The sequence below is a fragment of the Psychrobacillus sp. Z16_25 genome (genome assembly GCF_056856695.1).
Genome location: NZ_JBXEOV010000007.1, coordinates 1 through 56,575 on the forward strand (window position 1 = coordinate 1; position 56,575 = coordinate 56,575).

A 56,575-nucleotide genomic window follows, 5' to 3' on the forward strand; every position below is an offset into this window, starting at 1 on the left:
TTGTCAGTGCGTTGATATCGCTCGAACACAGTAGTGGAGAACTTACCATCACGAGTGCGTGGCACCTTCAATTTGATTTTACCAATCGCCAACATATAGTCGCGCTCATAGTAGCCGTTTCGCTGAGAAGTACGGGATTCCGTACGTTCATAGGCTTCTGCTTGTAGATATGCATCCCGTTCATTCTCCATGCATTCATTCAAGGTTAAGATAACAAGAGACTTGATGGTACTACTCATATTAGATTCAAGTACAGCCGCTTCAATTTCTTCCATGTTTAGGTTAAGATTAAGTTGAGTCATATAAATTCCTCCTAATGTTTTTGGTCGCACACTAACATTTACCCAGGAATTTATATGACTTTTCACTTTTACACAATTATATGTACATAATCTGGTGGAAGGGCATGGCCGATGTCTGCTAGGGATAGTGGAGATGCCTTTATTCTCGTTCGGCTGGGATTTACTCTCACTCGGCGGAAGGTTACTCTCGGCTGGGGTCAGTTTATTCTCAGATAGGAGCAGTTTACTCTCATTCAGCGGATTTACTCTCATTCAGGTGGTATTTACTCTCAGATAGCCGGGTTTTACTCTCGCTTAGAATGGTGGAAGGGCATGGCCGATGTCTGCTAGAGATAGTGGAGATGCCTTTATTCTCGTTCGGCTGGGATTTACTCTCGCTCGGCGGAAGGTTACTCTCGGTTGAGGTCGGTTTATTCTCCGATAGGAGCAGTTTACTCTCATTCTGGAGCCATTTATTCTCGGATAGGCAAATGTTACTCTCAGTTAGAATCCTCTAAGTATAAAAAAGCTGTCTTACGATTCAAGGGAATGAATCAGAAGACAGCTACATTATTTTATGCTTTTGTATAGCGTAATACCGGTTTACGTGCAGCTTTCGTTTCATCCAGGCGGTTAATCACCGTTGTATGTGGTGCGTTTTGTACCATCTCCGGATTTTCTTCTACTTCCTTCGCAATTTGAATCATCGCGTCACAGAAAGCATCCAATGTTTCTTTAGATTCCGTTTCTGTAGGCTCAATCATCATGCCCTCTTCTACGTTCAGCGGGAAATAGATTGTAGGTGGATGATAACCGAAGTCTAACAGACGTTTTGCCATATCAAGCGTACGCACACCTAGTTTCTTTTGACGACGGCCGCTAAGCACGAATTCATGTTTACAATGACGGTTATATGGAAGATCAAAATAAGGCTCTAATCTTCTCATCATATAGTTCGCATTTAAGACAGCATACTCTGTTACCGCTTTTAATCCATCAGGACCCATTGAACGAATATAGGTGTAAGCACGCACGTTAATTCCAAAATTGCCATAGAAAGGTTTTACACGACCGATTGTCTGTGGACGGTTGTAATCAAACGTATATTTCTCATCTTTCTTCACTAGGACTGGACTTGGTAAAAACGGGATAAGGTCTGCCTTCACTCCAACTGGGCCTGATCCTGGACCTCCACCACCATGTGGACCTGTGAACGTTTTATGAAGATTTAAGTGCACACAGTCAAAGCCCATGTCTCCTGGACGAGCTTTCGACATAACGGCATTTAAGTTTGCCCCATCATAGTATAGCTTGCCACCGACACCATGAATGATTTCTGCAAGCTCTAAAATATGCTCCTCAAATAACCCTAGTGTGTTAGGGTTCGTAAGCATTAATGCAGCTGTATCAGGACCCGCTACTCTACGAAGATCCTCTAAATCAACAAGGCCATCTTCGTTGGATTTTACCGTGATTGTTTCAAAGCCAGCCACTGATGCGGATGCAGGATTTGTACCATGAGCAGAATCCGGTACAATAACTTTCGTACGGTCCATATCTCCATTCGCTTCATGAAAGGCACGGATCATCATAAGGGCCGTCCATTCCCCGTGAGCACCTGCAGCAGGTTGTAATGTTACTTCATCCATTCCAGTAATTTCAACTAAGGATTGCTGCAAGTCATACATTAGCTCCATAGCTCCTTGCACGGTCTCTTCCTCTTGTAATGGATGAATATTAGCAAAGCCTGGGAATCTCGCTACAGACTCATTGATTTTCGGATTATATTTCATCGTACAAGAACCAAGCGGATAAAACCCTGTGTCTACCCCATGATTGCGATTGGATAAAGCAGTATAGTGACGCATAATATCTAACTCGGATACCTCAGGCAGCTCTGCTTCTTCTTTTCGGATTAGTCCTTCCGGAAGGATTGTAGAAAGGTCTACTTCAGGGACATCTAGCTCAGGCAAGCTATATCCAACTCGTCCTTCTCTTGTAATTTCAAAAATTAATGGTTGATTATCCTTATGCATAAAGAGCCCCCATTTCTTGCACGAGTGCATCTATCTCTTCTTTGGTACGCTGTTCTGTTACAGCAATTAACACATGATTTTTTAAATCAGCATTTACTTTTCCTAAATCAAAGCCACCAATGATTCCTTTTTCTAAAAGCTTATGATTGCCTTCAGAGATAGATCCACCTGCTTTCACGACTATTTCATTAAAATGAGCACCTTGGAATGGCACCTCAAAGCCCGCTTGCTCGAATGCTTGCTTAGCATAATGTGCTTTTGTAATATTTTGAACAGCCATTTCTTTTATTCCTTTTTTCCCAAGAGCTGTCATAGCCACAGAAGCAGCCAATGCGTTTAGCGCTTGGTTAGAGCATATATTAGATGTCGCTTTGTCACGACGGATATGCTGCTCACGAGCCTGAAGTGTCAACACGTACCCACGACGACCTTCTTCGTCTGTTGTTTCTCCAACTAGACGTCCTGGAACTTTACGCATTAACTTGGAAGTAACTGCGAAAAATCCACAATGTGGTCCACCGAATGCTTCAGATATCCCGAAAGGCTGCGCATCACCTACTGTTATATCTGCACCAAGCTTGCCAGGTGGAGTTAGTACCCCAAGAGAAAGAGGGTTTGCTGATACAATAAATAATGCATTCACTGCATGAGTGATCTGCTCTACCTCCGAAAGATCTTCTATTTGACCAAAAAAGTTTGGATACTGAACCATTACACCGGCAGTATTTTCATCTACAGCCTTTTCTAATTCTTCTAGATCCGTTACGCCATTCTTCATAGGAACAGTAACTACTTCAATGTTTTGCCCTCTTGCATAGACCTTTACCACATCAATATATTCTGGATGAATTGCCTCAGAGACTACTAGCTTCTTACGACGAGTATGTCCCGCAGCAAGATTTCCTGCTTCTGCTAACGCTGTACCGCCATCATACATAGAGGAGTTAGCCAAATCCATCCCAGTCAATTCACAGATCATTGTCTGGAATTCGAAAATTGCTTGTAGTTCTCCTTGAGAAATCTCTGGCTGATACGGTGTATAAGCAGTATAAAATTCTGAACGTGAAATAACATGGTCCACAATGATAGGCTTAAAGTGATCGTACACACCTGCACCCAAAAAGGACGCATATTGTTTGCTGTTTGCATTTTTTGCAGCAAGCTGTGACAATTCTTTTAGTAATGCAGCTTCTGCTTTTGCAGGCTTAATATTATATTCTCCTTTGAAACGAACCTTCTCAGGAATATCAGCAAATAATTCATCAACGGAAGAAATCCCAATAACCTCTAACATTTCTTGCTGATCTTTTTCAGTCATTGGTAAATAACGATGCTTCATGAAAGGATAACCTCTTTCTTCTGATTATTTTTCTCTTTTATAAAAAGGAGTCGCAACAGTTACTGCCTTTAAGCGCTTGTTTCTTATCTCTACTTCTACCTCTTGACCAAGCTCTGTATATGCTGTTTCAATTAGCGCAAGACCGATGTTCTTTTTAAAGGTTGGGGACTGTGTTCCCGTAGTGACAAATCCGATTTGCTTATCCCCAACATAGACTGGATAGCCTGTACGAGGAATCCCTTTATCAATCATTTCGAGTCCAACGCTCTTTCTAGGTATGCCATTTTGTTTTTGCTCTACTAACACTTCTTTGCCAAGAAAGTCAGCATCTTTCTGAAGCTTTACCACAAAGCCGATGCCTGCCTCAAGTGGAGAGATATCCTTCGAAAGCTCTTGACCGTATAATGGAAGACAAGCCTCAAAGCGCAATGTGTCTCTAGCACCTAGGCCGCAAGGTAGAACACCTTCCTCTTCTCCTGCTTCTAGAAGCTCTTTCCACAAGTCTGCTACATCTTCGCTAGATGCATAGATTTCGAATCCATCCTCCCCGGTATAACCAGTTCTGGACACAAGCACTTTTTTACCAGCCACTTCAACCTCATCTTGAAAACGGAAGAATTTAATAGAAGAAAGGTCTGTAGAGGTAAGCTTTTGAAGTATCTTTTCTGCCTTTGGTCCTTGCAATGCCAATAGTCCATAGCTATCAGAAAGGTTAACAAGCTCTACGTCATCTGTTGCATGCTGCTTTATCCAGTTAAAGTCCTTTTCAATATTACCTGCATTTACGACTAATAAATAATGATTTTCTTCAAGCTTATAAACTAACAAATCATCTACTATTCCACCATCGGTATAACACATAGCAGTATATTGCGCTTGACCAACTGCCAATTTGGAAACATCATTAGTTATAAGTTTTTGTAAGAAGGCTTCGCTTCCTGTCCCTTTTACAATTATCTCTCCCATATGAGAAACATCGAATAATCCAGCTCTTGTACGAACAGCCTCATGCTCTTCTTTAATGCTTGAGAATTGGACTGGAAGTTCCCAGCCACCAAAATCAATCGTTTTTCCACCATAAGCTGCATACACATCAAATAAAGGTGTCCTCTTTAATTGCTCAGTCAAGTAATTTCCTCCTTCTCTTACGTTCAAGCTTGCGTTCCTCCAAGACCATAAAAAAGGACAGAGGAACCCCTTTGTTACTAAGTAGGTTTCTCTGTCCTGGCACCTGAAAGTTTACCAAAATGGCTTTCCTCTTTGGTGGCTTCTCAAAACTATAGACAAGCACTCTCCAGAGTTGCGTCCTATATGAGTTCTTTTGCCTGAGAGATTCATAATCTTCGCATTATTTGCTCCTTCGGCGACGCAATGGCGTTCTCTCCCCATATAATCATCCGCTATGAAAATGATTATTCTTCATCTTTGTCTATATCCTAACATTATGGGGTAAATAAGGCAATCAATTTTAGTATTATATAGAAGATACGAACATTAAACAAATTTCTGATAAAATCATTCGCCTTTCAAACGTTTTACTTGAAAAGCAGCATACTCTGTTATTTGCCTTAAGTGTCTATTTTGAGTTCGGATTGTAATATGGGCTGCTTTTCGATAGAATTTCTTCCTACTATTATATAGCTGCTCCAATTCCTCTCTTGTACTTTGCTGAACGATAGGACGATTTTTATCATGACGGATCCTTATCCAAATATCATCGAAAGTAGCGTCTAAGAATAGCACTAGTCCAGTTTGTCTCATAATCTGGATATTTTTCTCACTCATAGCTACACCACCACCAGTGGAAATGATACATGATTCCTTTCGAAAATTTTTTAGAAACTCTGTTTCAAGTTTTCGAAAGTATGCCTCCCCATCCGTTTCAAAAATTTCCGGAATAGACCGCTTCTGCTGTTTAACAATTTCCTTGTCCATATCGTAATAAGGCATCTTTAATAGATAACTTAGCCTTCTACCTATTGCACTCTTGCCACTACCCATAAATCCAACTAAATAGACTTTATACATTTTTTCACCACTCACTACATACCAGTATTATTTTGTCGTTTTTTAATATTTTCTATTTTAATGATAGTAGCATTAATATTGGTTAATTCCAATGAATCATACGTTCTATATTTTGTTTGGTAGGCGGATGTCATAGAAATAATAGAAGCTGTTACTAGCAATAGTAATAATATTGTTGCAGGTAATAGCATGCCTTTTTCATTGTTCAGCTTCTGTAACATAAATAGTATGCTCCTTTTCTGAACCATTTTTGAATCTTACCTGAAAAGTCAGTGACCGTTCACTCATAGAAACAACTAGATTTTCCACATTCATCAATAAAGGCTCATGGCCAAGTTTATTTTTTTGTTTTCTTACCATATTAGGGTAATATTCTATATCATACTCTTCCTGGTTTACTGTATAGCGAATACCAGCAGGCTCCTCTTGAAGAATGATACTATCTACCTTTGCTAAATAACTATCTACTTGTTGGATAAAAATAGCCCATTCCATATCCGTCACATTCGTCAGCCGCTCTTCAGTCTGATAAATATAGTGAACAGTTAAAAGAAATAGTTGAGAGAACAAAAGAAAAATGGACATTTGCAAGACAGCATTGACGAAAGTATAGCCCGATTCAGAGGACTTCTTTAAGGAAGGTGAATACATTTTCTTTCTTCCTCCCCTATCCCTTCAAATAGAACACAAATACCTTCTGATGTTAGTTCATAAAAATAATCAATCTTCTCTATATTCATCACACCACTTTCTTCTTCGTTAGAATGAAATCTCTTAGCTGCTTCATACATAACAAGAGATGCATGGTAGTTTCTCTTCTTTGCCTCCAATGAATTAGCTATTTGTTGTACCATGGGAAGTAGTATAGAGCTTATCAGCATGAGGACTGCAAGACTTGTAATAGCTTCTGGCCAAGAAAATCCCCTTTCATTCCTCATATAATAATTTCCCCTGACCAATATTTACAGTAATCTTCTTTTGCTCCCCTTTAACTTCAAAAAGAAACCAACCAAACTGACTAACTGTTCCATGAGGGTGAAAACCTAACACCCGAAGATAGCTAGCCTCAGTCAAATTAATCCCATTAGGGAGCTCCCTCTCTACATACAAAGTATTATGATGTTTTATAGCATATTTTTTGCCATTTTGACTAAAATCCATATATACATATTTTGCTTCTGCTAACGCCATTGCTTGCATTTGGAGAATATCTGTATTGAATTGTCGAAAAAAATTTTTCTCTATCTTTTCATCGATTTGTGAGGTCGTAATCATCACAGCAGAAGAGCTTATAAGCATAAATATCATTAATACTATCAAAGCCTCAAGTAGAGTAAAACCATCATTTTTGCTCATCATTTTTCTCTTGAACCGATACTATCCCATTTGTAATGATAATCTCGTTACCATTGGAGCAAGTCTTATTTGAATTTGTCAGATAATCGTTCTCAATTAGTTGATCCATGGTGGGTACTTCTTTATGGTCTATCTTGTAAGAACCGACTTGGCCTTCTACCATTTTGACTAGGGCTTCGCATCCTTTGCTATCAATACTAGCTGACTGCTTCGTAACATTTGGTATAGTAACAAGAATCAATACAGAAATTATTAACAGTACAATCATCATTTCGACTAAAGTAAATCCTTTATTGTTTCTTATTTTTTTCATATTTTTTGCTCCTTTTATATAAAATCTATTGTTTTGTAAAGAGGTAATAAGATAGATAAGTAAGCACCCATGATAAACAGGGCTAGAATTAGGAATAAAACAGGCTGAAGAATATTGAGATATTGCGTAAGCTTAACCTCTATTTGGTCAGCTAAAACATCACTATAGAGAGTCAGTTCTCTCCCCAAATAGCCACTATTCTCTCCATGTGAAATAAATTGAGGAAAATCAGCTGTGAAAAATTCTATATTTATGACAGATTCACAAAATGAGTTTCCCTTAATTGCTTCTAGCTCCATTTTTTCTCCTACAAGCTTTAGTAGTGGGTCCTCATGTTGAGAAATTAAAGCTGAAAGGGAGTTTTGTAGAGACAATCCACTTTCCAGTAGTGTCCCCATCTCCCTAGCAAATACATGAGTGACAATCAGCTTTTGCCAATCTCCTATAATCGGAATACGATGGAGCACTTTTCTTCTGAGCTCCATGTCCTTTCTATCGAGCCAAAGTTTAAACAAATAGAGAAAGAAAATAGTGAGAAAGGATAAAAGAAAAAACAAGTTAGGAAGGTTTAATAAAAAATTGGAAAGGAAAAGTGAATGATTGGTTGCATTTCTTGATGAGAAGAGGGATTCCATATTCGGAAGAAAATACATTCGAAAAACAGCAAATAAGAAAAAGATGACGATGAATAGACATAGTGGATATATAAGTAGACTTCTCATACGTTTGACTGTCTTTTCATACATCGCACTGTGTTTCGCCAACACTCTAGTAGTATCCTCTAACAAGCCATGAACCGAGGATAGGTGAATCGGAAGAATAATTCTGCTCGGGAACCCTAATATCTTAAATACCTCTATGAGGTCGGAGCCCTTTTTCTGTTCCTCTACTATTCGCTCATACGCTTTGGAAGAGTCTTTCAAATAGAAAGGCAAAAGAAGCTTGATTGAATCATGAAAGGTATAGCCTTCTTCTAGGAGGTCGCTAAGCCTTGTTAAAAACGAAGAATGCTTTTTTCTTGAAATATGACAGGTTCCTTTTTCTCTTAAAAGTTTAGCTATGCTGAATGACACCTTCTTTTACCCCCTTATTTAATTGGAAAGAGAGTGTTAGATGCTCCGGCATACAAAACTTCCCACCATACTGCAGAGACTTTAAAGCTTCCTCTAGGATCTCCTCGGAGATAATCTCATAGAGTGCTGATAATCCAGTTGCATTTTCTCGCTCTACCTTGACCAATTGTTGAGTAACGATACCTGTGATCGTTTGCTTTAATTCATCAGGGGTAATTCCTAAATCCATTAATCGATAAAGGGCTCCTAAGCCATTTCTAGCATGGATCGTAGAAACGACCATATGACCGGTTAGAGCGGCTTGTATTGCCGCCTTTGCTGTCGCTTCATCCCTAATCTCTCCAATCATAATCACATCAGGTGAGTGTCTTAAAATAGCTTTTAAACCCGCAGTATAAGTTACTCCTGATTTCTCATTGACTTGGATTTGTAATAGATGAGACTGACTGTTCTCTACTGGATCCTCCAGGGAAATAACATGCCGATTCAACGTTTCGGCCCAATATTTTGTAAGAGAATACATAGTAGTAGATTTTCCAGATCCAGTCGGACCAACAAAGAGGATCATCCCCCAGCGATTATTTGCCATTTCGATAATTTTATCGGAGGAATCTCGATATAAGGAAAGGGAATGAATAATTTTTGCGTTATCATGCTGTTGAAGTCTTATTACGACACTTTCTTTTCCAAAAACTGATGGGAGAGTCGAAACGCGAAAAGAATATTTCTGTGTATGAAAGGTATGCTGAAAGGAACCGCTTTGAGGTTTTCTTTTTTCGCTGATATCTAAAGAGGATAAAAATTTATAAAAAGAGATAATTCTATCACCTAAGTTCAAGGGGAGCTTTCCTGCCTCGAACATCTGGTTATTTTTTTTGAAATAATAGACATAATATTCGTTGCTCGGAATAACATGAAGATCGGATGCTCCAAATTTTTGTGCTTTTTCTAACAATCGAAAGCATTTCTGCTCTACAGTATTCTCTAGTTTCACGGTAACCCCTTTCTCCAGTATAAGGCTTGGCCGCAGTAAGCCTTGTAAAAAACAGTATACTGTGAAACGATAAATAAATAAAGAGATAATTAGCAAGATTTAGTGAATTAATAATTTGTTTTGTGGAAGCTCTTCCTTCCTTTATAATATATTTAACAGGAAATGGAGTGATTGTATGAACGATACCTTAAAACTTTCTTCAACCCTGGCAGATGAAACGAGATACTCTATCTATCAATTTATTGCAAAAGAAACGAGTGCGGTAAATGTGCAACAGATTGCCAAAGAGTTTAACATCCACCCTAACGTAGCAAGACTTCATCTAACAAAGCTGACTGAATCCAAACTAATCGTATCCAACCTTGAAAAGAAAAGTCAGGGAGGGCGGCCAGCAAGAGTATACGAAATAGCAAATGACCCAATACACTTAAGCTTTCCTAAGCAAGAGAACAGATTATTATTAGGTTGGCTTATAGAACTTGTGTCTACCTCTGGTGAGGATACATGGCGTAAAGCAAAAGATATTAGCTATCAATCCGGAAAAAAAGCTATTCCTAATATCCCAACCTCATTTGAAGAAAAAGTAAAAGTAATAAACGAAGTTGCCGATTTCATAGGATATATCCCATCTATTATGGAACAGGAAGGAAAAAGAATCATTACGTTTCAAATCTATAATTGTCCCTATAAAGGGCTCATCAACGACCATTCTGAAATCATATGTAGCCTCCATGAATCATACCTGAAAGGGATTTATGATTCTCTATTTCCAGAGAATGAATTTATTCAATTAGAAAGTATGATAAAGAATTGTGCGAATTGCGTATATAAAATAAAAGTTTTATAATGAAGAAGATGAATCATATTTGTGACAATAAAATATTTTCAGCTTACTATAATCATTATTCGGTTTACATGTATGAACTAATTCATTTATAATGGAAAAGAGTTTATTTTTTGTATTCGTTTGTTAAAGGAGGGACTATAATGGGCAATATGTATAAAGTGATGGCATTTTGGACAGGGATTTTCGCAGTTATGTTTTATTTAGGTGATATGATGCCAGCATCTTTAATATTTTTAGCAAATACGGGATTATTCCTTCTTTTAGGGTTCTTGAACCTTTCTGAACGTATGTATATGTATATCTTTGGGGCTTACTTAATGTTCTTCTTCGCCGGGTTTACATACTACACAACGTTTATTCATGTACCTGGTGCAGGACATTAGTAAACAAAAAGCAGCTCTCTAAAAGAGCTGCTTTTTTATGTCAAAATCCGTTTAGAAAAGGGTTATGCGTCATTTCCTCTGAAATCGTTGTAGCTGTGCCGTGACCTGGATAAATAATTGTATCCTCTGGCATTGATAATAGCTTTGTATGAATGGAGTCCATTAACTGTTGCTGATTGCCTCCAGGGAGATCTGTCCGTCCAATACTGTTTTGGAAGAGTGTGTCACCTACAATAGCAAAGCCCTCCTCTTTAAAATAGAACGTTACACTACCTGGAGAATGACCCGGTGTCACTAGTAGTTGAAAACAAAAATCTCCAATATTCATTTCCTGCTCTTTTTCTATTAGATGGTCTGCGTCTTTACAGCTAATTGATGGAATTTCTGCATACTTTCCAGAGCCATTTTTAAGTGGATCCTTTAGCCACTTCTCTTCTGCCTTATGTAAATATACTGGAATAGAATACGCATCCCTTACTTGATCAACGGCGCCAATATGATCAAAATGGGCGTGTGTCAGTAATATTGCTAAAGGTTTAAGCTGCAGTTTTTTAAGCTCACGAATAAATTCTGCTGCATGTCCACCTGGGTCAATTATTAAGCACTCCTTCTGTTGATTGGAAATGACATAGCAATTAGTTTGAATATAGCCAAGCTGATATGTTCGTATGTTTAACATTTTTTCACCTCTCTAATATCTTAATCTAATATGGTTCTAATGTTCAATTAATTGCCACTTTTTTTACTCGACAAAATTATAGAATACATTTACAATAGAAGATGAATATTGTAATGGCGACATTCATTTTCAATGTCGGAAGGAGTGTCTTTATGAACTTATTAATCGTTATTTTTGGGTTAGTTGCAATTTTAGCAGCAATAGGTACTTTCCAAGCAATTAAAGAAAAGAATGTGCTTGGCGTTCTGTTTAACTTAGGAACATTTGCAGTATTTGGTTTCTTCGTAGTAATGACTGTTCTTCACCAAGGATATCCACCAACATTACACTAAAGAAATTAGCTCTTGTTTGCTATTCCTAAAATCGGATAGCAAAGAGCAAATTCAAGCCAAAGATAAAATACCTCGGGAAGCTAGCTTCTCGAGGTATTTTTGTGTGTAAATAAAAATGAGCATATATTTTTGAAATCTGAGCCTAGAGTTTACTAGTGCATTTTCAGTACTTATCACTCTAGACTATATTTAATCCATAGATTGGTTACCTTTACTTTATCTCTTCAAAGAAACTTAGCGGGACTGCTTTTTGTAAACATCCAAAGTTTTGTCCCAATAAAGTATAAGCAAGGTCGTTTTATTCCTTAATTTCTAACCAATCTACCCCTTTAAATGGCTCTATCTGAATCCATTTTTCCTTTTCATAACCACTTAGACAAACCTGTCCGTTAGGCGAACAATCAATAGGCAAACTGTTAACTATCCCAAACTCCTCCGTTTCCTCTATGGAGTAGCCAGTTAAAAGATTTTTCTGCTGAATTGTATCAATGTTCCCCCCTTGAGTTGGCTTGCTCATGATGATTTTATCAGGATAGAGAACAGAAATGTTCGGTATTACCCATTCTGAGTAATTACTAACTGCAGGCGTTGTCCACTCTTGCTTTACTGCAGTATCTTTATTAACCAACTGATAACGGAAATTATCAGATTCCTCCTCTATTTGAATATACAAATATGCATCGCCGAGAAAGATCACATCCAATATATTTTCCCATTTTGTTTCCTTCATCACCTGCTGTCTGAAAGAATAAAGTAAGAGCTTGCTTCCATCTAGGTTCGACTCTTCCCATTCAAACACCATTAGGTGCTCATCATCGTACCACTTAATAAACGGATTATCCACTTCTATTGCCATTAAGTCTTGTTCTTTTCCATTGTAAACGAAAGAACTGTATGACCAATCCTCATAAAAAGCAGAGAATGCAATTAGCTGAGGGTTCGTAGGGTGCCAGCTCATATACATTTCAGCAGATTCAAAATGAAGAGATTGTTCAAGCACGCCCTTTGTATCTATTAGCTGAATTTCTGCTGAAGATGAGTTCTCCGATACATGCAACATAATCATCTCTTTAGAGGGATGAATCTCTCCCTGGATGATCGGGAAACTCGTCTCATAGATGGTTCTCCAAGATTTATACTCAATTGAGTAAGCTTGGACAGTCCATTTCCCATTATCGAGAAGTATGAATAAAATCTCCTCATCATTTAACCAACCAATAACACTATGAAAAGTTGAACGCTCGAGCTGTAGAGTGGGTATTTCATTCTGCGGGGGCGATGGTTCATTGTCTAAAGACTGCTGCTCATTCTTAGAAGGTTCTTGTATTGGTGTATCTTTCTCTATTAGCTCCTCTGCATGATCTTCTTTACAGCTCACCAAGAAAATACAACAAAGGAGAAGGATTATGTATAATTTTCTCATCGACTCCCCCCTTCACTCTCTATTAGACGTAGCTAATAATATTTTGTTACGTCTTTCTAATAAAAATATTGAAAAAGTCATTTTATTTCTTTATTTTAAAATAGAAAACCAAGCATCTACTCTCCCTCTTTAGAGTATTGCATCTTTCTAATCTTTATAAAAAAGCACAGACGATTGTCTGTGCTTTTTACAGTAGTTATTCCACTAAGAGATTCCCCGTTTTCAAATCATAGAAACGTAGTAAATCTCCGTTAATTATTTTGTCGGAATAACCAAGCTCTTGGGTAGCCCGTTCAATATAAGGACGGCAACTTTCTATATCCACTTCTTCACCAGTGCCATTCTCATAGCATGTGTTACTAGTGTATACAAAATCTTTTGTTATGAAGCCGCCGTTTCGGAAAATCACAAATTCTTCATGATCCTCTGAAAAAATATCAGCACCTAATTGCATATCTCTCGTTGTTTCAATACCTAATAGATGTAGCACAGTAGGTCTTAAATCAATTTGTCCAGCAACCTCTGTTACTTCCTTTCCAACACCGCTGTTAGGGATGTGTACAAAGAGAGGAACACTTTGAAGTTTAGCAACCTCATATGGCGTAATTTCTTTTTCTAGATATTTAGACATTGCCGCATTATGGTTTTCTGAAATTCCATAATGGTCTCCATACATAACAATGATTGAATTGTCATAAAGACCTTGCGCTTTTAAATCTTCAAAGAAAAGCTTAAGAGCCTCATCCATATAACGTACTGCTTGGAAGTACTTATTCAACGTACGTGAGTTAGAATCGTATGGAGGGATCAGTTCATCCTCTTCATCTAAATCAAAAGGAAAATGGTTTGTTAAGGTAATCATTCTTGAATAAAAAGGCTGTGGCATTTCCTTCATATGCTGTACAGACTGCTCAAAGAATGGGATATCCTTCATGCCCCAGTTTACAGAGTTTTCATCTGTAACATCATAGCTAGTTACATCATAGAATTTTTGGACATTAAGTGATTGATACATCATATCACGGTTCCAGAAGCTTTTCTTATTAGCATGCATGACATTTGTGAAGTAACCTGCATCATTTAAACGTTCAGCCATTGAATAATAGGTGTTCTCACCATGCGTGAAGAATACAGCACCACCACCTAGCGGATACAAAGAGTTCTCAACTAGAAATTCTGAGTCGGAAGTTTTTCCTAAACCAGTTTGGTGGTAAAAATTCGAAAAGTAAAAAGTATCTTTGTCTTTTGTTAAAGTATTGAGGAATGGGGTTACTTCGTGTCCATTCATGTCATTATTCAGGACAAATGATTGAAGTGATTCCATGGACACCACGATTAGGTTTCGTCCTTCCGCAAGTCCAAATAATTCCTCGTTCGGTTCAGCTTGATTTGAGCGCACATAGTTATTTACTTCTACTAGTTCACTTCCGTCTGCAAGTGCTCTTTGTGCATGAGATTTGGATTGAATATAAATATCATATAAATGATAGTTATAGGAACCAATATTTTTCACAAGCATTTCTCGGTCAAAACTACGAGTTAAGAGCTGTGGACGTTCAATCTCAGACAATCCTAAATTTAAAAACAGAATCGCTGCAGTTAAAACAAAATAAGCTCTTCTTGTAGCTGGTTTTACCACTGATATTTTCTCTTTTACGGAAATCAATTTAACAGCAGCCAGAATAATTAAGAAATCTGTGAAATAGAAGACATCTGTTAGATAGATACTTTCTAATGCAGAAGAACCTAAATCACCAAAGTTACTTGTCTGGAACAGTACTGGGATGGTAATAAAATCTGTAAAGAAACGGTAGAAGACCGCATTACCATAAAGAATTGCCGCAAGCACAAAACTAGTAATAACGATATATCTATTTCTAGCTTTCGTACTTTTGAAAAATAAGGACAACCCATAAATAAAGAACAAGAAGCTCAATGGGTTTATAAATAAAATTACGTGTTGCATTATATTCTCGATTTTCATATCAAAGCTCGTGTGGTAAACAATATAGGTTTTAATCCAAGTAGCCACTAGAGCAATTACAAGAATAGAATGTGTCGGCCATTTTTTCGTTTTCATGCCTACATCCTCCCCTTTTCACTCTTAAATTATGAGAAAAAGTAACAGAGTATATCTTAATCCTTTTGGTCAGAGAAAGCAACCTTAAAGAAAGAGATATTTAGATATTTTTTACAATTCCTCTTTTGGTTTACCCTTTATTGGACGAGTTTAAACCTGAAAAAGTTCCTAGTAAATATGTCTATATTTATAACGGGACTATTTTCTCACAAAAAAATACCTTTCCTCCAAGAGCAAAAGCTGTCTATTGGGTTAATTTACTAATTTCTTGTCTTAAAATCAAAATAGCCATTTGATATTCCTTTATTTCAATAAGCTGCATTTGATAAAGCTCTCTTATTTCCGCTTCCATCATTTCTAGGTCAGCAATTCGATCTTTTGTATAGACAAAGATCCCGAAACGCTTTAACAGCTGTGTAACATCATAGACTGTTTTCATTATGTGCACCCGCTTTTCGATACTCTTCACAGTTGATAAGTTGATCCTCCGTAATAATCCGATTTACCGGCAAATCATACAGGTCTGTTGGAACACTCTCCGTAATTTGACAATTAAAAGCCAGAGAAACAGTATCCCCTTTATAATTTACTAGATAGCGATCAAAATAGCCACCACCATAGCCTATTCTATAACCACTTATACTGTATACAATTCCAGGCACCACAAGTAAGTCGATATCGTCTTTTGCAACGAAAGTAGAATTCTCTACTTTGGGCTCCCATAGGTTCATATATACGTTTTCCAGGTCGTTAAAGTGTTCCAACAAATAAAACTGCATGGTTCGTTCTTTCGGATTACATCTTGGAACCACAACCTGTTTCCCTAAGTTCCAAAGAGCTTGTATAACCTCTTTTGTATCCGCTTCCGGAAAATTAGAGATAGTCAATCCAACCGTGTTACTCTTTTTATTTATTTCTTCTTTCAAAAACCTCTCTTTAATACAACCAGACAGTTCTAAGTACTCATCATGCTCTATGTTTGCAAGTCTTCGTTTCATATCATTTCTTATCTCACTTTTTTTCATGAGGGACCTCCCTTGATAGAAAAAAACCAAAACCACGGGGTTTTGGTTTAGGATATTATTTTGTTTCTCTATGAAGAGTCATTTTCTTTTCACGTGAGCAATATTTTTTAAGTTCAAGACGTTCTGGGTTGTTACGCTTGTTTTTCTTAGAAATATAGTTGCGCTCTCCGCAATCTGTACAAGCTAATGTAATATTAACGCGCATGTTTGTCCCTCCCACTCTTTGCCAGGATTTGATATAAAACTTGAGCATGATTTATACGACTAACCAATTATAGCACAAAATAAAAGAAAATCTACTATATACTATAAGAATTTCTTTAAAGATTTTTTATATATGGTAGTATGAGTAAAGATATATTATCAAAGAGGTGAATAAATTGGATATTTTCTCTGTTACATTAATTATTATCGGAATTATTTTAATTATCGTATCCTTTTTTATAAAAGATACCAACAAGAAAATCGAAAAGGATATGGAAGAGCTCTCATTTTCTTTTTATCAAGAGACCAGCACTTTAAAGCGTAGAATGAAGATAATAGAAGAAGAGCTTCTGATTGAGAATAGGAGTAAGCCTCTCCCTTCTAAGAAAAGTACCCCTGTTATTCATGAGATACTGAAAAATCAGGTCCTAGAATTACATAAGCAGGGCTTTTCCTTGGGCGAAATTAGCGCTAGATCCTCTTTAACAATAGATCAAATTAAATCGGTCATCGGTGGTGCAAATAAATGAACAAGATGGCTATAAGGTATTTAGGAATAGGTATATTCCTCTCCGGCACAGTCTTAACCATTTATAACGTCATTTCCCATGATACGCCTGCACCAGAGAAAGACTTAGAGACTGCTTATAAAGCTTCACAAGAAGAGCTTCAAGCAGTTAAACAGCAGCTAGCCGACTTACAATTAAATATAGACAAAGCAAATAATGAAAGCTCCCAGCAAACTGTCGCTACACAGCCGGTGCGAACAACGATTCTAACGATTGAGACTGGTATGACATCGTCAGAGGTAAGCGCACTTCTCGAGAACACACAAATTATTGATCATAAAAATGACTTAGAGGATCACTTAATAGAAAACAACTTGACTTCTAGAATTCAAGTAGGCAAATATGAACTGAGTTCAGAAATGTCTATCCAGCAAATTGTAGACATTATCACGAAGAGCCAATAAATACTATTCATAATTAGAGGCCAGGACAAATCAAATGAGAAGCAGTCATGATTCTATATTTTACAATTAGAATCATAACTGCTTTTTTTGAACTCTGGTTCTTCACTGCGTCGGAGGCCACAATGGAAATCAACGATATAAAAAAGCAAGTGGTGACCTGATCTCATTCACATACTCACGGTTAATATTTTATGGACTTTTTCAGTACCTTCCCCTGCAACCGCAGGAGTCGCCGACACTGCTCCGAACCTATAAAGTTACTTACACAAAAATACAGTTTCACTTGATTGAGCAAAAAAGAAGACAGAAGACAAGTGTGACAGAAATAAAAAAACGAAGAAAAGAACACTCGTCTTTTCTTCGTCGAAACTATTCATTAGCCTCAGCATCAAGTTCGTCAATCTGTTCATTCGTATATGCAGGTAAAATTGGCTGATTTGCTATATCTTCTTCTTTTTTCAGCTGACTATTTTTCTTTTGAATCGCAAAATAGGTGTCCACTACTTGGCGAGCAAGTGCGCTTGTATAGTTCGTTTGATAGTTTGACTCCACTGAAGCCCAAGGTACTACAATAGCATAGGCGATTTCTGGATTTTCAAATGGGGCGAAGCCTATATGAGTCAGGTTTACGGTTCCGACGTTCTTTCGTTGCTCAGCATCCCAATATAACGACTGAGCAGTACCAGTCTTTCCTCCAGCTGTATATTCAGCTCCTAAAAAGGCTTTGTAAGCAGTTCCTTGGTTACCAGAATAAACACGCTTCATCCCTTCTCTAACTCTGTCTATTTCTTCTTTAGAATTTTCCACCACGTTTAGTATCTTAGGTGTTACTTCTTTGACCAATTTACCAAGATGTTCGCCATCTTCGGAAGGCTCTCTGATTTCTTTCACAACGTGAGGTTCTAAACGAGTACCACCGTTCGCAATAGTAGAGACAAACTGAGCAAGCTGTAATGGTGTATACGTATCATATTGCCCTATCGCCAAGTCCAGTAGGTTCCCCTGCGTAAAGCCCCCTGTAACACCAGTAACTTCTCCAGGTAAATCAATCCCTGTATGAACGCCAAGCCCTAGTTGAGCATATCCATTTCGAAGTTTATGGAACGCATCTACCCCGAAATTAATAGATTGATTTGGTTGATAAACTCTTCCAGCAAGTAAGTAACCTATTTTAAACATATAAACGTTTGAAGAACGCTCAAGTGCGGTTAAATCATCCATCCAAATTTTGGAATTTCGGTTAAATACCGAACTTTTTGGATTAGATCCTTTAATCAGGATTGGTTCATCTAATAATCGCGTTCCCATGTTTATTACGCCTTCTCTATACCCCGTCAGGACAGTACCTGGTTTCACAGTAGAACCTACCTCATAAGCTGTGGTAAAGGTTCCGAAAGCGTAATCATTTACTTCTAACTTTCCTGTTTCCGTATCTTTCGTAACTTTTTTTCCTACTAAAGAAAGCACTTCCCCGGTATTTGGTTCCATGATAACAAGAAATGCACGGTCCAGATACTTTGTCCCAGCATTTTTTTTCATGTCAAGTAGCTGCTTCTCAAATAGCTCTTCCATCTTATATTGAAGCTCACTATCGATAGATAAAACCAACTCATTACCGGCTTGCCCTTCATAAACGGTTTGTACATCAATTACACGGCCTCTACCATCTGTGATATTTTTCACTACACTCTTTTGACCTTGTAGCACTTCCTCATAATACTTTTCTAAATAACTTTTACCAACACGGTCGTTACGAGTATAGTCTCGAGACAGGAAGTAATCGAGGGTGTCATTAGGAATCCCCTCCTTTGGAGAGGTTGTACGACCAAGAATAGCAAGGGAGGAATTATATACCCTCCTCCAATCAGTTGTTGTGTTAACCCCTGGTAATTCACTTAATCTTTCTGAAACGCGGGCAAACTCCTCTACTGTCACTTCTATAATGTCACCAGTTTCTTTGCTTACCTCATCGCCTTTTATAATTTGTGGAGAAAGAGCATATCCTGTAGCCATTTCTCGATAGATTGCAATAATCTCCAGTTGCTCTTTACTAAAGGAGTTAAGCTCTTCTTCACTGATTTTACTTCTTGTTAAACGGTCGATTGCTCTATTTTTTTCCGTTTTGTCCATATCTTCATCGTTTGAGATTTCTGCTCTTTCTTCCTTTGTCAACAAGTCGACAGGCTCTTTTAGCTGTGAATTAAGAAATAACCAATAGTCCTGTAAATCACTTTTGGTTATAGAGCTCGTATCTTTTTCAATCAGCTTACCAAGTTTTTCCGCTACCCCATACATTTCCTCTGCTTTTGTTGTTTGCATCCTTGTATACGTGATTGCTCGCTGGGGCTTGTTGTCTACAAGAATTCGCCCTTCACTATCGTATATCCTACCTCTGGGCACACTTGTATTAACAGGAACTTCCTCTGTCTGTTCTATTTCCCTTGTATATTCTTCACCCTTCACGATTTGTAGATATCCAAGGCGAAATATCAATAACGTAAATAATACAAAAATAGAAAAGAAAAGGATATTCATACGAAAAGTAATATTTGCTCGTTGTTTAGCCTTTGCGTTTTGTGTTCTCTTGGTTGGAATTTTTCGCATGATGTTCACCTACTTACCTTATAAATTCATCCTACCTATTGTAACATAAAAAGCACACACTTTTTGACGAAAAAGTGTGTGCTAGGTTTCATTTTAAAAGGAATTATTTTGCTGCTGCGTAGCGTTTAGAAACTTCATCCCAGTTTACTACATTCCAGAAAGAGGAGATATAGTCAGGACGACGGTTTTGATAGTTTAGGTAGTAAGCATGCTCCCAAACGTCTAAACCTAATAATGGAGTTTTTCCTTCCATGATTGGGGAATCTTGGTTAGCAGTTGAAGAAACTTCTAACTCTCCATTTGCTAAAGATAACCAAGCCCAGCCGGAACCAAAGCGAGTAGTAGCTGCTTTTGCAAATTCTTCTTTAAATGCATCAAAGCTACCGAATTTTGCGTCAATCGCTTCTGCTAACTCACCAGTAGGTGCTCCTCCACCATTTGGAGAAAGAAGCTGCCAGAATAGAGAGTGGTTTGCATGTCCGCCACCATTATTGCGTACTGCAGTTTTGATATCTTCTGGAAGCGCGTCCAGATTCGCAATTAGTTCTTCTACTGATTTGTTTTCGAATTCTGCTTTCCCTGCAACCGCATTGTTTAAGTTCGTTACATACGTGTTGTGATGTTTTGTGTGATGAATATTCATCGTTTCTTTATCGATATGTGGTTCAAGTGCGTCGTACGCGTAAGGTAATTCTGGAAGTTCATAAGCCATTATAGTTTCCTCCTAAAGATTAATATAGTAAAAATCTTCCCACTTATTAGCCTAACAAAATAAATAGAAACCTTCAATTAAAAACAACTAATTTTTTCTCCTACTTTAGGCTGAACTATACAAATAGAAAAAACACAATAATCATTAATATTAAAATAATAATCTTTGCCAGGGAGGAAGTAAGAAATCCTACAAGAGAGCCAACTCCAGATTGAACGGCTTGCTTAAATCCTTTTCTTGTCACAAGTAATTCCGCTAGCACTGCTCCAAGAAAGGGACCCACTAATATACCCGCTACGGGAATGACAAACGGTCCAATTAATAGACCGATTGTACTCCCCCAAATTCCTGCTTTCGTTCCACCAAATTTTTTAACACCAAGGGCGTTAGCTGCCATATCTGATCCAAATAATAGGACCACAAATAATAGCTGAATGACCCAAAAAAGCCAGCTCAGTTCTTCAAAGGAGAAAAACAAGCCATAAAGGACATAACCCAATAACATAAAAACAAAAGAAGGAATAATTGGATAAAACGTCCCCATAAAAGCAATTATAAAGCTAGCTATGATTAATACCCAACCTAACCAATCCATTTACCCACGTCTCCCTAGTACCGCCTCTGCTATATTGGTCGAATGATCGCCAATACGCTCTAAATTACTTAGAATATCTACAAACATTATACCTGCTTGTCCAGAGCATCTTCCTTCATTGACACGAATTATATGATTTTTTCTAAATTGACGCTCCATCTTATCAAGAACGTCCTCTTGACTAGCAACTTCAAGCGCAAGTTGTTCATTATTCGTATTTAGTGCTTCTATTGCTTTTTTGACTGTACTAATGGTAAGTTCGAACATCTCCGACACATCAGCCATTGCATCTTCCGTAATTGTAATTCGATGTGTTTCTTGATATTCAACCAGCTCTAAAATATTTTCAAAATGATCTCCTACACGCTCAATATCCCTTACAGAATCCATTAATAGATTATGCCTGCTTGATTCTTGTGGAGATAAAGACTGAGAGGATAGTTTCACCAAGTAATCAGTGATCTTCTGGTCTAGATTATTCAGTGCATCTTCAATTTGATAAGCAAGGTCAGCATCTCGTTTATTTTTTGTTTTCAAGAATGAAAATGTTTTTTCTAAGCCTTGGATACTTAATTCACCCATGCGAATAATTTCTTCTTTCGCCTGTCCGATAGCCACAACAGGAGCTGTTTCTATAAAGTTTACATCCAAATGTTTCGGCTTGTATTCAATTACTGTATCTTCACCCGGGATAAACTTCGTTACCAAATACGCCCAAGCTCCAATAAGAGGGAATTGAATAATCGTATTTGCAATATTAAAAGAACCGTGTGCGAATGCAATTTGCATTTTAGGCTCTAAATTTAATACTCCTGCCAACCACTCAATATAGATAGAAAAAGGCGTTAAGAAAATAATAAAAATAACAGAACCTACTACGTTAAACAAAACATGTGTTGCAGCTGCTCTCTTAGCAGCAATAGACGCCCCTAGAGAGGCTAGAACTGCTGTAATAGTCGTCCCGATATTGTCACCGAATAATACAGGAAGAGAACCTTTAAGAGTAAGAAGGTCTTCTGCATATAGCCCTTGCAAAATAGCAACTGTTGCGCTTGAACTTTGAACAATTAATGTGAAAATTGTTCCTGCAATAAGACCTAAGAAAGAATGATCACTCATTGTCAAGGTAAAGTCTGTAAAGGCCTCCAATTCCCGAAGAGGCTTCATTCCTCCACTCATTAGCTCTAAGCCTAAAAACAATCCACCAAAACCAAAAATGACCTCACCAAAATTTTGGATAGCTTGTTTTTTGAAGAAGAAAATAAGAAAGGCACCAATAGCAAGAATAGGTAAAGCATATGCTCCCACATCAAATCCAATGATAAAGGCAGTCACAGTAGTTCCAATGTTAGCCCCCATGATGACTCCGATTGCTTGGCGAAGAGTCATAAAACCAGCACTAACTAGACCTACAGTAATTACGGTTGTCCCCGAACTGGATTGGATCAATACAGTTACTATTATCCCTACGAGTACACCCATAAACGGGTTTGTTGTGTATCTATCTAAGATATCTCTTAAACGATCTCCCGCAGCTTTTTTTAATCCATCGCCCATGAATTTGATAGAAAAGAGAAAGATCCCTAATCCACCGAAAAATTGAAATAACATCTCTTGCCAATTTAGTTCCACCGGCTTGAACAACTCCTTAGACAACAAAATTTTTACTACTTATTATGGTAATTTGTTTGAGGAATTGTAAAGATTATAGAGGTAATCTTTACAATAACTTAACAATGGATGAAAATTTGCTTTGTTTTCCCTGAGAAATGGATGATAAAATAAAAGGAGAAAGGGTGACAAAATGAGTTTATATCAATTATTTAAAGAAAGTTTACTTAGTCCTAAAAAAATTGCTGCCTTTCGTTTAGTTCCAATAGGAAAGGTTATGCAATACATATTTATTTACATATTTCTTCTAACTATACTTTCTTTTATCTCTTTTATAAATGGTATATCATTACAACAAGAAAGTATGGAAGGTTTCCTTATTTATTTTTCAGAAATAGAATGGCTTCTCTATCCTTTCGCTTTTGTTTTCTTATTTGTTTTAAATACCCTCTTTATCTTTGTCCGAATCAGTGTCTTTGGATACATTGGCCAAATCATTTTAAGCTTAAGAAAACGAAGAGGCGAATATAGACATCTTTGGAGATCTGCCTTGTTTGCTAGTACACTCCCTATGTTATTAACATTACTATTTACTATTTTCCAATGGTCAAATACTTTCACACAGCTTGTCGTTTATGGGCTAACACTTCTATATTTATATCTTGCTACAACGTATTATCCTAAACAAAGATAATCATAAACTTCTCTTCTTCAACATAATGTTGGACAAGGGGGGAAATTATGAGAATATTTATCGCAACTATTATTATTTGTTTAACGTTCTATATTATTAAAGTGGACCTGTTCGAAGGTACCATTCCATTGGCTTATTCTCAAAATACTCAAGAAAGCTGTTTAGAAGCACCTCAGTACATATCCGTAGAAATATTACCTGGGGATACCATTTACTCTGTGTTTGCTCTATATCCTAGTGAACATTTTGAATCGTTTACAGAAAGATTAGATGATTTTTATAACTTAAACCCACATCTAATGAATCAGACATTTAAAGCAGGAGAAAAAGTTCTTCTCCCTTTAACTTCAGAAAAATCTCTCTGCAAATAAGGAGTAAAATGTTTCTTTCTTGTCATATCTACAAAGAGACTGATAAAATGGTGAATAGTGACGGCATTTAGCCTGAAGAAGGAGAGAATTTTCATGAGTGAAATCATTCATCGTTCCAAAACTCGACCTGTTCGAGTTGGAAACTTGACTATAGGTGGTAGTAATGAGCTTTTTATTCAAAGTATGACAACTACAAAAACACATGATGTAGAAGCTACTGTTGCAGAAATACTACGATTAGAGGAAGCCGGCTGTCAAGTTGTTCGTGTAGCTTGTCCTGATGAGCGTGCTGCTTATGCAATTGGTGAAATTAAAAAACGTATTAATATACCACTAGTTGTGGATATTCATTTTGATTATAAACTTGCATTGATTGCTATTGAGCAAGGTGCGGATAAAATTCGTATCAACCCGGGCAATATCGGTCGTAAGGAAAAAGTAGAAGCAGTAGTTAATGCTGCAAAGGCAAAAGGTATTCCAATTCGTATTGGAGTAAATGCAGGTTCTCTAGAAAAGAAAATTCTTGAGAAATATGGTTATCCAACTGCTGACGGAATGGTTGAAAGTGCTCTCCATCATATTAAAATATTAGAAGACCTAGATTTCCACGATATTATTGTTTCTATGAAAGCTTCTGACGTAAACTTAGCGATCGAGGCGTATCGAAAAGCTGCTGAAGCATTCGATTACCCACTGCATTTAGGAATCACTGAATCAGGAACCCTTTTTGCAGGTTCTATTAAAAGTGCAGCAGGATTAGGGACGCTTTTAGCAATGGGAATCGGTAATACATTACGTGTATCATTGAGTGCAGACCCAGTGGAAGAGGTTAAAGTAGCAAGAGAACTTTTAAAAGTATTTGGATTGTCTTCTAATGCAGCAACTCTTATCTCTTGTCCTACTTGTGGTCGAATTGAAATAGACTTGATTTCTATTGCAAATGAAGTAGAAGAATATATCTCTACTATTAAAGCACCTATTAAGGTTGCAGTACTTGGCTGTGCAGTAAATGGACCAGGTGAAGCGAGAGAAGCGGATATCGGAATCGCTGGAGCTCGAGGAGAGGGTCTTTTATTCCGTAAAGGAAAAATTGTCCGTAAGGTACCTGAAGCAACAATGGTAGATGAACTAAAAATTGAAATTGATAAAATTGCAGAAGAATATTTTGCCAAACAAGCTGCTGAAAAAGCTGAAGAAGAGAAACAACAGGTTTAAGGAGGGATACAATGACGAATGTAAGGTTCGGCATAGATATAGATGGTACAGTCACGTGCCCTACATCCCTGCTTCCCCATATCAATGAAGCATTTCAATGTGATTTAAAACTGGAGGATATTAAGGAATATGATTTAACGAAGGCCTTTCCAGTTGATCGAACAGAATTTTATCATTGGTTTAAAAAGACGGAGCCAATCATCTATGCATCCTCCCCTATTCAGAAGGATGCTCACGCAGTTTTATCTGCTTGGAAGGAAAAATACGAGCTTTATTTTATTTCTGCTCGCGGTGAAAATGTTCGAGATGTCACCTTAGAATGGTTTAAACGACAGGAGCTGCTTTACGATCATATTGAGCTCATAGGAACCCATAATAAGATTGAGACAGCACGAAAGCACCAAGTTCATGTATTCTTTGAAGATAAGCATGATAACGCCGTGGAGATTCATGAAGAATTAAATATTCCTGTGTTGTTATTTAATACCCCTTATAACCAGATGTCTATACCCAAAGGAGTTATAAGGGTAAATAACTGGCTTGAGGCAAACGAATGGATTGAAAAAGAGTTTGTGACTTCGATTAAATAGTTAGAGGAGGATAACCATTCTTTGGTTATCCTTTTTACATAAATGGAGGGAAAAGAAATGAATATTATCATCTTCGGAGCAACAGGTGGAGTTGGAAAGATTGTAACTCGATTAGCGTTAGAGCAAGGATTTAATGTAACCGCTTTTGTCCGTAATCCAGAAAAACTAAACATAACGCATGAGAATCTTCGCATTCTTCAGGGAGATGCTTTTAATAAGACCGCAGTGGAAAATGCCATCGCAAATCATGATGCTGTCTTGTCTTGCTTAGGGTCATCGAATGGCCTAAAAAAATCTACTGATCTAGAAAAAATGACTCAAAATATTGTGGATGGAATGGTCGCTCATGGGATAAGCAGAATCATCTATATTGCTTCTGCTGGGATAGACGGGGAAATTCCAGGACTATCAGGAAAACTAATAATGAAAATGCTTGGAAATGTTTTAGCTGACCATAAAAAAGCAGTTCAATCTATCCTACAAAAGGACTTGGAATATACAATTGTTCGCCCACTAGGATTAACAGATAAAGAGTTTACTGGTAATTATAGAGAGGCAGAAATAGGTATTCCGGAGAAAGCTAAAAGTATCTCAAGAGCTGATGTAGCAGACTTTATTATAAAAGCATTAAAAAATGACCATTACATTCGCACATCCATCTCCATAGCAAAATGATTGAACAAAAGGCAATCCAGGAGTTTCATTACCCCTGGATTGCCTTTTCTTAATGGCAGTTTGGACAGTTGCCGTATATCTCAAATTTATGATTCTCTATTTGATAACCTGGTATGGCATTCTGGAGAACTTCCATTGGACAAAAACTAATTTCTTTAATGTTTCCGCAGCTCATGCAGATAAAATGATGGTGATGATGATCAACCTCACATTGCATACGGAAGTGTTTTTCCCCGTTTAACTCTGTTTCTTCTAATATACCAAGCTCAACGAAGGTGCTGAGATTTCGATAGATTGTATCATAGCTCATTCCTGGATATTCAGCTTTCATTACATCTAAGATGTCCCTTGCTGTAATATATTTGGAGGTATTCGAAAAAAGAACCAAGATGCGTTCTCTCTTATCCGTTTTTTTAAAGCCTTCATTTTTTAAGATCTCCCATGCCCTTTCTAAATTCATGCCGTTAACGCCCCTTTCGCCTTCTTCTGAAAAAGAATGGCAAGTAGCAGGATTACTATGGAGGTAACAACAATCGTCCCGCCAGGTGCCAAGTCTAAATAGAAAGCACTTACTAAACCAATGATGACGGAAAGCTCTCCAAAAAGAACCGAGAGCAAAAGTGCTTGCTTAAAGCTTTTAGATAGTCTCATGGCAGCAGCCACTGGTAAAGTCATAAGAGAGGAAACCAATAAGATTCCGACAATTCTCATCGATCCGGCTATTACTAGAGCAGTAATAATCATAAATAGCACATGGATCCACTTAGCAGGCAAACCAGATGCCTTTGAATACTCTTCATCAAAAGATAACACAAATAGCTCTTTGTACAGCAGGCCTAAAAATAAGAAGACGAGAACTGCTATCAGAACAATTATCCACAAATCCTGTCTACTTACCGCAGACACCGAACCAAATAGATAGCTCATTAAATCTGAGCTGAAACCTTCCGCTAGCGAGATAAAGATTGCCCCTAAACCAAGACCTGCTGACATAATAATCGGTATTGCCAATTCCTCATAATGCTTATACCAACTTCGTAGTCGCTCAATAAAAAGGGAGCCTGTGACGGAAGCTGCAATCCCTAAATATAATGGATTTAATAAGCTTAGTGACGCTACAGATTGACTTAAGTAAAGGCTGCCAGCTATTCCAGCTAAAGTAACGTGACTTAACGCATCTGCAATTAAAGAAAGTCTCCGAACTACGATAAACACGCCTAAAAGTGGTGCGATGATTCCAATGATTAATCCTGATGCAAAAGCATTTTGTAAAAACTCATATTGAAAAATAGAATCAATCATTTCCGCACCTCCTTCTGATGCTCTACCCGGCGAACGGAATGACCGTACCATGCTTCACGTTGCTCTTCACTCATTGTTTCCATCTCCTGCTTGTATCCGTGGAAATGAATGGTTTGATTTAAACAAGCAACATGGCTGATACTTGTGGATACCGCATCTACATCATGCGTTACCAGGATAATCGTAATATTATGTTCCTTATTTAAATGTAGAAGCATATTATAAAACGAACGGACATTTTTACTATCTACCCCTACTGTCGGCTCGTCTAATATTAGGATCTTAGGATTGCTTATTAACGCTCTTGCAATAAATACTCGTTGCTGTTGCCCGCCGGATAGTTCCCCAATATTTCTATTCACATAGTCTTCCATGCCAACAGCTTTCAGTGCATGTCTAACTTGTAATGTGACATCTTTCGGAAACAGACGGAACAGTCCGGTCTTTTTAACCAACCCACTTCTCACTACTTCTCCTACCGTAGCCGGAAAGCCAGTATTAAAGGAATTTGATTTTTGAGAGACATAGCCAATACATTCCCTCTCCCTAAACTGGGTTGCCGGTTTACCTAATAAAAGTACGTTACCGGTTGTCGGCTTCAATAAGCCCAGTATAATTTTTAGTAAAGTGGACTTACCAGAACCATTGGGACCAATAATAGCAAGGAAATCTCCTTCCATTACTGTCAGATTTATATTTAATAGTGCTTGTGTTTGTTCATATTTATATGATATGTCGTGTAGCTCAATTAATGGTTGAGACATATATTTTTCCTCAATTCCAATTCAGAATGATTACGATTTACAAAAACTAAGTATAATTTATTCGAGTCCGTATGTAAATAATTATGTTTGAAAGGATGAATAAATGGATATTGGCAGACTAATCCATCAATTACAAAATTGCTCCAAAAAAGAATTTAAAAAAATTTTGAAAGGCTTCGATGTGAAGCTTACAGATAAAGAAATTGAAGGCGTTCATCCCTTGCTTCAAGAGATTTCGATTACTTGGCTAGTCCTGGGTGTACCCCAAGCAATTCAACAAAAGCTCATAAAAATTTTAGGTGAGAAAAGAGCATATGCTCTGTATCAAGAACTAAAAGAAAAAGGTCCCTCCGCTTTCCAATAAGCGAGGGGCCTTTAATAGTTTATACAGTTAGTAGCTCTTCAAACACCTTTGGATTGAAAGATTTTGTTCGCAGCATGTCAATTTCATGCTTATATGGAGCTTTCTTGTTTTTGGCATCTGCTCCTACAAAAGGCGTTTCAAGAATTTTAGGTATTTCCGTTAATTGTGGATGATGGACTATATAGGAAAGGGCATCAAAGCCAATTTCTCCAAAACCGATATTTTCATGACGGTCCTTCCCAGCTCCACAAACATTTTTACTGTCATTAATGTGCAATACCTTTAAACGATCAATACCTATCGTTTTATCAAACTGATGAAGTACGCCATCAAAATCATTTTTGATATCATAACCAGCATCATGAACATGACACGTATCCAAGCAGATAGATATTCGATGATTATTCCTTACACCATCTAGAATTTGAGCAAGTTCCTCAAAGGATCGTCCACATTCTGAGCCTTTTCCGGCCATTGTTTCCAAGGCGATTTGGACTGGATATTCTGTGCTTAATACCTCGTTAAGTCCTTCTATAATCTTTTGGATACCTACATCTGCTCCTGCCCCAACATGTGCTCCTGGATGGAGGACAATTTGGTTAGCCCCTAAAGCAGCAGTCCGCTCTACTTCCTTTTGTAAAAATTCTACGCCAAGCTGGAACGTTTCAGGCTTCGTTGTGTTTCCTAGATTAATAATATAAGGAGCATGGACTACAATGTTAGAAATACCGTTTTCCTTCATATGCTGCAGCCCAGCTGCTATATTTAATTCTTCAATTGCTTTCCTACGAGTATTTTGAGGTGCACCCGTATAAATCATAAAGGTATTTGCACCATAGGAAGCAGCCTCCATGCTAGAGCCTAGCAGCATGTCCTTTCCACTCATGGATACATGTGATCCTAACAACATAGGTAAATCCCCCTATTTATTACGGTTTTTAATCCGACGTTCTCTCTTTTTAATTTTATCCATTTCCCATTTCATGTTTCGTTTATAGCCGGGCTTCACTTTTTTCGGCTTTCGAACCATTGACTTCGCTTTTGCATCTATCTCGTTTTCAACTTTTGCGCGATTTTTACGAGAATGTCTTTCTTTTAGCTCGGACCACTCACCATTTTTCACATCCTTATGCTCAAAGGTGATGCCCATTTTTTCTATACGAACTAATGCATCCTCATCAGATGGCTCGTATAAAGTGATTGCTAGTCCTGTCATTCCTGCTCGAGCGGTTCTTCCTACCCGGTGGACGAAGAATTCTAGGTCGTCTGGTATTTCATAATTGATGACATGGCTTACCCCAGGTATATCAATACCACGAGAAGCTAAATCAGTGGCTACAATATACTGAAATTCTAAATCATGAATTTGTTTCATCACTCTTTTTCTTTCGCGGGGTGACACATCACCATGAATTAGCCCAACCTTCACACCATTGCCTTGAAGGTAATTAGCAACCTCATCCGCATTCTGCTTAGTGTTTGTAAAGATTATCGCTAAGTATGGATTAATTCCTTCTAGAACTTCCAGTAATCTTTTTTTCCTTGATTTGCTTCGAACAGGCACAACAGTGAATTCAATTCCTTCAGCCACTGGTCTTTTGTCACCAATTTTTATATGCACAGGCGAGTCCATATATTTTTTTAAGAATGGCTGAAGCTTTTCAGGGATAGTAGCTGAAAATACAAACATCTCTAGCTGTTCTGGCATTTTAGAGGCAAATTGGTCTATCTCATTAATGAATCCTAGATCAAATGCTAAATCTGCTTCGTCTATCACCAAAGTATTTGCCGTGTGTACAAGAAGTGCCTGCTCCATTGTAAGATCTCGAAGTCGGCCTGGAGTTCCAACGACAATTTGAGGCTGAACTTTAAGCTTATCAATTGCTCTAGCCTTATCAGTACCTCCGATGAAGAGCTTTGCCTGTATCTCTGTACCTTCAATTAATTTCCCTAATTCTTTAAATATCTGTGTGGCAAGCTCTCTAGTCGGAGAGGTGATAATAGCCTGTAATTCTTGTCTCTCCACATCTATTTTCTCTACAATTGGAATCAAGAAGCTATGTGTTTTACCTGTTCCAGTATGAGCTTGACCAATCGCACTTTTTCCTTTTAAGACTAAAGGTATGATTTCCTTTTGAATAGGTGTTGGTTCTGTAAACCCGAGTTTTTCAATAGCGCTTTGTAAAAAAGGCTGAAAATTATAATCTGTATATTTGGACATTCGAGTCCCTCCCTTGCATTTCTTTATTGTAACACGATTGTACATAAAACGTGAAATTTGCATAGTATAGATTAGTCTGTATGCGCGAAAGGAGATGAAAAAAATTGCGTTATCAATCTTTTTACCCGTTTGCACAACGAGGTAATAATTTTATGTTCGGAAATCCTGGAAATACAGGTACTATACCTAATAGTCCTCCGCCCCAAAATTTTTCACCACCAAATTTCTCGCCACCAGTTTTTCCTACAAGCTCAGGTGGAACAAATACACAGGTCAGTGGTCCTTTAACAAACTTTTTTAGTCAATTTTCTCAATCAAGAGGTGGAGGTCAAACACCAAACACAGGGCCAATGCAAGCACCTAGTACAGGTTCAATGCAACCACCAAGCAATGGAGGATTCTCTCCATCCGGAGGTTTCTTTGGAGGACCTAATCAAATGGGAGCACCGGGTGGATTCGCCCCACAACCTCCTAATGCTGGATTCCCTCCTAATGGGGCCTTTGGTGGCTTCCAGCAAGGGGCTGCGAATGTTGCAGGTGCCACCGCAGCAGCTGGAACCGCTGGCCTTGCAGGAGCAACAAGTGGCTTAGGCTCAAAAGCAATGTCTTATTTACAAACAGCGGACAAATTTATTAACACAGCCCAACAGCTTACCCCTATGGTAAAGCAATGGGCACCTATGTTTCAAAATGTTCCAGCTCTATTGAAATTATATAGAGGCTTCTCGGCTGCACCAGCTGCAGGGGCTGCGACAGCAGCAGCCACGACTACCGCTGCAGCAGCTGCAGCTCCAGTCACAAGAGCGGCAGCAGCACCAATATCAACTGGTGTCTCGCTTCCACGGATTTTCCAGCCACCATTTTAATGCTTTGTAATACTCCCTTTGCTCCGTTATAATAGGAGTATGCTCGTATGGAAGGGAGTTTCTATGAATGATTGTACAAAAAATTACGCCCCGAGGATATTGTTATGGAGTTGTAGATGCAATGGTGATTGCTAGAAATGCAGCTTTAGATACATCTCTCCCACGGCCTATTTATATACTTGGAATGATTGTACACAACAAGCATGTAACCGATGCCTTTGAACAGGATGGGATTATTACGCTTGATGGTGCAAACCGCTTAGATATTTTAAATAAAGTTGAAACAGGAACTGTTATCTTCACAGCGCATGGGGTGTCACCAGAAGTAAAGGAACTAGCTAGAAAAAAGGGATTAGTATCAATAGATGCTACTTGCCCGGATGTGACAGTTACCCATGATCTTATTAAAGAAAAAACGGCAGAAGGCTTTGATATTATATATATTGGGAAAAAGGGACATCCTGAACCAGAAGGTGCAATCGGTGTTGCTCCCTCTCACGTACATTTAGTCCAAAATTTAGACGACATTGAAAGTCTAAATCTACAAAATGATAAATTGCTAGTAACCAATCAAACAACGATGTCACAATGGGATGTTGCTCATTTAATGGATAAATTAAAGGAAAAATATCCTCATATTGAAGTGCATAAAGAAATTTGCCTAGCTACACAAGTACGACAAGAGGCTGTTGCAGAGCAAGCAGGTGGAGCTGATTTACTAATTGTAGTAGGCGACCCAATGAGCAACAACTCTAATCGTTTAACTCAAGTGTCTGAGGAAATAGCTGGCACACCTTCTTATAGGATTGGGGATATTTCGGAACTGAAACTAGAGTGGCTTGAAAATGTAAACCATGTTGCAGTGACTGCAGGTGCTTCCACTCCAACTCCAATTGTGAAGGAAGTTATCCAGTTCTTAGAAAAATATGACCCGAATGATCCTTCCACACACGATACAACCAAAAAGGTAACAGCAGATAAAATACTACCTAAAATAAAAGTACCGAAGCCTGTGGATCGAATCGAGCCATATACAATGAAATAAAATGACACACAAAAAGCACTTACGTTCTTTATGAATCGTAAGTGCTTCTTCCTTTTTTAACAGCTTATATCAACTGAAAGGGCTCAGTAGAAAGTTGAGAGGCAATAAATTGAACAGAAAGCTTTTTCTTTTCACATTTCTCGTTCATGTAATTAGCCACTCCTTGCTTCATCACTTGCTCTATATGATGTCCAGGATCGATTACAGCCAAATCTATTGCCAATGCATCATGCGCTACATGAAAATAAAGATCTCCCGTAATAAACACATCTGCACCTGCTCTCTTAGCAGTTTGGATATATTTGTTGCCATCCCCTCCAAGGACAGCAACCTTTTTTACTTCTCTATTCAAGTCCCCCACTACTCGAACAAAAGGCACACCAAGTTGAGATTTAACCTTTTCCGCATACTCTTTTAGTTGCATAGCTTTAGGTAGCATTCCTACTCTACCTAATCCTTTTTTATTTATTTCTGTTTCTAAAGCAATTAGGTTATATGCAGGTTCCTCATATGGATGATTTGTTAATAATGCCTTTAGCACTTTATTTTTAATAGCCGCAGGAAAGACCACCTCTACCTTATCCTCTTCCACTATAGTTAGCTCATTTGCTTCTCCAATATATGGGTCTGCATCACTTAAAGGTCGGAATCTACCATGCCCTGCTGTTGTATAAGAGCAGCTGTCATAATCGCCGATATGTCCTGCTCCAGCTTCTGCCAAGGCATTTCGCACCTTTTCAGTAGATTCCTTTGGCGTAAATACAATTAAATTCATCAGCTTTTCTGCTGTTGTTTCCTCCATGATTTGAATATTTTCGAGCTCTAGCTTTTGAGCGAGTAGGTCGTTCACTCCTCCTGTTGCTATGTCTAAATTGGTATGAGCTGCATACACAGCAATATCATGTTTAATTAGCTTTTCTATTAATGCTCCTTGCGGAAGATCTGTACGCAAGTTTTTTAACTTTGTATAAATCGGAGGATGATGAGCGATTATTAATTCACACCCTTGCTCAATAGCCTCATCCACTACAGCCATATTCACATCAAGTGTGACTAACACTTTATTAATTTGCTTATTTAGAGTTCCGACCTGCAGACCAACTGGATCCCCTTCTACTGCAAGGCTTTTTGGTGCCCAACGCTCAAATATAGAGATAATATGCTGTCCATTTGCTGGTTTCATTTATAGCAGCTCCTTTACAAATGATATTTTAGTATCCAGCTCCTCTATTTTCTCTAATACCTCTTTGGAAGAAGGGATTTTTTGAAGCTGTTCTTTTATACGTTCCCACTCTTTTCGCTCAGTAGACCACTTCTTTTGAAAAATAGGGGAATTTTCCTTCATTAAAAATGGCCCCAAAAGTAATTCACTATCTGTAAGCTTCATTTTTCCACGTTCTAATACCAGTATTTCATAAATTTTTTCATTTTCCTCTAAGATAGCTTCCTGCGTTATTTTCCAGTCTTCTTTTAATGCCCACTCTCGTATAACCTTTGCATGGATATTTGGCTGAAGTATAAGCGTTTCGACAGAATCAAGCTTCTCTTTTCCAGCTTCCAGTATGGAGGTGATCAGTGGACCACCCATACCCGCAATCGTAATCGTTTCTACGTGGTCTTCTTTGCTTATTACTTCAAGTCCATTACCTAAGCGGACGCTTATATTTTCTTCTAAGCCCTCATTCTTTACTTGCTTTTTGGCTGATTCAAATGGTCCTTTTACGACCTCACCAGCTATCGCCTTACTTATCACATTTGTATGTACCAAATAGCATGGCAAATAAGCATGATCACTACCTATATCCGCGAGAACCGTATTTTTTTCGACAAAGGATGCAACCTTTTTAAGTCGATCTGATAAATTCTTTGCATTCACTTTCAACACCTCCAGCTTATTATAGCAAAAAAGAATAAGGAACGCCTGTTGACACAAGCATAGGATAAGAAACCAATCCACCCTACACGTTATTTTAATCCTTGCATCCGATGTTATTCAGAGCTGGCCCACTGCTAGAGTCAAATCTACCGTCAACTGTCGATTCGTTAAAGGATTGAGGCTGGTGGATAAGCGAGAGAAGATTGGAGCTAAGCGAGAGTAAAATCATGGCATACGAGAGTATTGCGCCTCTATGAGAGTAAATCCTCTTTATCCGAGAATAAATACCATCTAAACAAGAATAAGCCTCATCTTAACGAGAGTAACCAATCGCTATCTAAGAGTAAATACTGCTCAAACCCTAAAAAGCAAAACACCCTACTGGAATTCCCTCCTCTTTTTTAGCAATTTATCTATCGTAATCTCCTAAGAAATACATACATATATAAAAAAAGACCCTGATTCAATACAGAATCAAGGTCTTCTATCTTATTCTTATTCGCCTAGTGATTTAACCCAAGCAGCCATTTCTTCTATGTTCTCTTGTGGAACTATTTTAGCTGGCATGTTACCTTTACCATTTGCAAGCACATCTTGTATTTCTTCTTCAGATAGCTGAGTAGCCACTAGAGATGGATTGGGTCCAACGCCTTCGTACGTATTACCATGACAGTTAATACATTTTTGCTGAGCAAAAGCTTCAGGATCAAATTCTTCTGCAGAAGCTTGGTCATCGCCGCCTTCTCCTGCTTCTTCGCTATGTTCGGCAATTTCTTGCTTATTTCCAACACCATCGATAGATAAGAAGAATATTAGACCGATACCAAATGCCATAATTAAGATAAATGGAATTATTGGATTTTTTTGCATAGTTAACCCTCCCTCTTTAAATACATGAATTCTATTATAGAATTAGTCAACAATAATATTGTACTTCATTCTACAAAAAACGGAAAGCATTAACAGGTAACTTTTCTAGTATTGTGACAAATTCGACATATTTACGGGAGTTAGCAGCCAATATGTCTTGCTATCACCATACGTTGTACTTCTGAGGTTCCTTCCCCGATTTCTAGTAACTTAGCATCTCTCATATATCGTTCCACTTCGTATTCTTTCATATAACCATAGCCCCCGTGAATTTGAACAGCCTGATCAGCAACCTCCATCGCAATCTCCGAAGCATACAGCTTACACATAGATGCTTCCTTGCCGAACGCTCTGCCTTGATCCTTCAACCAAGCTGCTTTATATACCATATTTCTTGCAAGCTCAATTTTCATCGCCATATCTGCAAGCTTAAATTGAGTAACCTGGAACTCTGATAATGTCTTACCAAATTGTTTGCGCTCTTTTGAATATTGGAGTGCTCGCTCAAAAGCTGCTTGAGCAATACCTACTGCCATCGCGCCTATCCCAATACGTCCGCCATCTAAGGTAACTAAGAACTGCTTAAAGCCCTCCCCTTTTTTCCCTAATAGATTTTCTTGAGGAACTCTTACATTGTCAATCACTAATTCAGTTGTATTGGAGGCATTCAGCCCCATTTTCTCATAATTATCAATCACCTTAAAGCCTTCCGCATCTGTTGGCACAATAATTGCGGAGATTTCCTTTTTCCCATCCTTAATGTCCGTAATTGCGGTTAAAGCCAAATGCTTTGCATAGCTAGCATTTGTGATAAATGATTTATTTCCATTTATGACATAGTCATTTCCATCCACTTTTGCAGTTGTCTGTGTTCCCCCTGCATCAGATCCTGCATTTGGCTCTGTAAGCCCAAAAGCCCCAAAGGACTCCCCTGTACAAATTGGTACGAGATACTTTTGTTTTTGTTCTTCCGTACCAAATAAGTTTAATGGCGCTCCCCCTAAGGAGATATGAGCAGAATAGGTAATTCCAGTTGACGCACATGCTCTACTTAATTCCTCCGTTACAATGGCAAAGCTTACCGTATCAGCACCCGCTCCACCATATTCTTCTGCAAATGGTAGCCCCATCATCCCCATGTCGGCTAACTGTTTGAAGATTTCTTTTGGAAAGGCTTTCGTACGATCCCTTTCGATTGCTCCAGGAGCAACCACTTCATCAGCAAATTCCTTAATCGTACGTTTAATCATTTGTTGTTCTTGCGTTAAATCATAATTCATTTTTCTTCATCCCCTTTGTAAATAAAAACGCTTACAAGAACATTATACTAAATAAATAAAATATTGGCAGATTTTAAATGAACGAGAAAATGATTGAGAAATTTGTCGCATATACAGGGAGAGGATTCAGATGAACCATATACTAAAGAAATAGAGTTGTAGAGCAATGCTAGAGGATCTTTAACAATTGCAGGAAGTCTATACAAATGAAAAGGAGAATTTTTTATGGACAGGTATGATTCGTTAAAGAAAAAAATCATAGAGAAAAGAAAGAGTGGCCAAGACTTTGAGTAACGGATAAAGGAACTAAGAGAGAAAAGAAGAATGCAGTTGGAATCTATTGAAGAGAAATACCAACTTCCAAAAGGAGAATGAAGGTTAGAAGCAGCATCGACCACTCCAAATCAGCGGCACGCAAAAGCGTTGGACGTGCTTTCTTGTTTTTTGAGCCTAGGGTTCCGCTGACTGGTTCTCCGCTGCGTCGGACGCTTTCCACAGGGTGAGCGGTAAGCCATAGCCGAACGCTACGCGTGCCGTTGCTATGGCTTACCAGACTCCCTCATCCTGTAGGAGTCGCCGATGCTGCTACGAACCAATAGTGTTACCATAGTTAAGCTCCTTCTTGTCTAATAAGTCCCAAAATATAATCCATCAGAAATGAGAGATTTATTCCCTACCTCTAACAAAGTATTTCTTTGCACTGATCTCCGCTGCGTCGGAGGCCAACAGGATGTTGGTCAGGAAAACGTTGTCACACGATGTGACGTTCTTAGTTTTCCCTCACCAAAGGCAAGCCAGTAATAACCCTAAGAGAATCATAAGTACTAAATCTATATTTATGTATATCAAAAACTTATCTTAGCATTCGTTCTTTCTATTTCCCAAATTTTTATATTCTTTCTTAGTGTCCTAAGTAAACAAAACGATCGTATAAATAAAGATGACTATGCATCCTAGTATTCCCGAGATAGTAAAATAAATTAGCTTTAACCAGAAACCAGCTGCCAGCCATGAGAGACAATTTGTAATTAATATGACAAGTAATGCAGTCGAGCTTTCTGAGAAATAACTTTCCCAGCACTTGAAGGACACAGCTAATAGTAGTAGGGCGGATAATATTAGTAAAATAGTTTTGATAGTAGAGCTCTTTTTATGTCTAATAGCAAAAACAAGAAAAAAGATAATAGTGAAAATCGCTAGGATGATAGGTGCAATTGCATTAGATGTTAGAAAGATGGCGGCTATAATAGAGGTCGTCAACAGACCTCCTACAATAAGCAAGAATAATGCCAGCTTACTTCTCTTTTTCTGAAGAATGGATTTTTGTGCTAGTGGTTCGTTTTGCTCTTCCATTTCTCCTTGTGCATAAAGAGTTATTAAAAAATCACAGTAGTGCTCAGGCAAAAGCTTATTTTGTTTCCAGAACGCAATTTCATTTAAGATAATTTTTTTTCGTTGCTCGGACATAGCTTTCCTCATTCCATTGGAAAAAAGACATCCTTCAAGCAAGGATGTCTTTTTTCTATTCTAAGAAATCTTTTAATCGTTTACTTCTAGAAGGATGACGTAGCTTTCTTAAAGCCTTCGCTTCTATTTGACGAATACGTTCTCTCGTAACGCCAAACACTTTTCCTACTTCTTCTAAAGTACGCGTTCTACCATCATCTAAACCAAATCGTAAACGAAGAACATTTTCTTCTCTATCTGTTAGAGTATCTAATACATCTTCTAGTTGTTCTTTTAAAAGCTCGTAAGCTGCATGATCTGATGGAGATTGTGCATCAGCATCCTCGATAAAATCACCTAAATGAGAATCGTCTTCTTCTCCAATTGGTGTTTCTAAGGAAACAGGCTCTTGAGCTATTTTTAGTATTTCTCTTACCTTTTCAGCTGGTAAGTCCATCTCTTCTCCAATTTCCTCTGGAGAAGGCTCTCTTCCTAAGTCCTGCAATAATTGGCGTTGTACACGGATAAGCTTATTGATTGTTTCCACCATATGAACCGGAATACGAATAGTTCTTGCTTGGTCAGCGATAGCACGAGTTATTGCTTGTCTAATCCACCAAGTAGCATACGTACTAAATTTAAATCCTTTTCTATGGTCAAATTTTTCCACTGCTTTGATTAATCCCATGTTACCTTCCTGAATTAAGTCTAGGAACAACATCCCACGTCCAACATATCTCTTCGCAATACTTACTACTAGTCGAAGATTAGCCTCTGCTAAACGTTTTCTCGCTTCCTCGTCACCTTGTTCAATACGTTCCGCAAGCGCAATCTCTTCAGAAGCCTTTAATAGATCCACTCGACCGATTTCTTTTAAGTACATACGAACAGGATCGTTAATTTTCACACCTGGTGGTACACTTAAATCATTCAAGTCAAATGTCTCTTCTTCTTTCCCTTTCATCAGACGGTCTAAATCCTCTTCATCCCCGTCTTTTCTTCCAAGCTCAATTCCTCTGCCTTCCAAATTGTCGATAAACTCTTCAATTTGGTCGGATTCTAAATCAAAGTTTGCAAGCTTTTCTGCTATATCTTGGTAAGTAACCTCACCATTTTTTTTACCTAATTCAATCAGTTGTTTTTTTGCTTCCTCTAATGATAATTCAATATCAGTTTCTTTTGTACGTTCAGACTTGTCCGCCATAAGAATTCCTCCTTTTACTACCGGATTGTTACTCAAAAGTCGCTAATGATTTTCTCAATTGGATAGCCTCTTGAGCTAATTGTAGCGCTTTTGCTATATCAGTCATTTTTTCTGCTTCTCTTGCTTCTTGTAATTTGCGTTCTATCTGTTGCTCTATCCGGTATTTTCTAATATGGCGCAAACAGTCCATGACTTCCTCTTTTTCATGGTCTGGATCACGTTCTGAGAGCGCTGCTTCCATTACAATTTTTCTAAGTTCCGCATCGTTTAAAACTTCTAAAAATCGTTGATAATCACCATCTGGATAGTCTTCATAAAATCCCATCAAACGGACATATGAAGCTTCATAGGCATCTCGTATAAAGCACTGGTCCTCTATATGATTACGTACCATATCAATTATCTGGGGATTGTGGAGCATATGGGAAAGTAATATTCTCTCAGCTCTTTCATCTGCAGAAAGGGTACGACTTTGTTTTAAAGTTTCTATAGAAACCGGCTTAGATAAGCTTTGCTCATCTTTAGAAACCTTTGCTTTTTTCCCTTGAATTTTACGTAGATGTTGATAAATTGCTTCTTCTGAAACGTTTGTTTCTTGAGAAAGCTGTCTTACATACAAGTCTCTTTCTACGGTTGAGCTTCTATCGCTCAGTATTTCCAATATTTCTTGAATATACTGTAATGTATCATTCTCATTATTAAAATTTTTGTCCTTCTTTAAGACAATCATCATAAATGAAAGATAGGAATGAGGTTTCTCTATGATTTTCGTTCGAAAAGCCTCGGGACCATAATGCTTAATATAGTCATCTGGATCCATGGCATCCGGTATTAGAGCAATCTCTGTTTGAATACCTTGAGCTTGAAGTGTAGTGGCAGCTCTTCTAGCAGCCTCCATCCCAGCTCGATCTCCATCGTAACAAAGTGTCACCTGAGAGGTTAGTCTGTTTAGCTTTGTTATATGTTGAGACGTCAACGCTGTTCCCATTGTTGCAACAGAATTATTGACTCCTGCCTTTGAAGCAGCTATAACATCTAAAAAACCTTCAAAAATAACCACTGCTCGCTCTTTTCGAATATCTAATCTGGCCTTATCTAGATTATAGAGGACCTGGCTTTTTTGAAAGATAGGAGATTCCGGACTATTTAAATACTTGGCTTCATTTTCCCTTTTCTCGAGGATTCTTCCAGAAAACGCAATTACATGACCCGTTTCATCAAACACCGGAAACATTATGCGGCCTCTAAAACGATCAAAATACTTTAACTCATTTTCTTTTCTTATAATAAGACCAGTTTTCTCAATTTGTTGTAAATCCATACCTTTCCGCTCTAATAACGTAGTAAGAGCATCCCAGCTAGGAAGAGACCAGCCTATTTTATACTTTTCGATGAGCTCCGTAGAAAACCCTCTTTCTAAGAGATAATTTAATGCACTCTCTCCTTCCACAGTATTCAGTAATAGGTGATGATAATACTCGCTCGCAAATTCATGTGCTTGCTTCATCATCGTCTCTTCCTTAGAGACGGCTTTTGATACGGAATGACCATTGGAAACTCCTTCTACCATTAGCCCTACTCTATTTCCGAGCTTACTTACTGCCTCGTGAAAAGATAAGTTTTCGATGTCCATAAGAAATGTAATCACATTTCCCCCTGCACCACAGCCGAAGCAATGAAAAATCTGCTTCTCTTGGGTAACTGAAAACGAGGGTGTCTGTTCTCCATGAAATGGACATAATCCAAAGAAATTTCTACCTCTTTTCGTAAGCTGAACATACTCACTAATTACATCTACAATATCATTACTATTTCTAACTTGTTCGATTACTTGTTCGTCTATACGAGTTGTCAAGGTTTTCACCATCTTTTCTTGCTACATTTAATTTATTCGATAAATCATAGAAAAATCCTGCAAGAATCGACAAAATAATTCATAAAAAAATATTCTATTTCCTTTTTCCACAAATAAATATTATAAAACATTTTATTATATTAATCTATTATTTTATTTATCCTAGAAAGCCAAAAATAATAATAGGTTTCCAATAATTATATGACAGACTACAAGAATGAGATGAATCGACAGGAGACCTCGTTAAACTGGACAAAGCTTAAACATTAACAAAGAAGGTAACTGAATACAGGTACCTCCTCTCAATTCTTTTCTGCTAACGAAACAACAATTATCATAGCTTCTTTAGGAATAATCAATTACGGTAAAAAGCTATCTTTGCTGCACATGATTTATAATAAGATTTGCAGTTTCTTCTACTGCTCTATTCGTTACATCAATCACTCTACAGCCTATCTTATTAACTATTCTATCAAAGTGAACAATTTCCTCCTGGATTCTTTCAATTTTTGCATAGCTGGCTTCTTCATTTAAGCCAATTGCTAGTAATCTTTCCTTGCGGATAAAATTTAGTTTTTCAGGAGTAGTGACAAGCCCAAAACATTTGTCCGGGTCAATTTGAAATAGCTCCTCTGGTGGCTCTACTTCAGGTACAAGTGGAACATTTGCAACCTTATATCTTTTATTAGCCAAGTATTGAGAAAGTGGCGTTTTAGAGGTACGTGAAACGCCAATAAGCACGATGTCTGCTTGGAGTAGCCCTCTTGGATCTCTACCATCATCATACTTTACTGCAAATTCAACCGCCTCAATCTTTTTGAAATAGTCCTCATCTAGCTTTCTCACTAACCCTGGCTCTTCAAAAGGTTTTTCGTCTAATTGCTTTTCCAAAATTTGAAGAATGGGACCAATAAGATCGACACATTGCAATTGATATTCCTTACAATATTTCACTATTGCATCTCGCATATCTGCACGAACTAATGTATATAAAATACTTGCATTTTGCTCCTTTGCAAGCTCCGTTATTTCTTTTATGTGATCCAGAGAATCAATGTGGGTAAAACGCTTCAGCTTTGTGTGCTGGAGCCTCGGCCTAAATTGACTAATAGCTGCTTTAGCAACCAGTTCACCTGTTTCCCCAATAGAATCTGAAACAATAAACACGTTTAGCATTCTCATTCTCTCACTCCTTATAAATCATGATCATCAGCTAATGATAAGAAAGCACGAGTGATGTTCGTTTTCGTTATTCTTCCCACTACCTCTAGCCCATCTTTACTTTCCCGTACAACTGGTAGTGAATCTATTTGCCGGCTCATTAATTTTTTTGCTACATCAATAATCGTATCTTCTTTAAAGCAGTAAGTAATATTCGGCATCCTAGTCATAATCATATGAACTGGAATTTTGTTTAAGTCTTGATTCCCTATGCTGATTCGCAGAAGATCTTTTCTGGAAAGAACGCCTGATAATAAAGATTGCTTATCTATGACAAAAAGAGAACCAACATCCTCTAAAAACATATGGCAGATAGCATCATAAACAGTCATCCCTTCATCTACGACCACCGGGATGGATTGAAAATCTTTGACAAGCATCTTTGCTATGTCTTCCGAAATTAAATGACTTGTTTTTTTTCCAGAATAAAAATAACCTACCCGAGGTCGTGCATCTAAATATCCGGCCATTGTTAAAATGGCTAGATCAGGTCTAAGGGTAGATCTAGTTAAATGAAGTCGTTCAGCAATTTGTTCACCTGTAATAGGGCCGTTTCCTTTTACTATGTCCAAAATCTCGACTTGTCTTTTGTTGAGCTCGATTGGACTCACCGCCTCAATTTTTTCTTAGTACTAAATAATTATAACACTAACCCACTCATTGCGAAATAAAGATGCATATGATAAGATTTATATAAATATTTTAGCGATGAAGAGCATAATAAGTACTGTAATGAAAAGCGAGTGGTGATAGTGAAAGACCACGCTACAGGAAAACGGCGGCTCAGAGCTTATTGCTTTTAAAGAGGATTGCTTTTGCAATCAATCGGGGTGGAACCGCGGGTTAATAACTCGTCCCCGGGCTAATATTTAGTCCGGAGACGGGTTTTTTATATTCTTTAAAAGTTTACAAAATTGGAGGTTTTATCATGGAAAAGTCAATGGAGAATGTAGTAAGTTTGGCAAAACACAGAGGATTTGTTTTTCCAGGCTCAGAAATTTATGGTGGTTTAGCAAACACTTGGGATTACGGTCCACTTGGAGTAGAGCTTAAAAACAATGTAAAAAAAGCATGGTGGAGAAAATTTGTCCAAGAATCTCCTTATAATGTGGGACTAGATGCAGCAATCTTGATGAACCCTAAAACTTGGGTTGCCTCTGGTCACATTGGTAACTTTAACGACCCAATGGTGGATTGTAAGCAATGTAAATCACGCCATCGAGTAGACAAGATAATCGAGGATGCTTTAGAGAAAAAAGGAATTGAAATGGTAGTAGACGGACTTTCATTCGAGAGAATGGGAGAAATTATGAAAGAGCATGAGATTGTATGTCCTTCCTGCGGTGCATTTGATTATACAGAGATTCGTCAATTCAATCTTATGTTCAAAACCTTCCAAGGTGTTACGGAATCTTCCACTAACGAAATTTATCTTCGTCCAGAAACAGCACAGGGTATCTTTGTTAACTTTAAAAATGTACAACGCTCTATGCGAAAAAAAATGCCATTTGGTATTGCTCAAGTAGGTAAAAGCTTCCGTAATGAAATTACTCCAGGTAACTTCACCTTTAGAACAAGAGAATTTGAACAAATGGAGCTTGAGTTCTTCTGTAAGCCTGGAGAAGATATGGAATGGTTTACTTACTGGAGAAATTTCTGTAAGGATTGGCTTCTAAACTTAGGGGTTGCGGAGGACAGCATTCGTTTAAGAGATCATTCAGAGGATGAATTATCTCATTACTCAAATGCTACAACAGATATTGAATACAAGTTCCCATTTGGCTGGGGAGAGCTTTGGGGTATTGCAGATCGTACAGATTATGATCTAAAGCAGCATATGGAGCATTCTGGAGAAGATTTTCAATATATTGATCCAGTAACAAACGAGCGCTATGTACCTTATTGTATCGAACCTTCCTTAGGAGCAGACCGTGTTACATTAGCATTCCTATGTGAAGCTTACGATGAGGAACAGCTTGAAGGTGACGATAAACGTACTGTATTACGCTTCCATCCCGCTCTTGCACCTATTAAAGCAGCAGTATTACCTCTTTCTAAAAAGCTTTCAGAAGGAGCTACATCTCTATACGCTGAGCTTAGCAAGCATTTCATGATGGAATACGATGAATCCCAATCCATCGGTAAACGTTACCGCCGTCAAGATGAAATCGGTACTCCATTCTGTATTACTTACGACTTTGATTCAGAAACGGATGGACAAGTAACAGTTCGTCACAGAGATTCCATGGAACAAACAAGAATGCCAATCGCAGATGTAAAAGCATATATTGAAAATCATTTAAATTTCTAACTCATAGAAAAAGATCCAATAGAGGCCTATTCCTCTGTTGGATCTTTTTTTGGTTGAAAGAATTCTGGAGTCTTTTCCATTTGATCTAAAAAAGCTTGAGATTTCAAGCGTATTCCTACCTGCTCCGAGTAAATCGTTCGTACGATTTTTTTTATAAATCCCTTCGTTTCTTTTTTTAAGGATAGCTTTCCAACTTGTTCAATAGGAACATTATAAAAAGTACGAATTAGTTTAACCTGTGCAGGATTTAACCGAATTAAGTATGGATCTATCTCGAAGCATCGGTGACAGAGAAATCCAATTTGAGCAAAAGAAAAAGCAAATTCTCCATCTGTTGCCCCGCAATTAGTGCATTGATGAAGCACTGGATAAATTCCTGCTACCGGGAGCATTTTCCATTCTACAAAGAGGCTGATAGCTTCTGGATCATACTCCTCAGAGATAGCTACTAATGCCTGCTGCAGTATAGTAAAAACAGCAGGTTTAGGTCCTTCATCATCCACTAGCTTATCCACTAACTCCATGATAAAGCTTGCATAAGCCGTCGTAAATATATCCTCTCGAATGGATCTCATGGAATCAATGATTTCACCCTGCTGGAGAGCTCCCATTCCTCTCCCTTGCTGGATCAGAAAGTAGGCATAAGTAAAGGGCTGCGAAATGGAGGAAAGCCGACTAGTCGGTTTCTTTGCCCCTCTTGCCATTGCAGCCCTTTTGCCAAGCTCCCTGGAGAAAATGGTTACAATTTTATCTGTTTCTCCATAGGATGAAGTGCGTAGGACGATTCCTTCTACTTTTTGAAGCAAGCGCCTTCACTCCTTTAAAATGCTTAATACTCATCTTCTCGGAAACCGTAATCTCTTAAATGAGCAGATTTGTTTCTCCAATCCTTCTGAACTTTTACCCAAAGCTCTAAAAAGACTTTTGAACCGAGAAGCATTTCGATATCCTGACGAGCACGAGTCCCTACTTCCTTAAGAAGAGCTCCTCTTTTTCCAATCACGATTCCTTTTTGAGAGTCTCTTTCTACCACGATTGTAGCCATTACTCGGATCATTTCCTTATCGGTATTTTCTTCCTTTTTAATGCTATCAATCACCACAGCAATAGAATGCGGAATCTCTTCTCGCGTCAGATGCAGAACCTTTTCACGAATTAATTCCGAAATGATAAACCGTTCAGGATGATCTGTCACCTGATCCGCTGGATAATACTGTGGCCCTTGTGGAAGATAGCCTTGGATAGTCTCTAAAAGACGTTCCACATTATTTCCCTGTAAAGCAGAAATCGGTATAATCTCCGCAAAGTTATACTTATCCTTATAAGACTCGATAATGGTAATTAGGTCGTCTGGATGAACTTGGTCAATCTTGTTGATTACTAGGAAAACAGGTGTTTCATTGTTTTCTAGTAAATCAATGATAAACTCATCGCCTTTTCCAATTCCCTCAGTGGCATTTACCATAAATAAAATAACATCTACTTCTCTTAGAGTATTTTTCGCTACCTTCAGCATGAAATCGCCGAGCTTATGCTTTGGTTTATGAATTCCAGGAGTATCGATGAAAATCATTTGACTCTGTTCAAGGGTCAAAACACCCTGTACTTTGTTTCTTGTTGTTTGTGGTTTATCGCTCATAATAGCAATTTTTTGTCCTATTACTCGATTTAAAAACGTTGACTTCCCAACGTTCGGTCTTCCGATAATAGAAATAAACCCTGATTTATAGTTTTCATTGTTTTGCTGCATAATCCATATCCTCCGTTGTAAAAGCACCTGGCAATAAATCTGCGACGGTTGTTTTTGTTACATTACCCTTAAGGTTCGTTAAATAAACTGGCATACTTTTGTCACAGAATTCCACTAGTACTTGACGGCAAGCGCCACATGGAGAAATTGGTCCATCTGTATTCCCAGAGATTGCGATGGCTGCAAATTCCTTTTTTCCTTCCGAAACCGCTTTAAAAATAGCCGTTCTTTCGGCACAATTTGTTAAGCCGAATGAAGCGTTTTCAATATTACAACCTAAAATGATTTCGCCATCTTTCGTAAGTAAAGCAGCCCCAACAGGGAACTTAGAATATGGGACATATGCATTCTCTCTAGCTTTTATGGAAGCCTCTAATAACTTTTGTTGATCCATCATTTACTATCACACCTTCAATTTAGTAATACCAGCCATTTAGGAAGAAAAATAATACTTCCAATAATTATCGTAGCTACAGCATATACAAGACAAGCCGCAGCTGCTAAATCCTTCGCTTGTTTTGCAAGCGGATGATAATCTGGTGAGATGAGATCCACCACTCGTTCAATTGCAGTATTTATTAATTCTATCATAAACATGCCGGAAACTAATAATATCACCACTGTCCATTCTAGTCTAGAAAGACTACTAAAAAAACTAACAATCATCACAATCACAGCAGCTAATAGATGAATACGAAAGTTCTGTTCAGTTTTACATGCTGTCACTATACCTTGTGATGCATGTCCAAAGGAACAAAGTAGCTTATGAAAGTTCATGGCCTTCACGCTTCAGCCCGAAAGCTTGTAAGATAGTTTCTTGTAGGCCGAACATCTCTTTTTCTTTTTCTTCCGTGTCGTGATCATATCCTAAAAGATGCAGGAAGCCATGTACAGCTAAGAAACATAACTCTCTTTCAAAAGAATGATTATACGACTCTGCCTGCTCCATGGTTCGATCAACAGAAATAATAATGTCTCCTAATAATACAGGAAGCTCCGCATCTTTTATTTCTATTTCTCCTTCCCCCATTTCCTCCATTGCGAAGGAAATAACATCAGTCGGCATATCTTTTCCTCGGTATTCAAGATTAATTTTGTGAATCTCTTCATTTGTAACAAAGGTAACACTTACCTCCGCTCCTTCTTTTACAGACAGCTGTTTAGCTGCAGACTGTAAAACCTTTTCCACTAAAACAATTGCTTCCTCTTCTAACTTACCCGTTTCATCCATTAAATCCAGTTCTAACATCTATTTCTCTCCTTTTTCTATTTCGGATACTCAATTCTTGAATGGAAGGTACCATTCATTGTCGAACAAAAGCTCTCTTCTATCAATTTTATCTCTTTTAAGGAAAGGTCACATTCATCAAATTGACCATCTAATAGCTTATCTTTAATAATTGCCTGTATGACCTGTTGAATCTTCTTAGCATCAGGCTCCTTCATAGAACGAACTGCCGCTTCCACGCTATCAGCAACAGAAATAATTGCAGCCTCCTTTGTTTGAGGCTTAGGCCCTGGATATCGATAATCCTCTTCCCGAACATTCGGATTTAGCTCCTTGGCTTTGTGATAAAAAAACTTTAGCAATGTCGTACCATGGTGCTGTTGGGCAATATCCACAATTTCCTTTGGCAGTTTATTCTTCCGTAAAATTTCTGCTCCCTCCACAGCGTGAGCTATAATAATATCTCGGCTAGACTCAGGTGACAAGTTATCATGTGGATTATACCCATTTAATTGGTTCTCAATAAAAAATCCTGGTCTATTTGTCTTTCCAATATCATGATAATAGCATCCTACTCTAGCTAATAAGCCGTTTGCCCCTATTACCTCACATGCAGCCTCTGCTAAATTTGCGACCATCAGACTGTGATGATAGGTGCCAGGAGTCTCGGTTAATATTTTTTTGAGTAGCGGGTGATTTGGATTGGACAGCTCGATAATTCTCATAGCAGAAAGCATTCCAAAAGCTGATTCTAAGAAAGGTAGAATCCCGATTGTCATAGCTCCTGATAAAATTCCGGAACACAAGGCCGCCCCTATATAAAATACAATATCTAAAAACTCATAAGTTGTCTTAGTTGTTAATAAATAAAAGATAATAAACAATACATTTACAGCTGATACAATAAAACTTGTCCGAAGTATTTGTGAGTTATTATACATTTGTTGCATAGCGAATATACCAGCAATACATCCAAATAATATATACAATGATACTTCCATTTGAAAGATATTCGTATATCCTTCTTGAAAAATAATACCTGCATAAGCAGCAACTACGAAACTAGTAATAAAAGCTGCACGCTCGTTTACTAATGAATAGACTAGCATTGAAACTAAAGCGGTTGGGAATACAAAGGCTATCACAACATCAAAATTATAGGCAATCGATTGTATTACCTTCATTATTAACACAGAAAGAAGTAAGCTAAAAGAAATAACGATGATGTTCTTGATCTTCTCCCTATTCTTTTCTTCTTTGAAAATAGTTTGTCTAAAAAGAACCCACATGGTTAAAAGAACAAACAAGCCTAATCCGATATAGGGCTTATAAGTTTCTTTATCGTCGGATAACATGCCTAAAAGCTCTAACTGTCTATAAACCTCTTTACTAACAATCTCTCCTTTTTGGACCAAAATTTGTCCTTGAAGAATTCTTGTTGGCTCTACACTCGCTTTGGCTTGTTCAATACGTTGATTGGTTGCTTCCTCATTAATTACCTCTGTAGCAACAATTACATTTCGTGATATGGTTACGATTACATTCATAAAGCTTTCAGGATAATGAAAGGTGTTACGAACTTCTTGAATAACCTTTTCTCGTTCACTCGGTAGATCTTCACTTCGTATTGGCTTACTAAGCGAATCCTCAATGATTGGCGTAAGATTGTCTCGCACATCCCTTAAGGAAGAAACATATTGACTAAGAAGCGCTCTTAAAGACTCATCGGAAAGCGAAATATATTGTTCATTATCCTCTAATGCCTTGAGCTCCTTTTTCAGTTCTTCAATAGCTAATCTTACGCCAGCTTCATCCTCTTGGTTTATCTGCTTTTGTTTCACCTCTATGACTGCATCAAAAATGGACTCTGTGATAGTTGCCTGATTTTCGGCAGTCTCCTCCTGATATTGATACACAGGAGTGACCTCTGAGGCAGCCCTTTCTCTTTCTTCCTCGGTCTTAACTGGATCCTCCATCGTCTTAACAGCACGAATCGTTTCTGGTGCTAAATTCATATACCGAATATCATATGTATTTTCTTTTACGTTTCCAATAATCAAGAAGAACATGCAAACGGAGGTAATGAGTATAATCAAGAAAGGTAGATACTTATTATCTTTTATTTTCAAGCTCCATTTATTCTTTACCATCCAATTCTCATCCCCTTTGCCTATTAGGTTTATTATACCGTAAAAACAAGACAATTCACTATATATTCCAAATTCTTGTAGAAGAAAAACGAAAACAAGGAAAAAGAGAGGATGGTGCTTTTTCTTTATACAAAGTAAACAAGAAATAAACTTTGTACCAATCCGAGTTCCCTTTTACACATAAAAAAATAAGACACTTTCAGTTCGTTTGAACAGAAAATGCCTTACCTTACTTAGATGTCATTCAGCCTTCATCTCATCAACGTTTCATATAACAAAGTTTCAGAAAACTATCCTCGTAGCCCTTTTTGGATTATTGGTGCTCCTCATAAGCAGTGATAATTTTTGCTACTAACGGATGTCTTACAACATCCCCTTGCTCTAGATATTGAAAGTGAATCCCTGGCACATGATGAAGGATTTTCTCCGCCACGATTAAACCGGATTCTACTCCTTTAGGTAAGTCTATCTGCGTTTTGTCACCTGTTATAACCATTTTCGATCCAAATCCAAGCCTAGTTAAAAACATTTTCATTTGTGCTTTTGTTGTATTTTGTGCTTCATCGAGAATGACAAAGGCGTCGTCTAACGTTCTACCACGCATATATGCTAGAGGAGCTACTTCAATAGTTCCCCTCTCGATTAAGCGTTCTGTTTGCTCGGGTCCCAGTACATCATGCAGTGCATCATATAGAGGGCGTAAATACGGATCTACCTTTTCCTTCAGATCTCCCGGTAGAAATCCTAAGCTTTCTCCAGCTTCTACAGCTGGACGAGTTAAAATAATACGTTTAACGTGTGCATTTTTTAAGGCCTGAGTAGCCATCACGACGGCTAGATACGTTTTACCAGTACCGGCTGGCCCAATACCAAACGTTAGGTCTGAGTGACGTATACCATGCACATATTCTCGTTGTCCAATTGTTTTGGCACGTATAGACTTTCCTTTTGTATTTCTTGCAATTTCTTCATCATACAAGCTAGAAAAATATTCGATGGTACCACTGTGACTCATTTCGATGGCAGAGGAGACATCTCTAAGATTAATATTAATCCCTTTACGTATGACTTCTAATAATTGATTTACTAGCTTTTTTGCTTCTAGAACTTTCTGTTCGTCTCCGACAATTTGAACGGATTCGCCCCTTGTAATTAACTGAACGTTTAATTCTTCTTCAATTAGCTTTACATTTTTATCTGATATTCCCAGAAGCATCACAGCTTCTGAAGGGTCTTGTAAATTTATGTCTAGTTTTTGTTCGCTCATGCTCCGTCTCCTTGAGGTATAACTTGTGGTATCGCAATATTTTCATTAATTAGTAATAAAAGCTTCCCCTTTACTTTATCATTTTGTAGGGATACCTGCAAAACTTTATCCTCTAAAATTTGAGTTTCAGCGGGCATCTCATTCAAAATCTTTTGGAATAACAATGGTCTGATTAAAGTGTCCAATGATTCTTCTGTTATCTGATAGGAAACCTTTTCGGATGATTGAACATAGCCTGCACTTATATATGGTCGAATAAACTGAGGTAAAGAAATTTCCTTCCAATATTCTCGTTCGTTCTTTCCTTTTCTTTGAATGACAAATTCCTTGTTAGAAGGCTCCATTAGTGTTACCTTTGTAGGGACCTCAAAATTCATTTCAATCCAATAGCTCGCATAAACCTTACCCTCAGCACTGGTGATAATGGTTTTATCTCCCTGCTTCACAAATCCATTAACTAAAATATCTCCTTTCTTAACCGATACATTTTTTTCGACTGCTCGGACACCTTTAACTAAACTAAAGTCTGTAATGACGCCGCTTCTTTTGGCAACAAGATGAATTGCTGGTGCGTTTTTCACTTCTCTTTGCTCAAGCTTTGGAGCTAGCATTGGAGTGACAGTAAAGGTAGAGCCTGACTTAGTGAAATGTATCCAAGAGAATTCCTTATTTTTCAGTAATAGGCTTTGCCTTATTTCTTGTTCAGATGGCAAATTGGATGCTAGCATTTTTTCTTTTATTTTCATTTCCTTCAGTTGTTCTTCAATTAACACCTTACTCTCAGGGGAGTAGGAAACAATGTCAATTCGCCATATAAATTGCGAAAGAAGGATAGGGATAAGCAAAAATAATAGAACCCCCACAATGGTATACGAATAGATTGTTACTGTTTCTTGCTTTGCCTCGTCCTGTAATGACACCGGAATTTTAAGTGACTTTCTTATTCTACGGAATGTTTTGATATCTTGTTTTCGAATGGAAAAATACAAGTAGCCTTGACTGCTATATACACTATATACGTTGATTTTTTGGGAGGCTAATTTCTGAAATAAAGAAAATTGATCAATATTCTCTGGTAGCTTTACTTTAATAAGCTGCATTATTGATTAGAATCCCTTCTCAGTATTTGAAATCTTTGTAGATTTTGAACCTGGAGATGCAATCGGTCCATGGAAAGAGTTTTTATGTATAGCTTTTCTGCCTGTATTTCTAAATGATAGTTATCGTATAAGCATTGTATTGTAGTCTCTGTAAGTTTTAATAACGTTAGCTCGTAATCTAACACGATTTCATCAAAATTTTCAATCATAATACTCGCATGGAGTGGAAATAATTGTCTAATAAAAAACACCCCTTTACTTGAATTTATGCAAGTAAAGGGGTATTCATGTGTTATCTTTTGGATTTTGGTGGTCCTAATATCTCGGAAAATATTATTCCCCGAAGCAATTCATCTTCCGTGCTCGGCAGTACATTTTGAAGAACCGGTTTTTCTTTCGTTTTAAGCTGTGTATTATCCTGATGCATAGATAGCCTTCCTTTACCTTGAGCTGGCTTACTACGATCGATTGTATGGCTTATGGTACGATCCGGAAGCTCATGTACCTTATCCCTTGCCAGAGGAGGAGCCTGTGTATGAATTGGAGTAGGTTTCTCCCTTTGCAACTCTCTTTGCTCCATTTGGCTTTGCTGTTGCTGTTGAAATTCCTTTGCAAGCTCCCCCAAATTTTTAAAAGGGTTCTGATTAACTGGTCCTTGCTGCTGTGGTCTATTAATTGGCTTGGGAGCCTTATTTTCTGGCTCCTTCTTTTTGCCAAAAAAACTGGTTAACAACGACAGGATAATTAATATTATTATACTTTCCAAGGAGAAAACTCCTTTCTGCTATCGACTAGTCCTTTAACTCATCAGAAGAAGGCTTGTCGCCACCAATTTTACTGATGGAGTCTCTCATACCAGTATCCGCTTTAATATTATTATAATTCATGTAATCCATGACACCCATATTTCCTTCGCGTAATGCTTCTGCCATTGCTCTTGGAACTTCAGCTTCAGCTTCCACTACTTTCGAGCGCATTTCTACTACTTTTGCTTTCATTTCTTGCTCTGATGCTACGGCCATTGCACGGCGTTCCTCAGCCTTAGCCTGTGCAATTTTCTTATCAGCCTCTGCTTGCTCTGTTTGAAGCTCGGCACCAATATTTTTACCTACATCCACATCCGCGATATCAATCGACAGAATTTCAAATGCAGTACCAGAATCTAAGCCTTTAGATAAAACAGTTCGAGAAATTAAGTCTGGATTTTCTAATACTCTCTCATGACTTGCACTAGAACCGATTGTACTAACAATCCCTTCACCTACACGGGCAACAATTGTTTCTTCTCCAGCTCCCCCAACAAGGCGATCGATGTTCGCACGTACTGTAATACGAGCCTTTGCTTTTACTTCAATACCGTTCATAGCTACACCTGCGATGAATGGCGTTTCAATTACTTTTGGATTTACAGACATTTGAACTGCCTCTAATACGTCACGACCAGCTAAGTCGATTGCAGCAGCTCTTTCAAAGCTTAATTCAATATTAGCACGGTGAGCAGCAATTAGAGCATTTACTACCCTGTCTACATTACCACCAGCTAGATAATGGCTTTCTAGCTGATTAATCGTAACTGCTAGACCAGCTTTATGTGCCTTAATTAATGGATTGACAATTCTAGACGGAATTACTCGACGTAGTCTCATCCCTACTAATGTAAAAATACTAATCTTAACCCCTGCAGCTAATGCAGAAATCCATAGTGCAATCGGGAAAAAAGTTAAGAACACGGATAGTAGGATAAATGCAACTACCACAATTATAACTATACCAATCACTCCACTTGTCATACTTGTTCATCTCCTTCTCTTGCTTCTCGTACCACAATACGAGAGCCTTCTGTTTTAATAATTACTACCTTCTTATCCTTGGCAATAAAACTGCCATCTGATACAGCATCAATTCGCTCGTTTTCAATACGTATAGTGCCAGAAGGTCTCAAAGGTGTCATTGTAACTGCAATTTTTCCTAGCAAGTCTAAACGGTTTTGATTGGATACATACCCTTTTTCAGTTGTGGTAGCATCCGTTAGAACCATTTTATTGAACACCTTTAATTGTTTTTTAAAAAACTTCATAATAATCACCATTCCCATTATTGCTACTGCTAACGCTATTAATACAGCAACCCCCATATAAACAAAGCTTTCACCAGAAATCATAATACTTCCGATAATTGCAGCTAAACCAAGTATACCACTTATCCCTCCAGGTAAGAAGAATTCCGCAATAATTAGCACGATTCCAATTGCCAATAAAATGAGCGCTTCAAATCCAGCAAGTCCCGCTACCAAATGACCAAAAAAGAATAGCCCTATTGCACTTAGCCCCATGATTCCAGGAACTCCAAAGCCCGGTGAATATAGTTCTAAAATTAACCCTAAGCTTGCAATAGAAAGCAGTATTGGGACAATGATGGGATCTGTTATAAATCTAGCAAGGGATTCCATAAAAGTCTGTTCTACTTCTACTACGGTGGCACCGGATAGATCAGCTTTTTCTAATAAATCATTTAGGGAGGAAACTGTTCCTTCCGAATAGCCAACCTCTACTGCCTCTCTTGATGAAAGTGTAAGTAACTTCCCTTTACCTGCACGATATTCTGGCAAAGGTACATCTTCATCAGCCATCGCTTGGGCGAATTTAGGATCTCTTCCACTCCCTTCAGCAGCATTGATCATCTTTGCTATCCATGCACTAGTAGCTTTCTTGTCAGCGGCATTCCCATTACTGTCAATTACGGCTGCAGCACCAATAGACCCACCAGGAGACATATAAATCTCATCTGTATGAAGCGCTAAATAGGCTCCAGCAGAAAGCGCTTCCGTATTTATATAGGCAATTTTTTTAACGGATGTTTCATCTAAGAGATTTGCTATATCTTCAGCTGAATCTACAAATCCACCAGGAGTATTAAGCTCAAAAATGATGGCATCCGCATTAGCTTCCTCAGCATCTCGAATGGCCCGCTTTAAAAAAGCATGTAATCCTCTTTCTACTTCTTCATAAACAGGAACTTTATAGACTGTTGGTGATTCAGCAGATGCAGGAGGAGTAATGAAAAGAATAGACATGTACAAAAGACATAATGCAAAGAAAAAACGAGACAATTTCACCTTTTACCCTCCTTTCCTTCTATATGTATACTACTTTATACGTATAAGTATCAATATAGTTTCAATAAAATAAAATAAACCGAGAAAATAATTTTCTCGGTTTACATAATTGTAAATGTTAATCATACAGTACGTGTTTTGAACGCAGGGATTTTTTGGGATTAAATTACCACTTACGTTTACGTGCAGCTTCTGATTTCTTTTTACGTTTTACGCTTGGTTTTTCATAAAACTCGCGCTTTCTAACCTCTTGAATTGTACCACTTTTAGATACAGTACGTTTGAAGCGGCGAAGAGCATCTTCAAGCGATTCGTTTTTGCGAACGACAGTTTTTGACATCTCTCTTTCCCTCCCTCCGAACACACGTGTGTACATAACCAATTGTTATGTACTAAAAAATTATACCGTATTGAGTAGATTAGGTCAATACTTTTAAAACTAATTAATAATCTGAGTTGCTTTCTAGTCCTTGAGCAATTTGGACACCAGAGCTAGCACCAATTCTAGTTGCCCCTGCTTCAACCATTGCCTCTACATCTTGAAGACTACGAACTCCACCAGAAGCTTTTACTCCTAGGTCCGGCCCAACAGCCTGACGCATAATTTTAACAGCATTTACTGTAGCTCCTCCAGTTGAAAAGCCAGTAGAAGTTTTTACAAAGTCCGCTCCAGCTGCTTTAGAAAGCTCACTTGCTTTTGCTATTTCTTCATCTGTAAGCAAGCATGTCTCTAAAATAACCTTTACAATAGCTTTACCTTTCGCAGCATTTACAACAGCTTCAATGTCCTTTTGAACAAATGTATAGTCTTGATCCTTAAGCGCCCCTACATTTATCACCATATCAATTTCTTCCGCACCATTTTCAATTGCATTTGTCGTTTCAAACGCTTTTACTGCTGAAGTAG

At 37.9% G+C, this 56,575-nt stretch carries 63 protein-coding genes and 2 riboswitches (1 of these 65 cut by a window edge); of the genes, 14 read left to right on the forward strand and 49 right to left on the reverse strand.

All coding sequences use genetic code 11. From position 1 onward, the window contains the following. From AC1VU3_RS09025 to comGA, 12 genes are all read right to left on the reverse strand, one after another. A partial coding sequence (locus AC1VU3_RS09025; protein ID WP_482983327.1) for a transposase occupies positions 1 to 302 on the reverse strand: 302 nt, incomplete at its 3' end. 554 nt (positions 303 to 856) lie between these two features. Further along, positions 857 to 2,317 (reverse strand): aminomethyl-transferring glycine dehydrogenase subunit GcvPB, encoded by a 1,461-nt coding sequence (gene gcvPB / locus AC1VU3_RS09030; protein ID WP_482983328.1) that lies wholly within the window; start codon positions 2,315 to 2,317, stop codon positions 857 to 859. Then, on the reverse strand, positions 2,310 to 3,656 hold the full coding sequence (gene gcvPA / locus AC1VU3_RS09035; protein ID WP_480387691.1) for an aminomethyl-transferring glycine dehydrogenase subunit GcvPA: 1,347 nt from the start codon (positions 3,654 to 3,656) through the stop codon (positions 2,310 to 2,312). Before gcvPA ends, gcvPB begins: the two co-directional genes overlap by 8 nt. Before the next feature lie 24 nt (positions 3,657 to 3,680). Then, positions 3,681 to 4,784, reverse strand: a complete 1,104-nt coding sequence (gene gcvT, locus AC1VU3_RS09040) for a glycine cleavage system aminomethyltransferase GcvT (RefSeq protein WP_480387690.1) — start codon at positions 4,782 to 4,784, stop codon at positions 3,681 to 3,683. Between the two features lie 89 nt (positions 4,785 to 4,873). After that, a riboswitch (glycine riboswitch) is annotated at positions 4,874 to 4,956 on the reverse strand. Positions 4,957 to 4,959: 3 nt separating this feature from the next. Further along, positions 4,960 to 5,053: riboswitch (glycine riboswitch) on the reverse strand. 118 nt (positions 5,054 to 5,171) lie between these two features. Further along, positions 5,172 to 5,684, reverse strand: coding sequence for a shikimate kinase (locus AC1VU3_RS09045; protein WP_480387689.1), 513 nt, complete (start codon positions 5,682 to 5,684; stop codon positions 5,172 to 5,174). A gap of 14 nt (positions 5,685 to 5,698) precedes the next feature. Continuing rightward, on the reverse strand, positions 5,699 to 5,905 hold the full coding sequence (locus tag AC1VU3_RS09050; protein ID WP_480387688.1) for a hypothetical protein: 207 nt from the start codon (positions 5,903 to 5,905) through the stop codon (positions 5,699 to 5,701). Next, positions 5,883 to 6,335: a competence type IV pilus minor pilin ComGF gene (gene comGF / locus AC1VU3_RS09055; RefSeq protein WP_480387687.1), complete on the reverse strand. Its 453-nt coding sequence runs from the start codon at positions 6,333 to 6,335 to the stop codon at positions 5,883 to 5,885. Before comGF ends, AC1VU3_RS09050 begins: the two co-directional genes overlap by 23 nt. Then, positions 6,317 to 6,622 (reverse strand): hypothetical protein, encoded by a 306-nt coding sequence (locus AC1VU3_RS09060; RefSeq protein ID WP_480387686.1) that lies wholly within the window; start codon positions 6,620 to 6,622, stop codon positions 6,317 to 6,319. Before AC1VU3_RS09060 ends, comGF begins: the two co-directional genes overlap by 19 nt. Continuing rightward, positions 6,612 to 7,040 (reverse strand): competence type IV pilus minor pilin ComGD, encoded by a 429-nt coding sequence (gene comGD, locus AC1VU3_RS09065; protein ID WP_482983329.1) that lies wholly within the window; start codon positions 7,038 to 7,040, stop codon positions 6,612 to 6,614. The genes AC1VU3_RS09060 and comGD overlap by 11 nt, the downstream gene beginning before the upstream one ends. Next, positions 7,027 to 7,353 (reverse strand): competence type IV pilus major pilin ComGC, encoded by a 327-nt coding sequence (comGC, locus tag AC1VU3_RS09070; RefSeq protein WP_480387684.1) that lies wholly within the window; start codon positions 7,351 to 7,353, stop codon positions 7,027 to 7,029. The genes comGD and comGC overlap by 14 nt, the downstream gene beginning before the upstream one ends. A gap of 14 nt (positions 7,354 to 7,367) precedes the next feature. After that, positions 7,368 to 8,426, reverse strand: a complete 1,059-nt coding sequence (gene comGB / locus AC1VU3_RS09075; protein ID WP_480387683.1) for a competence type IV pilus assembly protein ComGB — start codon at positions 8,424 to 8,426, stop codon at positions 7,368 to 7,370. After that, a complete protein-coding gene (gene comGA, locus AC1VU3_RS09080; RefSeq protein WP_482983330.1) occupies positions 8,407 to 9,420 on the reverse strand; it encodes a competence type IV pilus ATPase ComGA in 1,014 nt (337 codons plus the stop codon). Before comGA ends, comGB begins: the two co-directional genes overlap by 20 nt. A 175-nt stretch (positions 9,421 to 9,595) precedes the next feature. On the opposite strand from comGA, the gene AC1VU3_RS09085 reads away from it, so the two are divergent. Together AC1VU3_RS09085 and AC1VU3_RS09090 are read left to right on the forward strand one after the other, a co-directional pair. Next, positions 9,596 to 10,267: a helix-turn-helix transcriptional regulator gene (locus AC1VU3_RS09085; protein ID WP_482983331.1), complete on the forward strand. Its 672-nt coding sequence runs from the start codon at positions 9,596 to 9,598 to the stop codon at positions 10,265 to 10,267. A gap of 140 nt (positions 10,268 to 10,407) precedes the next feature. Further along, a complete protein-coding gene (locus tag AC1VU3_RS09090; protein ID WP_480387680.1) occupies positions 10,408 to 10,650 on the forward strand; it encodes a DUF2626 family protein in 243 nt (80 codons plus the stop codon). Between the two features lie 40 nt (positions 10,651 to 10,690). Here AC1VU3_RS09090 and AC1VU3_RS09095 read toward each other — a convergent pair whose 3' ends face one another. Further along, positions 10,691 to 11,329, reverse strand: a complete 639-nt coding sequence (locus AC1VU3_RS09095) for an MBL fold metallo-hydrolase (protein ID WP_480387679.1) — start codon at positions 11,327 to 11,329, stop codon at positions 10,691 to 10,693. Between the two features lie 152 nt (positions 11,330 to 11,481). Here AC1VU3_RS09095 and AC1VU3_RS09100 point away from each other — a divergent pair, with 152 nt between their 5' ends. Then, positions 11,482 to 11,661: a DUF2759 domain-containing protein gene (locus AC1VU3_RS09100; protein ID WP_480387678.1), complete on the forward strand. Its 180-nt coding sequence runs from the start codon at positions 11,482 to 11,484 to the stop codon at positions 11,659 to 11,661. A 298-nt stretch (positions 11,662 to 11,959) separates the two neighbouring features. Here the strand turns inward: AC1VU3_RS09100 and AC1VU3_RS09105 are convergent, their stop codons facing one another. The 5 genes from AC1VU3_RS09105 to rpmG all read right to left on the reverse strand — a co-directional run bounded on the left by AC1VU3_RS09105 (position 11,960) and on the right by rpmG (position 16,394). Continuing rightward, positions 11,960 to 13,084, reverse strand: coding sequence for a YqgU-like beta propeller domain-containing protein (locus AC1VU3_RS09105; RefSeq protein WP_482983332.1), 1,125 nt, complete (start codon positions 13,082 to 13,084; stop codon positions 11,960 to 11,962). A 196-nt stretch (positions 13,085 to 13,280) separates the two neighbouring features. Further along, a complete protein-coding gene (locus tag AC1VU3_RS09110; protein ID WP_480387676.1) occupies positions 13,281 to 15,164 on the reverse strand; it encodes an LTA synthase family protein in 1,884 nt (627 codons plus the stop codon). Between the two features lie 244 nt (positions 15,165 to 15,408). Then, on the reverse strand, positions 15,409 to 15,603 hold the full coding sequence (locus AC1VU3_RS09115) for a YqgQ family protein (protein ID WP_480387675.1): 195 nt from the start codon (positions 15,601 to 15,603) through the stop codon (positions 15,409 to 15,411). Next, on the reverse strand, positions 15,587 to 16,189 hold the full coding sequence (locus AC1VU3_RS09120) for a 5-formyltetrahydrofolate cyclo-ligase (protein ID WP_482983333.1): 603 nt from the start codon (positions 16,187 to 16,189) through the stop codon (positions 15,587 to 15,589). The genes AC1VU3_RS09115 and AC1VU3_RS09120 overlap by 17 nt, the downstream gene beginning before the upstream one ends. 55 nt (positions 16,190 to 16,244) lie before the next feature. Beyond that, positions 16,245 to 16,394 (reverse strand): 50S ribosomal protein L33, encoded by a 150-nt coding sequence (gene rpmG / locus AC1VU3_RS09125; RefSeq protein WP_053588882.1) that lies wholly within the window; start codon positions 16,392 to 16,394, stop codon positions 16,245 to 16,247. 166 nt (positions 16,395 to 16,560) lie between these two features. On the opposite strand from rpmG, the gene AC1VU3_RS09130 reads away from it, so the two are divergent. Beyond that, positions 16,561 to 16,923 carry a hypothetical protein gene (locus tag AC1VU3_RS09130; RefSeq protein ID WP_480387673.1) on the forward strand — a complete coding sequence of 121 codons (363 nt, stop codon included), beginning with the start codon at positions 16,561 to 16,563 and terminating at the stop codon, positions 16,921 to 16,923. After that, positions 16,920 to 17,366, forward strand: a complete 447-nt coding sequence (locus tag AC1VU3_RS09135; RefSeq protein ID WP_482983334.1) for a hypothetical protein — start codon at positions 16,920 to 16,922, stop codon at positions 17,364 to 17,366. Before AC1VU3_RS09130 ends, AC1VU3_RS09135 begins: the two co-directional genes overlap by 4 nt. Before the next feature lie 369 nt (positions 17,367 to 17,735). Here AC1VU3_RS09135 and AC1VU3_RS09140 read toward each other — a convergent pair whose 3' ends face one another. The 4 genes from AC1VU3_RS09140 to AC1VU3_RS09155 all read right to left on the reverse strand — a co-directional run bounded on the left by AC1VU3_RS09140 (position 17,736) and on the right by AC1VU3_RS09155 (position 22,909). Then, positions 17,736 to 19,970: a peptidoglycan D,D-transpeptidase FtsI family protein gene (locus AC1VU3_RS09140; protein ID WP_482983335.1), complete on the reverse strand. Its 2,235-nt coding sequence runs from the start codon at positions 19,968 to 19,970 to the stop codon at positions 17,736 to 17,738. Positions 19,971 to 20,073: 103 nt separating this feature from the next. Next, on the reverse strand, positions 20,074 to 20,682 hold the full coding sequence (locus AC1VU3_RS09145; RefSeq protein WP_480387670.1) for a superoxide dismutase: 609 nt from the start codon (positions 20,680 to 20,682) through the stop codon (positions 20,074 to 20,076). A gap of 115 nt (positions 20,683 to 20,797) precedes the next feature. Next, positions 20,798 to 21,277 carry a DUF456 domain-containing protein gene (locus AC1VU3_RS09150; protein ID WP_480387669.1) on the reverse strand — a complete coding sequence of 160 codons (480 nt, stop codon included), beginning with the start codon at positions 21,275 to 21,277 and terminating at the stop codon, positions 20,798 to 20,800. Further along, positions 21,278 to 22,909 carry a Na/Pi cotransporter family protein gene (locus tag AC1VU3_RS09155; RefSeq protein ID WP_480387668.1) on the reverse strand — a complete coding sequence of 544 codons (1,632 nt, stop codon included), beginning with the start codon at positions 22,907 to 22,909 and terminating at the stop codon, positions 21,278 to 21,280. A gap of 172 nt (positions 22,910 to 23,081) precedes the next feature. Here AC1VU3_RS09155 and AC1VU3_RS09160 point away from each other — a divergent pair, with 172 nt between their 5' ends. From AC1VU3_RS09160 to AC1VU3_RS09180, 5 genes are all read left to right on the forward strand, one after another. Then, the gene (locus AC1VU3_RS09160; RefSeq protein ID WP_480387667.1) at positions 23,082 to 23,582 is read left to right on the forward strand and encodes a DUF1189 family protein; all 501 of its coding nucleotides are present in this window, start codon (positions 23,082 to 23,084) and stop codon (positions 23,580 to 23,582) included. A 47-nt stretch (positions 23,583 to 23,629) separates the two neighbouring features. Beyond that, a complete protein-coding gene (locus AC1VU3_RS09165; protein ID WP_480387666.1) occupies positions 23,630 to 23,953 on the forward strand; it encodes a hypothetical protein in 324 nt (107 codons plus the stop codon). Between the two features lie 102 nt (positions 23,954 to 24,055). Then, on the forward strand, positions 24,056 to 25,168 hold the full coding sequence (gene ispG, locus AC1VU3_RS09170; RefSeq protein ID WP_480387726.1) for a flavodoxin-dependent (E)-4-hydroxy-3-methylbut-2-enyl-diphosphate synthase: 1,113 nt from the start codon (positions 24,056 to 24,058) through the stop codon (positions 25,166 to 25,168). A gap of 11 nt (positions 25,169 to 25,179) precedes the next feature. Further along, entirely contained in the window at positions 25,180 to 25,758 is a 579-nt protein-coding gene (locus AC1VU3_RS09175; RefSeq protein ID WP_480387665.1) for a hypothetical protein, read from the forward strand. A gap of 57 nt (positions 25,759 to 25,815) precedes the next feature. Then, complete coding sequence (locus AC1VU3_RS09180) at positions 25,816 to 26,433, forward strand: NAD(P)-dependent oxidoreductase (RefSeq protein ID WP_480387664.1); 618 nt, start codon at positions 25,816 to 25,818, stop codon at positions 26,431 to 26,433. A gap of 49 nt (positions 26,434 to 26,482) precedes the next feature. On the opposite strand, the gene AC1VU3_RS09185 is transcribed toward AC1VU3_RS09180, so the two are convergent. The 3 genes from AC1VU3_RS09185 to AC1VU3_RS09195 are packed head-to-tail and all read right to left on the reverse strand — an operon-like array spanning position 26,483 to position 28,499. Further along, positions 26,483 to 26,893, reverse strand: a complete 411-nt coding sequence (locus tag AC1VU3_RS09185; protein WP_480387663.1) for a Fur family transcriptional regulator — start codon at positions 26,891 to 26,893, stop codon at positions 26,483 to 26,485. Further along, positions 26,890 to 27,735 (reverse strand): metal ABC transporter permease, encoded by an 846-nt coding sequence (locus AC1VU3_RS09190; RefSeq protein ID WP_482983336.1) that lies wholly within the window; start codon positions 27,733 to 27,735, stop codon positions 26,890 to 26,892. The genes AC1VU3_RS09185 and AC1VU3_RS09190 overlap by 4 nt, the downstream gene beginning before the upstream one ends. Further along, positions 27,732 to 28,499, reverse strand: a complete 768-nt coding sequence (locus AC1VU3_RS09195) for a metal ABC transporter ATP-binding protein (protein WP_480387661.1) — start codon at positions 28,497 to 28,499, stop codon at positions 27,732 to 27,734. The genes AC1VU3_RS09190 and AC1VU3_RS09195 overlap by 4 nt, the downstream gene beginning before the upstream one ends. Positions 28,500 to 28,602: 103 nt before the next feature. On the opposite strand from AC1VU3_RS09195, the gene AC1VU3_RS09200 reads away from it, so the two are divergent. Continuing rightward, positions 28,603 to 28,863, forward strand: coding sequence for a hypothetical protein (locus AC1VU3_RS09200; protein WP_480387660.1), 261 nt, complete (start codon positions 28,603 to 28,605; stop codon positions 28,861 to 28,863). 19 nt (positions 28,864 to 28,882) lie between these two features. Here AC1VU3_RS09200 and AC1VU3_RS09205 read toward each other — a convergent pair whose 3' ends face one another. Both AC1VU3_RS09205 and AC1VU3_RS09210 read right to left on the reverse strand, forming a co-directional pair. Then, a complete protein-coding gene (locus AC1VU3_RS09205; RefSeq protein WP_482983337.1) occupies positions 28,883 to 29,773 on the reverse strand; it encodes a deoxyribonuclease IV in 891 nt (296 codons plus the stop codon). 12 nt (positions 29,774 to 29,785) lie between these two features. Further along, a complete protein-coding gene (locus AC1VU3_RS09210; protein ID WP_480387658.1) occupies positions 29,786 to 31,084 on the reverse strand; it encodes a DEAD/DEAH box helicase in 1,299 nt (432 codons plus the stop codon). 104 nt (positions 31,085 to 31,188) lie between these two features. Here AC1VU3_RS09210 and vrrA point away from each other — a divergent pair, with 104 nt between their 5' ends. Both vrrA and AC1VU3_RS09220 read left to right on the forward strand, forming a co-directional pair. Further along, positions 31,189 to 31,950, forward strand: coding sequence for a VrrA/YqfQ family protein (gene vrrA, locus AC1VU3_RS09215; protein WP_482983338.1), 762 nt, complete (start codon positions 31,189 to 31,191; stop codon positions 31,948 to 31,950). Between the two features lie 67 nt (positions 31,951 to 32,017). Further along, on the forward strand, positions 32,018 to 32,995 hold the full coding sequence (locus AC1VU3_RS09220) for a 4-hydroxy-3-methylbut-2-enyl diphosphate reductase (protein WP_480387656.1): 978 nt from the start codon (positions 32,018 to 32,020) through the stop codon (positions 32,993 to 32,995). A 64-nt stretch (positions 32,996 to 33,059) separates the two neighbouring features. Here the strand turns inward: AC1VU3_RS09220 and AC1VU3_RS09225 are convergent, their stop codons facing one another. The 9 genes from AC1VU3_RS09225 to ccpN all read right to left on the reverse strand — a co-directional run bounded on the left by AC1VU3_RS09225 (position 33,060) and on the right by ccpN (position 43,358). Beyond that, complete coding sequence (locus tag AC1VU3_RS09225; RefSeq protein ID WP_482983339.1) at positions 33,060 to 34,178, reverse strand: Nif3-like dinuclear metal center hexameric protein; 1,119 nt, start codon at positions 34,176 to 34,178, stop codon at positions 33,060 to 33,062. After that, on the reverse strand, positions 34,179 to 34,871 hold the full coding sequence (locus AC1VU3_RS09230) for a tRNA (adenine(22)-N(1))-methyltransferase (protein ID WP_482983340.1): 693 nt from the start codon (positions 34,869 to 34,871) through the stop codon (positions 34,179 to 34,181). It abuts the gene before it with no gap. Positions 34,872 to 35,366: 495 nt separating this feature from the next. Next, positions 35,367 to 35,741: a cytochrome c550 gene (gene cccA / locus AC1VU3_RS09235; protein ID WP_480387653.1), complete on the reverse strand. Its 375-nt coding sequence runs from the start codon at positions 35,739 to 35,741 to the stop codon at positions 35,367 to 35,369. 140 nt (positions 35,742 to 35,881) lie between these two features. Continuing rightward, on the reverse strand, positions 35,882 to 37,021 hold the full coding sequence (locus AC1VU3_RS09240; RefSeq protein ID WP_480387652.1) for an acyl-CoA dehydrogenase family protein: 1,140 nt from the start codon (positions 37,019 to 37,021) through the stop codon (positions 35,882 to 35,884). A gap of 909 nt (positions 37,022 to 37,930) precedes the next feature. Further along, positions 37,931 to 38,488, reverse strand: coding sequence for a hypothetical protein (locus AC1VU3_RS09245; RefSeq protein ID WP_480387651.1), 558 nt, complete (start codon positions 38,486 to 38,488; stop codon positions 37,931 to 37,933). Positions 38,489 to 38,543: 55 nt separating this feature from the next. Continuing rightward, positions 38,544 to 39,671, reverse strand: coding sequence for an RNA polymerase sigma factor RpoD (rpoD, locus tag AC1VU3_RS09250; protein ID WP_480387650.1), 1,128 nt, complete (start codon positions 39,669 to 39,671; stop codon positions 38,544 to 38,546). A gap of 28 nt (positions 39,672 to 39,699) precedes the next feature. Further along, positions 39,700 to 41,526 carry a DNA primase gene (gene dnaG / locus AC1VU3_RS09255; RefSeq protein WP_480387649.1) on the reverse strand — a complete coding sequence of 609 codons (1,827 nt, stop codon included), beginning with the start codon at positions 41,524 to 41,526 and terminating at the stop codon, positions 39,700 to 39,702. A 372-nt stretch (positions 41,527 to 41,898) separates the two neighbouring features. Continuing rightward, positions 41,899 to 42,708: a pyruvate, water dikinase regulatory protein gene (locus AC1VU3_RS09260; RefSeq protein WP_480387648.1), complete on the reverse strand. Its 810-nt coding sequence runs from the start codon at positions 42,706 to 42,708 to the stop codon at positions 41,899 to 41,901. Positions 42,709 to 42,719: 11 nt separating this feature from the next. Then, positions 42,720 to 43,358, reverse strand: coding sequence for a transcriptional regulator CcpN (gene ccpN, locus AC1VU3_RS09265; RefSeq protein WP_482983341.1), 639 nt, complete (start codon positions 43,356 to 43,358; stop codon positions 42,720 to 42,722). A gap of 317 nt (positions 43,359 to 43,675) precedes the next feature. Here ccpN and AC1VU3_RS09270 point away from each other — a divergent pair, with 317 nt between their 5' ends. After that, positions 43,676 to 45,058: a glycine--tRNA ligase gene (locus tag AC1VU3_RS09270; protein ID WP_482983342.1), complete on the forward strand. Its 1,383-nt coding sequence runs from the start codon at positions 43,676 to 43,678 to the stop codon at positions 45,056 to 45,058. A gap of 26 nt (positions 45,059 to 45,084) precedes the next feature. Here AC1VU3_RS09270 and recO read toward each other — a convergent pair whose 3' ends face one another. The 13 genes from recO to deoC form a co-directional block, all read right to left on the reverse strand. After that, on the reverse strand, positions 45,085 to 45,864 hold the full coding sequence (gene recO / locus AC1VU3_RS09275) for a DNA repair protein RecO (RefSeq protein WP_480387645.1): 780 nt from the start codon (positions 45,862 to 45,864) through the stop codon (positions 45,085 to 45,087). A gap of 23 nt (positions 45,865 to 45,887) precedes the next feature. Continuing rightward, positions 45,888 to 46,808: a GTPase Era gene (era, locus tag AC1VU3_RS09280; RefSeq protein WP_480387644.1), complete on the reverse strand. Its 921-nt coding sequence runs from the start codon at positions 46,806 to 46,808 to the stop codon at positions 45,888 to 45,890. After that, positions 46,792 to 47,202: a cytidine deaminase gene (locus AC1VU3_RS09285; RefSeq protein WP_480387725.1), complete on the reverse strand. Its 411-nt coding sequence runs from the start codon at positions 47,200 to 47,202 to the stop codon at positions 46,792 to 46,794. The genes era and AC1VU3_RS09285 overlap by 17 nt, the downstream gene beginning before the upstream one ends. A gap of 17 nt (positions 47,203 to 47,219) precedes the next feature. Continuing rightward, complete coding sequence (locus AC1VU3_RS09290) at positions 47,220 to 47,585, reverse strand: diacylglycerol kinase family protein (RefSeq protein ID WP_482983343.1); 366 nt, start codon at positions 47,583 to 47,585, stop codon at positions 47,220 to 47,222. After that, complete coding sequence (gene ybeY / locus AC1VU3_RS09295; RefSeq protein ID WP_482983344.1) at positions 47,572 to 48,057, reverse strand: rRNA maturation RNase YbeY; 486 nt, start codon at positions 48,055 to 48,057, stop codon at positions 47,572 to 47,574. Before ybeY ends, AC1VU3_RS09290 begins: the two co-directional genes overlap by 14 nt. 17 nt (positions 48,058 to 48,074) lie before the next feature. Further along, entirely contained in the window at positions 48,075 to 50,186 is a 2,112-nt protein-coding gene (locus tag AC1VU3_RS09300; RefSeq protein ID WP_480387641.1) for an HD family phosphohydrolase, read from the reverse strand. A 313-nt stretch (positions 50,187 to 50,499) separates the two neighbouring features. Then, positions 50,500 to 51,453 (reverse strand): PhoH family protein, encoded by a 954-nt coding sequence (locus tag AC1VU3_RS09305; protein ID WP_480387640.1) that lies wholly within the window; start codon positions 51,451 to 51,453, stop codon positions 50,500 to 50,502. Further along, positions 51,450 to 52,553 carry a sporulation protein YqfD gene (locus AC1VU3_RS09310; RefSeq protein ID WP_482983345.1) on the reverse strand — a complete coding sequence of 368 codons (1,104 nt, stop codon included), beginning with the start codon at positions 52,551 to 52,553 and terminating at the stop codon, positions 51,450 to 51,452. Before AC1VU3_RS09310 ends, AC1VU3_RS09305 begins: the two co-directional genes overlap by 4 nt. Before the next feature lie 292 nt (positions 52,554 to 52,845). Beyond that, positions 52,846 to 53,319: a hypothetical protein gene (locus tag AC1VU3_RS09315; RefSeq protein ID WP_480387637.1), complete on the reverse strand. Its 474-nt coding sequence runs from the start codon at positions 53,317 to 53,319 to the stop codon at positions 52,846 to 52,848. A 25-nt stretch (positions 53,320 to 53,344) separates the two neighbouring features. After that, entirely contained in the window at positions 53,345 to 54,343 is a 999-nt protein-coding gene (floA, locus tag AC1VU3_RS09320) for a flotillin-like protein FloA (RefSeq protein WP_480387636.1), read from the reverse strand. Further along, positions 54,340 to 55,626 carry an NfeD family protein gene (locus AC1VU3_RS09325; RefSeq protein ID WP_482983380.1) on the reverse strand — a complete coding sequence of 429 codons (1,287 nt, stop codon included), beginning with the start codon at positions 55,624 to 55,626 and terminating at the stop codon, positions 54,340 to 54,342. The genes floA and AC1VU3_RS09325 overlap by 4 nt, the downstream gene beginning before the upstream one ends. A gap of 208 nt (positions 55,627 to 55,834) precedes the next feature. Further along, entirely contained in the window at positions 55,835 to 56,008 is a 174-nt protein-coding gene (rpsU, locus tag AC1VU3_RS09330) for a 30S ribosomal protein S21 (protein WP_004227078.1), read from the reverse strand. Between the two features lie 103 nt (positions 56,009 to 56,111). After that, a protein-coding gene (gene deoC, locus AC1VU3_RS09335; protein WP_482983346.1) for a deoxyribose-phosphate aldolase crosses the window boundary here: on the reverse strand, positions 56,112 to 56,575 show its 3' portion. The gene runs 208 nt beyond the window's last position; 464 of the gene's 672 nt are visible here — the last part of the coding sequence; its start codon lies off the right edge, out of view; the stop codon is at positions 56,112 to 56,114.

What these genes read in the sequence shown, in the direction of transcription:
- AC1VU3_RS09300 (WP_480387641.1), bottom strand. Translation starts at nt 50,186, where the DNA reads ATGGTAAAGAATAAATGGAGCTTGAAAATAAAAGATAATAAGTATCTA.
- AC1VU3_RS09245 (WP_480387651.1), bottom strand. Translation starts at nt 38,488, where the DNA reads ATGTCCGAGCAACGAAAAAAAATTATCTTAAATGAAATTGCGTTCTGG.
- AC1VU3_RS09060 (WP_480387686.1), bottom strand. Translation starts at nt 6,622, where the DNA reads ATGAGGAATGAAAGGGGATTTTCTTGGCCAGAAGCTATTACAAGTCTT.
- AC1VU3_RS09260 (WP_480387648.1), bottom strand. Translation starts at nt 42,708, where the DNA reads ATGAGAATGCTAAACGTGTTTATTGTTTCAGATTCTATTGGGGAAACA.
- comGD (WP_482983329.1), bottom strand. Translation starts at nt 7,040, where the DNA reads ATGAGCAAAAATGATGGTTTTACTCTACTTGAGGCTTTGATAGTATTA.
- gcvPA (WP_480387691.1), bottom strand. Translation starts at nt 3,656, where the DNA reads ATGAAGCATCGTTATTTACCAATGACTGAAAAAGATCAGCAAGAAATG.
- AC1VU3_RS09165 (WP_480387666.1), top strand. Translation starts at nt 23,630, where the DNA reads ATGAGAATATTTATCGCAACTATTATTATTTGTTTAACGTTCTATATT.
- AC1VU3_RS09095 (WP_480387679.1), bottom strand. Translation starts at nt 11,329, where the DNA reads ATGTTAAACATACGAACATATCAGCTTGGCTATATTCAAACTAATTGC.
- AC1VU3_RS09220 (WP_480387656.1), top strand. Translation starts at nt 32,018, where the DNA reads ATGATTGTACAAAAAATTACGCCCCGAGGATATTGTTATGGAGTTGTA.
- AC1VU3_RS09175 (WP_480387665.1), top strand. Translation starts at nt 25,180, where the DNA reads ATGACGAATGTAAGGTTCGGCATAGATATAGATGGTACAGTCACGTGC.
- era (WP_480387644.1), bottom strand. Translation starts at nt 46,808, where the DNA reads ATGCAGCAAAACAATGAAAACTATAAATCAGGGTTTATTTCTATTATC.
- AC1VU3_RS09225 (WP_482983339.1), bottom strand. Translation starts at nt 34,178, where the DNA reads ATGAAACCAGCAAATGGACAGCATATTATCTCTATATTTGAGCGTTGG.
- AC1VU3_RS09160 (WP_480387667.1), top strand. Translation starts at nt 23,082, where the DNA reads ATGAGTTTATATCAATTATTTAAAGAAAGTTTACTTAGTCCTAAAAAA.
- AC1VU3_RS09180 (WP_480387664.1), top strand. Translation starts at nt 25,816, where the DNA reads ATGAATATTATCATCTTCGGAGCAACAGGTGGAGTTGGAAAGATTGTA.
- AC1VU3_RS09325 (WP_482983380.1), bottom strand. Translation starts at nt 55,626, where the DNA reads ATGTCTATTCTTTTCATTACTCCTCCTGCATCTGCTGAATCACCAACA.
- AC1VU3_RS09085 (WP_482983331.1), top strand. Translation starts at nt 9,596, where the DNA reads ATGAACGATACCTTAAAACTTTCTTCAACCCTGGCAGATGAAACGAGA.
- AC1VU3_RS09090 (WP_480387680.1), top strand. Translation starts at nt 10,408, where the DNA reads ATGGGCAATATGTATAAAGTGATGGCATTTTGGACAGGGATTTTCGCA.
- AC1VU3_RS09145 (WP_480387670.1), bottom strand. Translation starts at nt 20,682, where the DNA reads ATGGCTTATGAACTTCCAGAATTACCTTACGCGTACGACGCACTTGAA.
- AC1VU3_RS09195 (WP_480387661.1), bottom strand. Translation starts at nt 28,499, where the DNA reads ATGTCTCAACCATTAATTGAGCTACACGACATATCATATAAATATGAA.
- AC1VU3_RS09045 (WP_480387689.1), bottom strand. Translation starts at nt 5,684, where the DNA reads ATGTATAAAGTCTATTTAGTTGGATTTATGGGTAGTGGCAAGAGTGCA.
- AC1VU3_RS09290 (WP_482983343.1), bottom strand. Translation starts at nt 47,585, where the DNA reads ATGAACTTTCATAAGCTACTTTGTTCCTTTGGACATGCATCACAAGGT.
- AC1VU3_RS09050 (WP_480387688.1), bottom strand. Translation starts at nt 5,905, where the DNA reads ATGTTACAGAAGCTGAACAATGAAAAAGGCATGCTATTACCTGCAACA.
- AC1VU3_RS09120 (WP_482983333.1), bottom strand. Translation starts at nt 16,189, where the DNA reads ATGAAAAAAAGTGAGATAAGAAATGATATGAAACGAAGACTTGCAAAC.
- ybeY (WP_482983344.1), bottom strand. Translation starts at nt 48,057, where the DNA reads ATGTTAGAACTGGATTTAATGGATGAAACGGGTAAGTTAGAAGAGGAA.
- floA (WP_480387636.1), bottom strand. Translation starts at nt 54,343, where the DNA reads ATGACAAGTGGAGTGATTGGTATAGTTATAATTGTGGTAGTTGCATTT.
- AC1VU3_RS09190 (WP_482983336.1), bottom strand. Translation starts at nt 27,735, where the DNA reads ATGATTGATTCTATTTTTCAATATGAGTTTTTACAAAATGCTTTTGCA.
- AC1VU3_RS09240 (WP_480387652.1), bottom strand. Translation starts at nt 37,021, where the DNA reads ATGAATTATGATTTAACGCAAGAACAACAAATGATTAAACGTACGATT.
- gcvPB (WP_482983328.1), bottom strand. Translation starts at nt 2,317, where the DNA reads ATGCATAAGGATAATCAACCATTAATTTTTGAAATTACAAGAGAAGGA.
- AC1VU3_RS09100 (WP_480387678.1), top strand. Translation starts at nt 11,482, where the DNA reads ATGAACTTATTAATCGTTATTTTTGGGTTAGTTGCAATTTTAGCAGCA.
- AC1VU3_RS09285 (WP_480387725.1), bottom strand. Translation starts at nt 47,202, where the DNA reads ATGGATCAACAAAAGTTATTAGAGGCTTCCATAAAAGCTAGAGAGAAT.
- AC1VU3_RS09310 (WP_482983345.1), bottom strand. Translation starts at nt 52,553, where the DNA reads ATGCAGCTTATTAAAGTAAAGCTACCAGAGAATATTGATCAATTTTCT.
- rpsU (WP_004227078.1), bottom strand. Translation starts at nt 56,008, where the DNA reads ATGTCAAAAACTGTCGTTCGCAAAAACGAATCGCTTGAAGATGCTCTT.
- AC1VU3_RS09185 (WP_480387663.1), bottom strand. Translation starts at nt 26,893, where the DNA reads ATGAATTTAGAAAGGGCATGGGAGATCTTAAAAAATGAAGGCTTTAAA.
- AC1VU3_RS09115 (WP_480387675.1), bottom strand. Translation starts at nt 15,603, where the DNA reads ATGAAAACAGTCTATGATGTTACACAGCTGTTAAAGCGTTTCGGGATC.
- AC1VU3_RS09205 (WP_482983337.1), bottom strand. Translation starts at nt 29,773, where the DNA reads ATGTTGTTAGGATCACATGTATCCATGAGTGGAAAGGACATGCTGCTA.
- AC1VU3_RS09110 (WP_480387676.1), bottom strand. Translation starts at nt 15,164, where the DNA reads ATGAAAACGAAAAAATGGCCGACACATTCTATTCTTGTAATTGCTCTA.
- AC1VU3_RS09135 (WP_482983334.1), top strand. Translation starts at nt 16,920, where the DNA reads ATGAACAAGATGGCTATAAGGTATTTAGGAATAGGTATATTCCTCTCC.
- rpmG (WP_053588882.1), bottom strand. Translation starts at nt 16,394, where the DNA reads ATGCGCGTTAATATTACATTAGCTTGTACAGATTGCGGAGAGCGCAAC.
- cccA (WP_480387653.1), bottom strand. Translation starts at nt 35,741, where the DNA reads ATGCAAAAAAATCCAATAATTCCATTTATCTTAATTATGGCATTTGGT.
- AC1VU3_RS09105 (WP_482983332.1), bottom strand. Translation starts at nt 13,084, where the DNA reads ATGAGAAAATTATACATAATCCTTCTCCTTTGTTGTATTTTCTTGGTG.
- AC1VU3_RS09200 (WP_480387660.1), top strand. Translation starts at nt 28,603, where the DNA reads ATGGATATTGGCAGACTAATCCATCAATTACAAAATTGCTCCAAAAAA.
- comGC (WP_480387684.1), bottom strand. Translation starts at nt 7,353, where the DNA reads ATGAAAAAAATAAGAAACAATAAAGGATTTACTTTAGTCGAAATGATG.
- AC1VU3_RS09140 (WP_482983335.1), bottom strand. Translation starts at nt 19,970, where the DNA reads ATGCGAAAAATTCCAACCAAGAGAACACAAAACGCAAAGGCTAAACAA.
- AC1VU3_RS09305 (WP_480387640.1), bottom strand. Translation starts at nt 51,453, where the DNA reads ATGAGCGAACAAAAACTAGACATAAATTTACAAGACCCTTCAGAAGCT.
- rpoD (WP_480387650.1), bottom strand. Translation starts at nt 39,671, where the DNA reads ATGGCGGACAAGTCTGAACGTACAAAAGAAACTGATATTGAATTATCA.
- AC1VU3_RS09150 (WP_480387669.1), bottom strand. Translation starts at nt 21,277, where the DNA reads ATGGATTGGTTAGGTTGGGTATTAATCATAGCTAGCTTTATAATTGCT.
- AC1VU3_RS09210 (WP_480387658.1), bottom strand. Translation starts at nt 31,084, where the DNA reads ATGTCCAAATATACAGATTATAATTTTCAGCCTTTTTTACAAAGCGCT.
- AC1VU3_RS09270 (WP_482983342.1), top strand. Translation starts at nt 43,676, where the DNA reads ATGGAAAAGTCAATGGAGAATGTAGTAAGTTTGGCAAAACACAGAGGA.
- comGF (WP_480387687.1), bottom strand. Translation starts at nt 6,335, where the DNA reads ATGTATTCACCTTCCTTAAAGAAGTCCTCTGAATCGGGCTATACTTTC.